The 55,589-nt window shown below is 64.2% G+C and carries 57 protein-coding genes and 1 pseudogene (1 of these 58 running past the window's edge); 31 read left to right on the top strand and 27 right to left on the bottom strand.

Annotated features, from left to right (window positions below; all coding sequences use genetic code 11):
• The 6 genes from pdxA to AAE027_RS15325 form a co-directional block, all read left to right on the top strand.
• Positions 1-114 carry the final stretch of a 4-hydroxythreonine-4-phosphate dehydrogenase PdxA gene (pdxA, locus tag AAE027_RS15350; protein ID WP_370985417.1) on the top strand. 912 nt of this gene lie to the left of the window's left edge, so 114 of the gene's 1,026 nt are visible here — the last part of the coding sequence; its start codon lies beyond the left edge, outside the window; its stop codon occupies positions 112-114.
• The gene (rsmA, locus tag AAE027_RS15345; RefSeq protein ID WP_370985418.1) at positions 114-971 is read left to right on the top strand and encodes a 16S rRNA (adenine(1518)-N(6)/adenine(1519)-N(6))-dimethyltransferase RsmA; all 858 of its coding nucleotides are present in this window, start codon (positions 114-116) and stop codon (positions 969-971) included. Before pdxA ends, rsmA begins: the two co-directional genes overlap by 1 nt.
• A 93-nt stretch (positions 972-1,064) precedes the next feature.
• On the top strand, positions 1,065-2,123 hold the full coding sequence (locus tag AAE027_RS15340) for an alcohol dehydrogenase (protein ID WP_370985419.1): 1,059 nt from the start codon (positions 1,065-1,067) through the stop codon (positions 2,121-2,123).
• A 169-nt stretch (positions 2,124-2,292) separates the two neighbouring features.
• Complete coding sequence (locus tag AAE027_RS15335) at positions 2,293-2,529, top strand: hypothetical protein (protein ID WP_370985420.1); 237 nt, start codon at positions 2,293-2,295, stop codon at positions 2,527-2,529.
• A gap of 235 nt (positions 2,530-2,764) precedes the next feature.
• Positions 2,765-2,956 (top strand): hypothetical protein, encoded by a 192-nt coding sequence (locus AAE027_RS15330; RefSeq protein ID WP_370985421.1) that lies wholly within the window; start codon positions 2,765-2,767, stop codon positions 2,954-2,956.
• 3 nt (positions 2,957-2,959) lie between these two features.
• Complete coding sequence (locus AAE027_RS15325; RefSeq protein ID WP_370985422.1) at positions 2,960-3,148, top strand: hypothetical protein; 189 nt, start codon at positions 2,960-2,962, stop codon at positions 3,146-3,148.
• Between the two features lie 67 nt (positions 3,149-3,215).
• Here the strand turns inward: AAE027_RS15325 and AAE027_RS15320 are convergent, their stop codons facing one another.
• The 4 genes from AAE027_RS15320 to AAE027_RS15305 all read right to left on the bottom strand — a co-directional run bounded on the left by AAE027_RS15320 (position 3,216) and on the right by AAE027_RS15305 (position 6,693).
• A complete protein-coding gene (locus AAE027_RS15320) occupies positions 3,216-3,443 on the bottom strand; it encodes a hypothetical protein (protein ID WP_370985423.1) in 228 nt (75 codons plus the stop codon).
• Positions 3,444-4,134: 691 nt separating this feature from the next.
• Positions 4,135-4,698 carry a hypothetical protein gene (locus AAE027_RS15315; protein ID WP_370985424.1) on the bottom strand — a complete coding sequence of 188 codons (564 nt, stop codon included), beginning with the start codon at positions 4,696-4,698 and terminating at the stop codon, positions 4,135-4,137.
• A 321-nt stretch (positions 4,699-5,019) separates the two neighbouring features.
• Positions 5,020-5,511, bottom strand: coding sequence for a cupin domain-containing protein (locus AAE027_RS15310; protein ID WP_370985425.1), 492 nt, complete (start codon positions 5,509-5,511; stop codon positions 5,020-5,022).
• Between the two features lie 210 nt (positions 5,512-5,721).
• Positions 5,722-6,693 carry an ABC transporter substrate-binding protein gene (locus AAE027_RS15305; protein ID WP_370985427.1) on the bottom strand — a complete coding sequence of 324 codons (972 nt, stop codon included), beginning with the start codon at positions 6,691-6,693 and terminating at the stop codon, positions 5,722-5,724.
• 399 nt (positions 6,694-7,092) lie between these two features.
• Here AAE027_RS15305 and AAE027_RS15300 point away from each other — a divergent pair, with 399 nt between their 5' ends.
• The gene (locus AAE027_RS15300) at positions 7,093-7,698 is read left to right on the top strand and encodes a YdeI/OmpD-associated family protein (protein ID WP_091892827.1); all 606 of its coding nucleotides are present in this window, start codon (positions 7,093-7,095) and stop codon (positions 7,696-7,698) included.
• Between the two features lie 2,265 nt (positions 7,699-9,963).
• Here the strand turns inward: AAE027_RS15300 and AAE027_RS15295 are convergent.
• The 3 genes from AAE027_RS15295 to AAE027_RS15285 all read right to left on the bottom strand — a co-directional run bounded on the left by AAE027_RS15295 (position 9,964) and on the right by AAE027_RS15285 (position 12,416).
• Positions 9,964-10,185 carry a hypothetical protein gene (locus AAE027_RS15295; protein ID WP_370985428.1) on the bottom strand — a complete coding sequence of 74 codons (222 nt, stop codon included), beginning with the start codon at positions 10,183-10,185 and terminating at the stop codon, positions 9,964-9,966.
• 670 nt (positions 10,186-10,855) lie between these two features.
• Positions 10,856-11,809, bottom strand: coding sequence for an ABC transporter substrate-binding protein (locus AAE027_RS15290; RefSeq protein WP_370985429.1), 954 nt, complete (start codon positions 11,807-11,809; stop codon positions 10,856-10,858).
• A gap of 202 nt (positions 11,810-12,011) precedes the next feature.
• Positions 12,012-12,416: an MAPEG family protein gene (locus tag AAE027_RS15285; protein WP_370985431.1), complete on the bottom strand. Its 405-nt coding sequence runs from the start codon at positions 12,414-12,416 to the stop codon at positions 12,012-12,014.
• A gap of 852 nt (positions 12,417-13,268) precedes the next feature.
• Between AAE027_RS15285 and AAE027_RS15280 the strand changes: the two are divergent.
• Positions 13,269-13,481, top strand: a pseudogene (locus AAE027_RS15280) (hypothetical protein); the annotation flags it as partial.
• Positions 13,482-13,628: 147 nt separating this feature from the next.
• The gene (locus AAE027_RS15275; protein WP_370985432.1) at positions 13,629-14,867 is read left to right on the top strand and encodes a hypothetical protein; all 1,239 of its coding nucleotides are present in this window, start codon (positions 13,629-13,631) and stop codon (positions 14,865-14,867) included.
• Here the strand turns inward: AAE027_RS15275 and gmk are convergent.
• From gmk to AAE027_RS15230, 9 genes are all read right to left on the bottom strand, one after another.
• Entirely contained in the window at positions 14,800-15,459 is a 660-nt protein-coding gene (gene gmk, locus AAE027_RS15270; RefSeq protein ID WP_091895057.1) for a guanylate kinase, read from the bottom strand. The two genes, AAE027_RS15275 and gmk, sit on opposite strands and share 68 nt — an antisense overlap.
• Positions 15,460-15,462: 3 nt before the next feature.
• Positions 15,463-16,350: a YicC/YloC family endoribonuclease gene (locus AAE027_RS15265; protein ID WP_370985433.1), complete on the bottom strand. Its 888-nt coding sequence runs from the start codon at positions 16,348-16,350 to the stop codon at positions 15,463-15,465.
• Between the two features lie 114 nt (positions 16,351-16,464).
• On the bottom strand, positions 16,465-17,736 hold the full coding sequence (mltG, locus tag AAE027_RS15260) for an endolytic transglycosylase MltG (protein ID WP_370985434.1): 1,272 nt from the start codon (positions 17,734-17,736) through the stop codon (positions 16,465-16,467).
• A gap of 126 nt (positions 17,737-17,862) precedes the next feature.
• Positions 17,863-19,128: a beta-ketoacyl-ACP synthase II gene (fabF, locus tag AAE027_RS15255; protein WP_130217643.1), complete on the bottom strand. Its 1,266-nt coding sequence runs from the start codon at positions 19,126-19,128 to the stop codon at positions 17,863-17,865.
• Positions 19,129-19,236: 108 nt separating this feature from the next.
• A complete protein-coding gene (locus tag AAE027_RS15250) occupies positions 19,237-19,476 on the bottom strand; it encodes an acyl carrier protein (protein WP_008551805.1) in 240 nt (79 codons plus the stop codon).
• Positions 19,477-19,789: 313 nt separating this feature from the next.
• Complete coding sequence (gene fabG, locus AAE027_RS15245) at positions 19,790-20,527, bottom strand: 3-oxoacyl-[acyl-carrier-protein] reductase (RefSeq protein WP_091895051.1); 738 nt, start codon at positions 20,525-20,527, stop codon at positions 19,790-19,792.
• 11 nt (positions 20,528-20,538) lie between these two features.
• Positions 20,539-21,498 carry an ACP S-malonyltransferase gene (gene fabD / locus AAE027_RS15240; protein ID WP_370985436.1) on the bottom strand — a complete coding sequence of 320 codons (960 nt, stop codon included), beginning with the start codon at positions 21,496-21,498 and terminating at the stop codon, positions 20,539-20,541.
• Positions 21,499-21,671: 173 nt separating this feature from the next.
• Positions 21,672-22,697, bottom strand: coding sequence for a fatty acid desaturase family protein (locus AAE027_RS15235; RefSeq protein ID WP_370985437.1), 1,026 nt, complete (start codon positions 22,695-22,697; stop codon positions 21,672-21,674).
• Between the two features lie 3 nt (positions 22,698-22,700).
• On the bottom strand, positions 22,701-23,408 hold the full coding sequence (locus AAE027_RS15230) for a TetR/AcrR family transcriptional regulator C-terminal domain-containing protein (protein ID WP_370985438.1): 708 nt from the start codon (positions 23,406-23,408) through the stop codon (positions 22,701-22,703).
• A gap of 355 nt (positions 23,409-23,763) precedes the next feature.
• On the opposite strand from AAE027_RS15230, the gene rpsF reads away from it, so the two are divergent.
• From rpsF to rplI, 4 genes are all read left to right on the top strand, one after another.
• A complete protein-coding gene (gene rpsF / locus AAE027_RS15225; RefSeq protein ID WP_091895044.1) occupies positions 23,764-24,234 on the top strand; it encodes a 30S ribosomal protein S6 in 471 nt (156 codons plus the stop codon).
• Positions 24,235-24,239: 5 nt separating this feature from the next.
• On the top strand, positions 24,240-24,479 hold the full coding sequence (gene rpsR, locus AAE027_RS15220; protein ID WP_007592020.1) for a 30S ribosomal protein S18: 240 nt from the start codon (positions 24,240-24,242) through the stop codon (positions 24,477-24,479).
• A gap of 135 nt (positions 24,480-24,614) precedes the next feature.
• A complete protein-coding gene (locus AAE027_RS15215) occupies positions 24,615-25,595 on the top strand; it encodes a YybS family protein (RefSeq protein WP_370985439.1) in 981 nt (326 codons plus the stop codon).
• A 48-nt stretch (positions 25,596-25,643) separates the two neighbouring features.
• Entirely contained in the window at positions 25,644-26,243 is a 600-nt protein-coding gene (gene rplI, locus AAE027_RS15210) for a 50S ribosomal protein L9 (RefSeq protein ID WP_128934279.1), read from the top strand.
• A gap of 124 nt (positions 26,244-26,367) precedes the next feature.
• Here the strand turns inward: rplI and AAE027_RS15205 are convergent, their stop codons facing one another.
• From AAE027_RS15205 to AAE027_RS15195, 3 genes are all read right to left on the bottom strand, one after another.
• Entirely contained in the window at positions 26,368-26,835 is a 468-nt protein-coding gene (locus tag AAE027_RS15205; RefSeq protein WP_130217697.1) for a PaaI family thioesterase, read from the bottom strand.
• 11 nt (positions 26,836-26,846) lie between these two features.
• Positions 26,847-27,443, bottom strand: coding sequence for a TetR/AcrR family transcriptional regulator (locus tag AAE027_RS15200; RefSeq protein WP_370985440.1), 597 nt, complete (start codon positions 27,441-27,443; stop codon positions 26,847-26,849).
• Between the two features lie 110 nt (positions 27,444-27,553).
• Positions 27,554-28,552 carry a hypothetical protein gene (locus AAE027_RS15195; RefSeq protein ID WP_370985441.1) on the bottom strand — a complete coding sequence of 333 codons (999 nt, stop codon included), beginning with the start codon at positions 28,550-28,552 and terminating at the stop codon, positions 27,554-27,556.
• A 279-nt stretch (positions 28,553-28,831) separates the two neighbouring features.
• Between AAE027_RS15195 and AAE027_RS15190 the strand changes: the two genes are divergently transcribed.
• From AAE027_RS15190 to alr, 3 genes are all read left to right on the top strand, one after another.
• On the top strand, positions 28,832-30,082 hold the full coding sequence (locus AAE027_RS15190; RefSeq protein ID WP_370985443.1) for a class I SAM-dependent methyltransferase: 1,251 nt from the start codon (positions 28,832-28,834) through the stop codon (positions 30,080-30,082).
• An 850-nt stretch (positions 30,083-30,932) separates the two neighbouring features.
• Positions 30,933-32,438, top strand: coding sequence for a replicative DNA helicase (locus tag AAE027_RS15185; RefSeq protein ID WP_091895028.1), 1,506 nt, complete (start codon positions 30,933-30,935; stop codon positions 32,436-32,438).
• Positions 32,439-32,486: 48 nt separating this feature from the next.
• Positions 32,487-33,767: an alanine racemase gene (gene alr / locus AAE027_RS15180; protein ID WP_479714223.1), complete on the top strand. Its 1,281-nt coding sequence runs from the start codon at positions 32,487-32,489 to the stop codon at positions 33,765-33,767.
• An 82-nt stretch (positions 33,768-33,849) separates the two neighbouring features.
• Here alr and AAE027_RS15175 read toward each other — a convergent pair whose 3' ends face one another.
• Positions 33,850-34,068: a cysteine rich repeat-containing protein gene (locus AAE027_RS15175; RefSeq protein ID WP_128934286.1), complete on the bottom strand. Its 219-nt coding sequence runs from the start codon at positions 34,066-34,068 to the stop codon at positions 33,850-33,852.
• Positions 34,069-34,107: 39 nt separating this feature from the next.
• Here AAE027_RS15175 and AAE027_RS15170 point away from each other — a divergent pair, with 39 nt between their 5' ends.
• Complete coding sequence (locus tag AAE027_RS15170; protein ID WP_370985444.1) at positions 34,108-34,878, top strand: exodeoxyribonuclease III; 771 nt, start codon at positions 34,108-34,110, stop codon at positions 34,876-34,878.
• Between the two features lie 50 nt (positions 34,879-34,928).
• Here AAE027_RS15170 and AAE027_RS15165 read toward each other — a convergent pair whose 3' ends face one another.
• Complete coding sequence (locus AAE027_RS15165; RefSeq protein WP_370985445.1) at positions 34,929-35,297, bottom strand: GFA family protein; 369 nt, start codon at positions 35,295-35,297, stop codon at positions 34,929-34,931.
• A 524-nt stretch (positions 35,298-35,821) separates the two neighbouring features.
• On the opposite strand from AAE027_RS15165, the gene AAE027_RS15160 reads away from it, so the two are divergent.
• The 14 genes from AAE027_RS15160 to AAE027_RS15095 all read left to right on the top strand — a co-directional run bounded on the left by AAE027_RS15160 (position 35,822) and on the right by AAE027_RS15095 (position 48,934).
• The gene (locus tag AAE027_RS15160) at positions 35,822-36,562 is read left to right on the top strand and encodes a FadR/GntR family transcriptional regulator (protein WP_370985446.1); all 741 of its coding nucleotides are present in this window, start codon (positions 35,822-35,824) and stop codon (positions 36,560-36,562) included.
• A gap of 32 nt (positions 36,563-36,594) precedes the next feature.
• The gene (locus AAE027_RS15155; RefSeq protein ID WP_370985486.1) at positions 36,595-37,515 is read left to right on the top strand and encodes an NAD(P)-dependent oxidoreductase; all 921 of its coding nucleotides are present in this window, start codon (positions 36,595-36,597) and stop codon (positions 37,513-37,515) included.
• Between the two features lie 10 nt (positions 37,516-37,525).
• Entirely contained in the window at positions 37,526-38,209 is a 684-nt protein-coding gene (locus tag AAE027_RS15150) for an amino acid ABC transporter permease (RefSeq protein ID WP_370985448.1), read from the top strand.
• A 7-nt stretch (positions 38,210-38,216) separates the two neighbouring features.
• On the top strand, positions 38,217-38,885 hold the full coding sequence (locus AAE027_RS15145; protein WP_370985449.1) for an amino acid ABC transporter permease: 669 nt from the start codon (positions 38,217-38,219) through the stop codon (positions 38,883-38,885).
• A 1-nt stretch (position 38,886) separates the two neighbouring features.
• On the top strand, positions 38,887-39,645 hold the full coding sequence (locus AAE027_RS15140; protein ID WP_370985450.1) for an amino acid ABC transporter ATP-binding protein: 759 nt from the start codon (positions 38,887-38,889) through the stop codon (positions 39,643-39,645).
• 19 nt (positions 39,646-39,664) lie between these two features.
• Positions 39,665-40,459: a transporter substrate-binding domain-containing protein gene (locus AAE027_RS15135; protein ID WP_370985451.1), complete on the top strand. Its 795-nt coding sequence runs from the start codon at positions 39,665-39,667 to the stop codon at positions 40,457-40,459.
• 66 nt (positions 40,460-40,525) lie between these two features.
• Entirely contained in the window at positions 40,526-40,972 is a 447-nt protein-coding gene (gene rpiB, locus AAE027_RS15130) for a ribose 5-phosphate isomerase B (RefSeq protein WP_212027644.1), read from the top strand.
• A 10-nt stretch (positions 40,973-40,982) separates the two neighbouring features.
• A complete protein-coding gene (locus AAE027_RS15125; RefSeq protein WP_370985452.1) occupies positions 40,983-41,900 on the top strand; it encodes a ribokinase in 918 nt (305 codons plus the stop codon).
• A gap of 57 nt (positions 41,901-41,957) precedes the next feature.
• The gene (locus AAE027_RS15120) at positions 41,958-42,686 is read left to right on the top strand and encodes a sulfite exporter TauE/SafE family protein (protein ID WP_370985453.1); all 729 of its coding nucleotides are present in this window, start codon (positions 41,958-41,960) and stop codon (positions 42,684-42,686) included.
• 19 nt (positions 42,687-42,705) lie between these two features.
• Positions 42,706-44,151: a DNA repair protein RadA gene (gene radA, locus AAE027_RS15115; protein WP_370985454.1), complete on the top strand. Its 1,446-nt coding sequence runs from the start codon at positions 42,706-42,708 to the stop codon at positions 44,149-44,151.
• A gap of 167 nt (positions 44,152-44,318) precedes the next feature.
• Positions 44,319-44,948: a CvpA family protein gene (locus AAE027_RS15110; RefSeq protein WP_091895012.1), complete on the top strand. Its 630-nt coding sequence runs from the start codon at positions 44,319-44,321 to the stop codon at positions 44,946-44,948.
• A gap of 27 nt (positions 44,949-44,975) precedes the next feature.
• Positions 44,976-46,499 carry an amidophosphoribosyltransferase gene (purF, locus tag AAE027_RS15105; protein ID WP_370985455.1) on the top strand — a complete coding sequence of 508 codons (1,524 nt, stop codon included), beginning with the start codon at positions 44,976-44,978 and terminating at the stop codon, positions 46,497-46,499.
• Between the two features lie 181 nt (positions 46,500-46,680).
• Entirely contained in the window at positions 46,681-47,421 is a 741-nt protein-coding gene (locus AAE027_RS15100) for an SDR family NAD(P)-dependent oxidoreductase (RefSeq protein WP_370985456.1), read from the top strand.
• 286 nt (positions 47,422-47,707) lie between these two features.
• Positions 47,708-48,934 (top strand): ABC transporter substrate-binding protein, encoded by a 1,227-nt coding sequence (locus tag AAE027_RS15095; protein WP_130217353.1) that lies wholly within the window; start codon positions 47,708-47,710, stop codon positions 48,932-48,934.
• Positions 48,935-49,027: 93 nt separating this feature from the next.
• On the opposite strand, the gene AAE027_RS15090 is transcribed toward AAE027_RS15095, so the two are convergent.
• From AAE027_RS15090 to AAE027_RS15065, 6 genes are all read right to left on the bottom strand, one after another.
• Entirely contained in the window at positions 49,028-50,284 is a 1,257-nt protein-coding gene (locus tag AAE027_RS15090; protein WP_370985457.1) for a TCR/Tet family MFS transporter, read from the bottom strand.
• Positions 50,281-51,663, bottom strand: a complete 1,383-nt coding sequence (der, locus tag AAE027_RS15085; protein ID WP_091895004.1) for a ribosome biogenesis GTPase Der — start codon at positions 51,661-51,663, stop codon at positions 50,281-50,283. The genes AAE027_RS15090 and der overlap by 4 nt, the downstream gene beginning before the upstream one ends.
• A gap of 50 nt (positions 51,664-51,713) precedes the next feature.
• Positions 51,714-52,262 (bottom strand): hypothetical protein, encoded by a 549-nt coding sequence (locus AAE027_RS15080; RefSeq protein ID WP_370985458.1) that lies wholly within the window; start codon positions 52,260-52,262, stop codon positions 51,714-51,716.
• A gap of 31 nt (positions 52,263-52,293) precedes the next feature.
• On the bottom strand, positions 52,294-52,947 hold the full coding sequence (locus tag AAE027_RS15075; protein ID WP_370985459.1) for a tetratricopeptide repeat protein: 654 nt from the start codon (positions 52,945-52,947) through the stop codon (positions 52,294-52,296).
• A 165-nt stretch (positions 52,948-53,112) separates the two neighbouring features.
• On the bottom strand, positions 53,113-54,705 hold the full coding sequence (locus AAE027_RS15070) for a class I adenylate-forming enzyme family protein (RefSeq protein WP_370985460.1): 1,593 nt from the start codon (positions 54,703-54,705) through the stop codon (positions 53,113-53,115).
• A gap of 72 nt (positions 54,706-54,777) precedes the next feature.
• A complete protein-coding gene (locus tag AAE027_RS15065; protein ID WP_370985461.1) occupies positions 54,778-55,362 on the bottom strand; it encodes an NnrU family protein in 585 nt (194 codons plus the stop codon).
• Positions 55,363-55,589 lie beyond the last annotated feature (227 nt).

The raw sequence follows: 55,589 nt of genomic DNA, 5'->3' as shown, positions 1-55,589 counted from the left end.
ACCTCGCCCGATCACGGCACCGCCTTCGACATCGCCGGCACCGGCAAGGCCAATCCGGCGAGCCTGATCGCCGCGCTTCGGCTCGCCAGCCGCATGGCGGCTGAAAACCTCTGATGAGCGCGATCGACGACCTCCCGCCGCTGCGCGAGGTCATCCGCCAGCATGCGCTGTCGGCCCGCAAATCGCTGGGCCAGAACTTTCTGCTCGACCTCAATCTCACCGCGCGCATCGCGCGCGCCGCCGCGCCGCTCGAGGATGCCACCATCGTCGAGATCGGGCCCGGCCCGGGCGGGCTGACGCGCGCTTTGCTCGCGCTCGGCGCGAGGCGCATCATCGCCATCGAGCATGACGATCGCGCGATCCCGGCGCTACGGGATATCGCCGCGCGTTATCCCGGCCGGCTCGAGATCGTGCATGGCGATGCCATGACCTTCGACCCGCGTCCGCTGCTCGATGGCGAAAGAGCAAAGATCGTCGCCAACCTGCCCTACAACATCGCGACCCAGCTCCTGATCAATTGGCTCACGATCGAGCCCTGGCCGCCCTGGTACGAGATGATGGTGCTGATGTTCCAGCGCGAGGTCGGCGAGCGCATCGTCGCGCATGAGGACGAGGAGGCCTATGGCCGGCTCGGCGTGCTCGCCAACTGGCGCTGCGAGACCAAGATCCTGTTCGACATTTCGCCCTCCGCCTTCGTGCCGCCGCCGAAGGTCACCTCCTCCGTGGTGCGGCTGAAGCCGCGCGCAGAACCTCTGGCCTGCGATCGCAGGCTGCTCGAGCAGGTCGCAGCCGCAGCTTTCGGCCAGCGCCGCAAGATGCTGCGGCAAAGCCTGAAATCTCTGGGCGTCGATCCCGCGCGGCTCGCACAGGCTGCCGGCGTCGATGCGACCCGGCGCGCGGAGACCATTCCGATTGCGGGCTTTGTTGCCATGGCCTGTGAATTGGCCAATATACGAAGCGAAGAAGCATGATCCGGACCCGAAGGGCCGCGCTAGCGCAAAGTGTGAAGCGGTTTTCCGAAACAGATCATGCTCAATCAATGAGATAATTTCGGAGGAAAGAATATGGCGCTGATGCGCAGGCAGTCCCTGGTCAAATTCGACGCGCCGTTGTGCGAGACCATCGTCGACACGCCCAAGCCGCAAGGTCGCGAGGTGCTGGTGCGCATCGAGCGCTGCGGCCTCTGCCACTCCGACCTGCACATCCAGGACGGCTACGCCGATCTCGGAGGCGGCAAGAAGCTCGACACCACGCGCGGCATGACGCTGCCCTTCACGCTCGGCCATGAGATCGCCGGCGTCGTCGATGAAGTCGGCCCCGACGTTCCCGCCGGACTCGTCGGCGCGAAGAAGGCGGTGTTTCCGTGGATCGGCTGCGGCCAGTGCCGCGACTGCCAGAAGGGCGACGAGAATCTCTGCGTCAAGCAGCGCTTCCTCGGCGTCTCCATCGACGGCGGCTTTGCTACCCATGTGCTGGTGCCCGACGCCAAATATCTGCTCGATTACGATCCCCTGCCCGTCAACCAGGCCGCGACCTTGATGTGCTCCGGCGTGACCGCCTACGGCGCGCTCAAGCGTCTGGTCGACCGTCCGCGCCAGCGCAACCTCCTGCTGATCGGGCTCGGCGGCGTCGGCATGATGGGCCTGTCGTTCGCGCAGGCGATGTTCAAGCAGCCGATTACGGTCGCCGACCTCTCACCGGCCGCGCGCGAGACCGCGCTGAAGAACGGCGCCGCGAGCGCCTACGATCCGGCCGAGCCTGACGTGATCAAGCGCATCCTCAAGGAGACCGAGGGCGGCTTCGACGAGATCGTCGATTTCGCCGGCAACGAGAAGTCGATGGCGTTTGCCGTCGCGGTCGCCGCACGCGGCGGCAAGATCGTGGTCTCCGGCCTGATGGGCGGCCAGTTCACGCTGCCGATGGTGCAATGGGTCTACAAGCGCATGACCATCGAGGGCTTCATGGTCGGCACCCTCGCGGAAGCCCAGGAGCTGATGGCGCTGGCACGCGCCGGCAAGATCAAGCCGACGCCGATGCGCGAGGAGCCGATGGGCGACGTCCAGAAATGGATCGATGAGTTGCGCGCCGGCAAGGTGGTCGGTCGCATCGTGCTCAAGAACTGAGATGCGCTGAAATCCGCGAATCAAGCGCCGGCGTAACCACCGCCGTCGCCGTCGCGTCCATGGCGCGATCAACCGAAATCCAACGTAAGCCGGGGTTCCGCTGACACGTATTGGTCCGGGACACGACCCGGCGCGCGGAACGGGGGCGGCTGCACGGCGTTGGCAGCGCATGACCATTCGCTGCACCGTCGAGAACGCATTCTTCGTTGCTTGGAGCTTCCTGGAGAAGAGCGGCGAGCTCGGTCCGCCGGATGAGTCCGCAAACGTCATCCTCGATGCCATCGAGGCGCAGCTCAAGACCGGCGAGCGCCGGCCGTTGATGCTCGCCAACAGGGCGATCGCCCGCTACCGCGAGCACGCCGCGCGAAGCTGCGCCCCGGACGAACGCAAAGCACGGCTTGGATAGAAGCACGGCATGGACAATGGTCTTCGCTCGGCGACTGCGGCGCCGATCGCCGTCGCAGATGTGTTCACTCCTGAACGGACCGCCACGCGCAGCCGGCGCCAGATGCCCGTAGTTCTCCGGCCGAGAACAGAGTTCTATCGCGTTTAAAATGCTTTAGAACGTAACGGCACCATTTGGAACGTCGCGAACGTTCATTGCGTTGATCTCGCATCAGGCAATGATGGAGTCGATGCGCATGACAAAGCCGTTGACGAAAACGGTGCGCCCCGTTCCCGAGCAGAACCGGAGTCCCAAGGGCGCCGGCAGCGCACCGTCAGTTCCCGTCGACACCACCAAGGGTCGCCGCGACGACGAGAAGCAGAACATTCGTGAGCAGGCTGCGCATGGCAACCTCATCCAGAACACCAGCAACAAGCGCATGGGGTAGACGATGAAGGTGTTGGACGTGACGACTCCCGGCCGATGGTACGATCCCATCTCGGAGCGCTGGATTGAGCCGCGCGACACGCGGACCGCAACGCCGCCTCGTGTGGAGGACGATGCCGTCTTCGAACGTCAAAGGACATTGCAGATCGAACGCATCTGGCGCGCGCTGGTCGATTGCTGCGCGCGCGAGTGAGACTGCTGCAGGTGATACAATTGCAAGACCGGCGCCTTGGATGGCGCTGGCCACGCCGCCGGCACTCTTATTTTTTCTTGCCGTCGGTCCTGTTCGCTCCCTTGGACATATCCTTCGTGCCGGGCCGATTTGCCTGATTTGCATTCATGCCGGTGGTATCCATCGCCCCTTTCTCCGTGGCGCCGTTGGTGTTCTCCGGCCTTTCCATGCCGCTCTGCGGAGCGGGCCCGGTATTCTGGGCAATCGCGGACCCGGTCATGGCGGCAAACACGATCGCTGCGATGAGAGCTTTCATGGGCATCTCCCTCGTTTCATGAATGACGTGCCCGGGAGAGAGTTGTTCCCAGCTCGAGCTGGACCTCGCACTGGCGCACACGCCGTCACGGTGCGTCGTGGGCTTTATCCATGCGGCCGCCAAAATCGCACCGGTTCTATCAAATGATACATCTGGCTTGTATTCAGCGGACTAGAACGCAAGTCGGAAGCACAGGTTGCTAACGGGGTTTGCGACGCACCCGATCGCTTCCACCCCTCCATCACCCAGCGAACTGAGCCGCCTTTTCATGAGCCCTACCACGATCCTGGAGCGCATCTGCCGCCTGTTCGCGTCGGAGCAAAGCGAGCTGTGCAGACACTTGCAGATTTGCGCCCGACTGTCTCACCTGAGCGTCGTCAGCTAAATTTCCGGTCGGTTACCGGTGAGAGACATTGACAAGTTCCCGCCCGCAGTATGGTGGTTCCATTGCTGAGGGGGACGCAACCGGGCTGATGCTAATCGCCCGCAAACGACATCTCACCAGCCTTCCACGAACGCAAGCAACGAAGACCGCATCGTGTCGCGGGCGATGGTGCCGTCCTCGACGACCAGAATGCGGCGGTAGCCACCCGTCATGGCCGTTCGCCGACGATCGCCCCAGCCTATTCAGCTTCTCTGCGCCAGAAAGTACCCAGTGGCGATCATCACAATGATGTGGGTTCGCCAGCGTTTAGTAGCCGTAGTCGTAGCAGACGTTGATCCACTGCAGTCCATATCGCGTCCACACTCTGCGCCAGCAATCGTCATAGTTATAGGCGGCGTAGGCGAAAGGCGCGCCGATGAACGCAAAGCGGTGGAAGCGATGATGGAAGAAGCGGTGATGGAAGCGAGGCGTGAACGCAGCACGCGACGCAAAGAAGCGGGCGCCGCCGAAATGCGGACCGATCATGGGTCCGGTGCGCGGGCCTAGGCCCGTACCCGCGAAGCGGGCGCCGCCGAAATGCGGGCCTATCATGGGTCCGGTGCGCGGGCCTAGGCCCGCGCCGCCGAAGCGGGCGCCGCCGAAGCCACCACCGATAGCACGCCCACCACCGAAGCCGCCGCCGCCGATAGCACGCCCGCCACCGAAGCCGCCACCGCCGCCGATAGCATGCCCGCCACCGAAGCCGCCACCGCCGCCGATGCCATGCCCGCCACCGCCACCACCGCCGCGCTGGGCGAGGGCCGGCGAGGCAATGGCGAGCGCGGAGGCGAGCGCACCTGCGATGAGGTAACCAAACAACTTGTTGCTCATCGAAGAATCCTCCGTTGTTGACGCGACAGCGAGAACGCCTGTCGCAGGAAGAACAACAATGAGGGGCCGAAATTATTTCTGAAAAGTCCAATGACTAATGTGACAGATTCTGACACCCAAGTTAGTGTTACTAACGAGGATAAAATTGGCCCCGGTTAGTGGCAATCGCTGGTTTGATCCCATGTCCGCCAAGGGGTCAAAAGGCAACTTCGCCGACCCATCCGCGCTTAGTCAGCTCTCCACCTGGAAATGAGCAGCCAAACAAAATAGGCACGTCGGCTAGGGGCGTCTTAGCTCCTGTGAGTAAATGTTTGAGCCCGCCTACCTGAATTCTTGCCCATATTTGAGAGCAATCGCGTTGATCTGCTCCCGCGTCAATTCCTTTCGAGGTTCGCCGGGTCGGCTGCAGGTTTCGCGAAAGAAGCCGTCGAGACCTGGGGGCACCATGACCCACAGCAGAACCAGTTGCTGATCTGGACTACTGAAGCCATGCCACGTGTTCTTGGGTATGAAAATCGTTCCACCTCTTTCGCAAGACTGACTCACATCATTGAGTGTAACCGTGCCACTGCCTTCCAGAACGTAGAAGGCTTCGTCTCTGTCGAGGTGTCGGTGAACCGGAATGCCTGAACCCTTGGGTAACTGCTGCGTGCCAAGGCCGAAATTGTTGGATCCCGTTACGGGGTCGACCATGATGAAGATGTTGCCGCCATCACGAAAATGGATCAGGTGTTCACCCTCGCTGGCACCAAGCACATAGCCCTGCGGCACCGGGTTGTTCGTCTTCGCCTCGATCTCCTCGCTGTTCGGCATTCGCGTGCTCCATTGGCCGACATTCAACAATGAGGAAAAGCTACAATAGCAGAACGCTGCACCACGAGCGACGCCCATGGCCAAGACGGCTTTGGGTCACAAACAGCGGTCCGACCGCACAGCTCGTCAAGTCCGGTTCTCCTCCGAGACCGGCGTTGCGGCGGCTTATAAGCAGTTCGGCCAAGCGGCCAATCAGCGACGTCATGGTGCCTATTCGATCACTACATCGGCCCACGTCAGCACGGTCGGTGGCATGTTGATGCCGAGTGCTTTGGCGGTCTGGAGGTTTACGACAAGTTCGTACTTGGTCGGCCGTTCGACTGGCAGGTCGCCAGGTATCGCACCCCTAAAAATCTTGTCGACAAAGGTCGCAGACCGGCGAAACTGATCTGGCAAGTCAATCCCGTAGCTCAAGAGGAAGCCCGCTTCGGCGTATTCTCTCACGGCAGAGATTGCAGGCAGCCGATTTCTGACGGCCATGACGCCAATCAGGCCGCGATGGTTGAACAGCACCCCATCGCTCAGCACGAGAAGCACCTGCGCGCGTTCTCTCACCATTGTCGCAAACGCTTGTTCAAGTATGTCCGGCCCGCCCGCCTCGGCCGGGACAAGAGTCAACGCCAGCGCTTGGGCAGCTTCCCGCAGCGACGTCAGCCGGTCCTGATTGGGCGCAAAGTCCGGATTCCACAGAATGCCAACACGCGAGAGGTTCGGCAGAATGTCCTTCAGAAATTCGAGCCGCTTGCCGTTGATCTCATCGCCGGGCTCCGAGCTGAACCCGGTGACGTTGCCACCCGGGCGCGCCAGACTGGCGACAAGTCCGGCACTGACCGGCTCGGCACTGTTGGCCATCACGATCGGGATCGTCCTGGTCGCCTTCATGGCGGCAACCGTGGTCACATTGTTTCCGGAAACGATGACGTCCACGCCGAGCCCGGCCACCTCTGTGGCAAGCGCCGCCAGCCGCCCCATCTCTCCGTCGGCAAAACGGTACTCGATGACGACATTCTCGCCAACGCGGTAGCCAAGGCTCCGCAGGCCCTCTTCGAAGGCTCTAACGTTGCGAAATGTTTGCTCGCGTGACGCGATCGCGAGATACCCTACCCGGTAGACCGACCTTGCCGGTTGCTGCGCATGCGCGCCGAGCGGCCACGTCGCTGCCGCGCCGCCGATCAGCCCCATGAACTCGCGCCGTCTCATTGAGCACCACGGAGGAAACGCCCGTCCATGTCCAAAGCCTAGCACTTTGCGGCGAGACAGCGAGTGAGAATGAGCAAATAATCGGATCTCCGAAGCTGCGTCCCAATGTCCGAGATGGATCAAAGTCGGCGGTCTGCCTTCCTGAAAGCCGCATCCGGTCTACGTTCGTCAGCCGAGGTTTGCACGGGCTTCGAGCCAGGCAGCATCGGGCCAGAATCGGACATCAACCGTCAGCACTTGTTGCAAAATCAAAGGCCCCCCGGAGGCGGCGGCTTCGCAACTTCAATCTGGTGTTAGTGACTAGTCCGCATGCCGGCTATACAAGCGCGGAACGGCCCGTATCCATAGGGAATCGTTTAACCGCCCATGCGAGGAGGATGCATGACCAATGTAAAGGGTCCGATCATATCATTTGCGGACCTGCCATCCATCGAAGCCTATCTGTCGGCACACGAGGGAAGCGAGAGCGGCTTTTGGCTTAAGCTCGCTAAAGCCGGCGCACCAGAAGCAACCATCACCAAGGCGCAGGCCATCGAAGCCGCTTTATGTCACGGATGGATCGATGGTCAGCTTGGGAAGTTTGATGAGCATTACTATTTAGTGAGAATGACGCCGCGGCGAAGTGCGAGCCGATGGTCCGCAATCAACAGGGATACAGCGGAGCGTCTTATTCGCGAAGGGCGCATGCAACCTGCCGGGTTGAGCGAGGTCCAGAAAGCCAAAGCCGATGGTCGCTGGAGCGCGGCGTATCAATCCCAGGGCAAAGCCGAACCTCCGTCCGATTTCCTGGCTGCGCTGGCTGCAAATTCGGAAGCAGAACGGGCGTTTGCGACGCTCGACCGTGCCAACAGGTTCGCCTTCGTCTATCGCGTAAACGATGCCAAGCGCCCCGAAACGCGGAATAAGCGAATTCGCGAGTTTGTAGAAATGCTCGCCCGGGGCGAAACCATTCATCCAACCAAAAGCAAGGGGGCTCCAAGGGCCTGACCGAGCAGCGGAGCGGAGAATGAACGCATTGGAGGTTGGCGGAGGTCCGCTCGGGGTCAAAGGCCGCCCTCGGGAGCTTACCGGAGACGGTCGGCTCATCTCCCAGAGGCAGACATCGCGGCGTCTGATTGAGCGGCCACGGGGCCATTATCCGACATCAACCGTTTGTGGATCATGTTGGCTAGGACAGGGTAACGCCACTGCAGAACGCGACGGGAACTGCAGCCGGGCTCAAAGCAATTGCTGGGAGGCCAAGTCAAAGGATTCGTCGGGACCGACCATGCGATGCACGCGTGGATGGGGTAAGCCACTCGTCCGATCAGACTGGCAAGCAGTCGGTCCCCAATCGTTGGACTCGCCGATTGGATATCCCGCCAGTCTTGCTGACAGAAATTCCATCGCCCTGCCCGACACCCCCGTCGTTCGCAGGTATTTAGGAAGTCGGTCGGTCTTGGTTGGGGACCCATTCCTCCGCGGTTGAGTCCCAATGATGGGTGTCGTCGAACTGCTTCCAGAGTGGCTGCTTTTGCTTCCTTTCGCCGTTCTGCCGGTTTGCCTGTGTGCGGACGACAAGCGCCACAGCCATCATTACCCATTCGCGAGCACTATGTCGGGAGTTCCATTTGATTGCTGCAAGCATTGGAGGCCTCCGTCAAGGTAAGAACCTTTCCTCACATTAGCGCGCGCCACGAGCGAAGGGATGTAAAGCTACTTCACAGGCAGTCAAGATCTTCGACATAGCCGAGGACGACGGCGCGGCGAACGCGAGCAAATCGTCGGCTTGCCCTTTCCGTTAAGCCTCAAGGGCAGCGGTCGGCGGCCCTGGGCGGGGATTCATCGTAAGGGAGCCGCAGGCGGCCCCAAAAGCCAGTCCACCTTCCATTGCAGAGGAGCAGATCGAAGCCGACAACCCGTTGGCGCGCGGGCGAGCGTCGGTTTGCTCGGCCCGGCACCTGCAAGTGTCCTTTCCGTCTCCGTCGCAAGATGGAATGGGCCCGGAACAGAAGCAGCAATCCCTGCAACAATGGGCTCGCCCAACGATGTCGCTGCAATCGTGATTGTCATCAAAGATATGGCGACTACAAGCACATCGATCATAATGCGCTTCGAAAAGTGTTTCGTCATGAGTTGAGCCCTCACAACCGAGATGAAATAACTGCGCAGTTACAATCTTAGTTCGTACGCAAATGGGTATCCCGAGCCATCGCCGCTTGGTTCGTTATTGCGCCTCGTCGACGAGAGCCCCATGTCTTGCGGCCGCTTCAATTCGGCGCGCCGTAGCTGAATTCGTGCTGCGTGTCCGTCCTACCAACGCTACTGTGATCAACGGGATCATCATCGGATTGTAGGACTTGAGGAGTTTCACGCGAGATCAGAAGCTGATTCCGCATTTCAGCGAGGCGGGCGCGGCAGTATTCGCGGTAAAGCAGGTCGAATATGGCGGGCATGGATACCCCCATCGTTAGAGCACCACTAGATTTCCAACACGGATTTCGGATAATCGTAGCCCCGGCGATGGCTGTCCGATGTGAGCCCATTTACAGGCTGAGCCAATTCAAAAAACTCAAAGAACGATTGGCTGGCTTGTCGGTGCAAAAAGGAACAGGGCTGATTACCTAAAATAGACTATAGCAGCCTTCTGTTTCAACAGAACTTCGTCAAACAACTTAAGAGCGCTGCGCTGCGAATAAATTTCCAACTACAGCGCGAAACAACTTACCAGTGGATGCAAGCACCGTTGGCTGCAACGTCGTCTGTTAGCCACCAGACCGAAGCAAGAATGGATCGACCGAGGCAGCTAGTCGGTCTGCCACTTGCATATTCGCCGTGGACTGCTTTTCGGTAGGCAGCGAGCCGAGAGAGTTGACGGCCAGCCCGGTACCAGCGGCAAGAATAGCTATCACAATCGCAGAGAGATATTCGATCCTCATGGCGATGATCCTCCATCGCTGACCACGAGACAATTGTGTTTGCTGAAAATTAGTTCCGTTGGCAGGTCGATGGTTGCGGAGAACGGCGAAAAACTCGGCCGGAATTGGTGCTCCGGCCGAAGCGCCATACGCGAGTCTCTCAGAACATTCCGATCGAGGCGAAAAGCGCAATCTCGATTAGGACAGTGAGGCCCATGATGGCGACTGTGAGAATTGCTTCGCCCGGCGGTAAGGAGGTCATGGCGTGCCTCGCATATTGCGAAGCCCCGAAGCCCAATAGCCAACCTCCCGATGTCGGAAATGTTTCGGGTTCTAGGGGTTAGGTACAAGATGCCTAACGCGTTTCGAGTTCCTTGATCGCCAAAGCCGCAATTTCTGCCGGCGCGAGAACCTCCGTTTGGGCGATCCTGATGATCTTGCTTGCGACCATTTCCGTGAGCGGATCGTCGCGATCCTTGACGCAAAGCGTATGGAGCGCCTGCTCGTAGGCTGCTGTGATACGGCTGACCATTTCCGGCTTTAAATTGGCGGTTTGTAATCGCAGGTAAGTAGACATTTCTTGCCTCCAAGCCCACGCGGGAAGGCAGGATAACATGGGAAACCCGGTTGTTGGCGAACGGAGAACTTCGGACGCTCAGAGCACCAGTATCGGTGCAAAGCCGGGATCAAGGTGGCATGTCGCACGTTACTACGGTGGCGGCAGGATCATCCGTGCACGGCAAGGAGGCGGTGCACGTCAAGGCCAACGGTGGCAGCCATGGCAGATACCCCTTCGACCGCGCCCGTGGTCCATCCGCCAGGTTTAGATCATCCGGAGCATCGCCGGGCGATCTGCAACGAGATTGGCGAGCGACTTCGCGGCACCCTCACGGACGATCTCACTCCGCTACCATTGCGACTGCAAGGCATGGTGGAGCGGCTGACCGAGTTGGATGGCGGCCCTCCGTCGGCCGCGTCGGATCGCCAGGACGATGCGCCATCCCGGCTACTCTCGAAATTTGTGTCGGCGCTTTGGCGGGTCCTTCGAAACGGGCCTTGAGGCGCGGGGACGCGCGACCGCGCCCCTTTCGTATATTTGCGATTTTCGGTTTGCCATTTCGCTTGGCGGGCTTATCTAGCTGAATCCGCAAGATAGACCCAGGCAATGACCAATCTTCATCAGGTGTGGCAGGCATGGCGGGCGCTTTCGCGAGCTGATCGGGCTCGGTTTCTGATCATGAGGTCCTCTATTCGATCACCTTGTCGGCCCCGGCGAGCAGCGTCGGCGGGACTTCGAGGCCGAGCGCGCTTGCGGTCCTAAGATTGATCGCCAACTCGAACTTGGTAGGCTGTTGCACCGGCAAATCGCCTGGCTTTGCGCCGTTGAAGATCTTGCCGATGAAGGCTGCGAGCTGGAAATAGAGGTCAGGATAGTTTACGGCGTAGGCGATCAGTCCCCCGGCTTCGACGAACTCGCGGGCTGGGAAGACGGTGGGCACACGGTTGCGGGCTACCCATTCAACGATCATTTGTTGATGCATTTGGGTGAGACCGTCTGCCCCAACGACGAGGCCGTCGATATGCCGTCGCACCACCAGTTCGAATGCGTGGCTCAGGTCACCCTCGCTCCGCACGTCAAGAAGCTCAGCCTCGAGACCCAGCAAGCGTGCCGCTATCTTTGTCTCTTCCCATTCGGCTGGGACAGCTGGATTGCCCATGTTGTGAAGCAACGCAACTCGCGTGAGGCCAGGAACCAGTTCTTTGAGAACCTGAACCCGTTTCGCTGTCAGTTCGGTGCTGAAAGTAATCACCCCCGTGATGTTGCCGGTCGGCCGCGCGAAGCTCGCTACGATCGCACCGGGGCCGCCCATTGTCATCATGACTACTGGAATCGTTCCGGTCGCGTTCTGAACCGCCGTGGTGGCAGGAGTGCCTCTCGCCAGGATCAGGTCGACTTTGAGGCCAACCAATTCGGATGCGAGATCCGGAAACCGCTCGGCCTGACCGTCGGCCGACCGATACTCGATGATCAAGTTGCTTCCTTCGAAGTAACCGAAATCGCGCAGACCTTTGCGCAGAGCCTCGAGGTTGGCGGCGTTCCGTGCCGCCGGTATTGGCTCCAGAATCCCGACGCGATAGACCTTCCCGCCTCGCTGCGCACGCGCTGCGAGCGGCCAAGCCGCCGCGCCGCCGAGCAGCATGATGCATGAGCGCCGGTTCACTCCCGGTCCCTCCGTGCTTCCGACTGGAAGCATAACACACCTCGGCTACAGCAGGAGACTGCTGCGCTGCGGGATTTCGATGCTGCCTATGTCGCAGATGGGTCAATCGCGTCAATTGGGGCGCGTTCTCGGCACGTCCGGTCTGGCCTCAACGGCTGACATGCCGAGCGCGATCCAGTCCTTAGACCATCAGCTTCCATGACCAATAGATACCTATCGCCATCTGGACGGCGAACGCGGTGAAGCGGAGACTTACTGCTATCGGACTGTTCGACGCGAGATGGATCATCGACTGCACAATCCTTGCGCCGAGAAACCAAAACGCTAGAGGGTCTGTAACATCCGTTCTTGACACCATGATCGCAATCGCCAACAAGCCGCCGAAAATCGGTAGACCTTCGATGCAATTCGCGTGAGCCCGTGCGAGGCGCTGCATGAAGGGCGATAGTCCGGAGTTATCCGGCGTGAAGGCGTTGGCCGCAACCTTTCCAGTCACGACGAGATACGTTCGGATGGTTTCCATCACGACCAGCAGAAGCAGCGCCCACGAGACGAAGCCTGCCAGTGCATAGCCCGTGTTGGACATGTCCCCTCCCAAGTCATTCCTGCCCTTTGTTCATTTGTAGCCGATCCTGTCCGAACAAGACAAACAGGACTCCTCTCCTCCTGTCCGCTTCGGATCCACCTGCTGACGAAGTCGCGGAATCCCGAACGACGAACGGAGTTGATGGTGGCCGCGGGAGGCGTCGGGCAACACACCCGGGTCAAGCCCTCACCGCGAAAATATTTTACTTTTCCGAATTTCGGATTTATGGCATGCACCACGCATCCCGGCCCTGCCAAAGGGGCGTTCGCGACCGTCACGAGACGCGGGCTGGGTGGCGGTGGACGCGGCAGCGCCGGCGCGCAACGTGTGAGACAGGGCAGGCAGCTGTGAGTCTCACGCGACGCGGTACGACACGGCGCCGTAACAGCGGTCTCGTTGATGCCGGGGGCGAGCACACGCAAGCCTCCAGGCATTCAGGCGGGACCGTCCGCGGACGGAGAAGTCGTGTGGTCCTGACGCCCGGGGTCTGTGCGTCAAGTCCTGCGGTGATGTGGCGGCCCGACCGGGCGCGCGCATCAGCCATCTGCAAGACGACGGGGGCAATAGTGCATCGCTCCCCGGGGAGAGCACGAAGGACACCGTTAAAACCATCCGCGCAGGGAAGGCCGGGCGTTCGGCCAACCCGTGGTCCACCCCGTGTGCACTCTTCGTGGCGCACGGACATGCGGGTGCCGCCGGCGCCCGGCCTTCCCTGCGCCCTTCGGCTTCCAAAGGGCGATGAGATCAAAGCAAGACTCGGGCGAAACGCGCCGCGGGAGCGCAGAGCTATGCCCCTTCGGTCTCGGTGCGCAGGCCCGTGATCTTACCGACTGTCGCACTGCTTTTCGCGCGGGCACCACGTCCGGCGCGGTCGTCGTCTCCTCGGGCAAGGTCATCGGCCAAGGCGTCACCGGTACCGTCAGCCCGAACGGCGCAGTCAGAACGGTCGGTCAAGGCGAGGGCGTGACCTTCACAGGCTCCGGCCGTCTCGGGGGCCGCAGCGGTTCCGGAACCTGGCGCCGCTCCGATGGCTGCGGCGGAACCTGGAGTTCGGCGAAACAGTAACGAAAAGGCCCGATTTCGCCGCGGAACCAACGCGCCGCAGGCCCGATTCAAGCCACATCCTCTCCGGATTTGCGGCTCATTGCCACCCAAGTCTTTGATTACAAAGGGATGGTTAAGAGTTGCGTCATGCGTAACCGGGAGACCAGGATGGGCAACCGCACCGCAAAGTTCATATCCGCGCTAGTCGGCAGCATCATTGCCGGCGCGCCATTGGCCGCCGTGTCGCAGAACGCGCAGACCGCACCGAGCGCGGCCGACGCGGCCGCCGCGGACTGCCTCGCCTCGCCGAAGGGCGCCGCGCCGCAGGGGCAGCACTGGTACTATCGCCTCGAGCGCTCGACCAAGCGGAAATGCTGGTATCTGCGCGCTGCCGGCGACAAGGACGGCGCGAAATCCGTGCAGAGTGCGCAGGCCACGAGCGATACGCCGACGGCGCAGGCGCCGGCGCAGCAGCCGCAGCAACAGCACCCGGTGCAGGATGCGCGTGCCGAATATCTGACAGCGCGGAGCGGTGTCGCCCCTCAAACACCAAACGCAGTTGCACAGGCCGCAGCCGCGACCCCGGCGCAACCATCTGCGGACCAGACCGCTGACAGCAACGCGCAACAATCCGCGGGCGACACGCCCTGGCCCGATGTCTCCACGGCGTCCGCGCCGCCCGCGCCACAGCCGGCGCCCGCCGCGGTCGCGGCAGCCGCGCAGCCGAGCGCAAAGCCGTCAAAATCCCCTGCCCCGGCGGCGCTCGCCGTGGCAGACAGCAGCGCCGACAAACCGGCCGGCTCGGTCCAGATGTTGATGCTCGTGATCGGCGGTGCGCTGGCGCTCGCCGGTATCCTCGCCAGCCTCATCTACCGCTTCGCCGGCGCGCGCACGCGCGTCCGCGTCCAGTCCGCCGAGCGTCACGGCTATTGGAACGATTGGGAGACGCAGAACCAGCACGCAAGCCGCGCGCCCTGGCGCGATGCAACGCCGGCCGTTGCGCCGCGCGCGCAGCCGGCGCACCCAATCGACTTCGATGCCGCACGTCCGCAAGCGGCAAAACAAGTGACAAAACTTGCCGCGATTGGCCGCGAGATCGATCTGATCGACGCGCGCAAGCGGCGCGCTGCGGTCCCTGCCGCAGAACCCGACGAGATCAAGCCGGCCGAGGTCGAGATCAAGTTGTTCGATCGGGCTGCTGCGCCCAAGCTAGTCACCAACGAGATTGGCGAGGATCGCGATGAGGCGCCGGCAGGCCGCGACCAGGATGCGGTCGACGTCGATGTCATCACGACCATGCTGGAACAGCTGGCGAAGGAAGGGCCGCGCCTGTCGCGGCCTAACCTTGAAGCTGACCTTGCAAAGTTCGCACGAAGCCTACGAGGCCAATCCGCCGCTCGCGCTTGAGGCGTTCGGCCTTCAGGATCGACTGCACCTCGGCGAAGGCCTGGTCGACGTCGTGGTTGATGACGATGTAGTCGTACTCGGCCCAGTGGCTCATCTCGTGACTGGCGCGGCTCATCCGCTTGCGGATCACCGCGTCGGAATCCTGCGCGCGCGAGTGCAGGCGCTTTTCGAGATCGGCCGCCGAGGGCGGCAGGATGAACACGCTGACGACGTCGGCGCGCGCCTTTTCGCGTAGCTGCTGCGTGCCCTGCCAGTCGATGTCGAACAGCACGTCCTGCCCCGCCGAGAGCGCCGCCTCGACCGGTCCGCGTGGCGTGCCGTAGCTGTTGTCGAACACCGTCGCCCATTCCAGGAGCTCGCCGGCCTTCACCATCGCTTCGAACGTCGGCTTATCGACGAACGAATAATCCTTGCCGTTGACCTCGCCCGGCCGCATCTCGCGCGTGGTCGCCGAGACCGACATTTTCAAGCCGGGCATCCGCTCGATCAGGAGACGCGACAGCGTCGTCTTGCCCGCGCCCGAGGGCGAGGACAGCACGAACATCAATCCGCGGCGCTCGACACCGTCAGTTCCGTGACCGCCCGTCGTCATCGATCACTCCAGATTCTGGACCTGCTCGCGGAATTGCTCGACCACGTTCTTCATGGCAAGTCCCGTATTGGTGAGCTCGATGTCGTTCGACTTCGAGCAGCAGGTGTTGACCTCGCGGTGAAACTCCTGCGCCAGGAAATCGAGCTTGCGGCCGATCGGACCGCCCTTACCGATCAGCTCGCGCGCCTGCGCAATGTGCGAGGCGATGCGGTCGAGCTCCTCGCGGATGTCGGCCTTGGTTGCGATCAGGATCGCCTCCTGCATCAGGCGATCGGCATCGAAACGATCGGAGGTGTCGAGCAGGCTAGCGATCTGCTCAGTGAGCTTCGCCTTGATCGCCTCCGGTTTGCGGCCGGGCGCAGCCTCGGCTTTCTTCGCCAATTGCTCGATCTCGTCGACCCGCTGGGTCAGGATCTGCCCCAGCGAGGTACCCTCGCGCTTGCGCATCTCGACGAGATCGGCGAGCGCTTTGTCGAACGCCTCCACTGCGGCGGCGCGCGCGGCCTTGTCCTCCTCTTCGTCGCCCTCGGGTTCGGCGACCTCGACGACGCCCTTGATGGCGAGCAGGCCATCGATGCTCGGCGCGACCGCGTCGACCTTGCCGGAGATCAGTGCGGCCGCCTTCAGCACGGCGTTGAGCACGTCCTCATTGACGCGGACCGTGGCGGCGGCGTTGGTGCGCTTGACGTTGAGATTGGCGTAGACGGTGCCGCGCGCGAGCAGCTCACCGGCGCGCTTCTTGGCGTGGGCCTCGAGCTCATCGAACCCCTGCGGCAGCCGCACCCTGAGGTCAAAGCCCTTGGCGTTGACCGACTTCAATTCCCATTCGAACGTGTACGGCCCGCTCGCGCCGTGGCTTCGGGCAAAGCCGGTCATGGACGACAGCGCCATCGGTTGAAATTCTCCAGAAACACGGGATTCGCGAGGCCATCAAGCCACGCGAATCTTAAGACTATTTTGCCGGAAAGTGGAATCCGCAATGTCCGCGGGCAGGTCTGCGCCAACCTAGCGCTGGACCACCGGCGGCGAGGACTGCACCGCGCCCTGCCGGGCCGGTGCGGGACCAGCGGGCCGTGATGGTTGCTTTTTCTGCTGGTTGGGCCGCGCCGGCGTCGTCGCGGTCGGCGGATCGGTGGCGGCCGGCGCAGCAGCAGCCGGCGGCTGCACGTCCTCGGCCGGCTCGACCGTGTCGTTCTGGATCTGCTTCTCCATCGCGCGGAGTTTCGTAACGTTCTTCTGGTGCGCGTCGTAGGTCTCGGTGAAGGCGTGCCCGCCAGTGCCGTCCGCGACGAAATAGAGATCGCGGGTGCGGGCCGGGTTGGCGGCGGCCTCGAGCGAGGCGCGGCCCGGATTGGAGATCGGCCCCGGCGGCAGGCCTTCGATCACATAGGTGTTGTAGGGCGATGGCTGCGTGATCTCGCTGCGCTTGATCGGACGGCCCAGCGTGCCCTTGCCGCCGACGAGGCCATAGATGATCGTGGGATCGGACTGCAGCTTGATCCGTTGCTTCAGGCGGTTGACGAACACGGCAGCGACGCGGCTGCGCTCGTCCGGCTTGCCGGTCTCCTTTTCGACGATGGACGCCAGCGTCACCAGCTGCTCCGGCGTCTTCACCGGAATGTCCTGGCTGCGGCGCTCCCAGATCTCGGCCAGCACGCGCTTGTGCGCCTGCTGCATGCGCTGGATCACCTGCTCGCGCGTGGTGCCGCGCGGGAACTTGTAGGTCTCCGGCAACAACGTGCCCTCGCGCGGCAGCTCGCGCACGCTGCCGGTGAAGATGTCGTTGTCGGACAGCCGCGCCACGATCTGCTCGGAGGTCAGGCCTTCCGGGATCGTCACGGCATGCTGCACCACCTTGCCCTCGACGATGGTGGCGATGACGTCGCGCAAGGAGGCGTTCTTCTGGAACGAATACTCACCGGGCTTGAGGTCCGAACTCGCCTTCAGCGCGGCGACGCTGGCGATGAACACCCACGGATTGATGTCGGTGACGCCTTCCCGGTTCAATGTCTCGGCGATGTCGCGCTTGCCCGCGCGCTGCGGGATGTTGACGATCTTATCTTCCCTAAGCGGCCCGGGTGCTTCCAACACCTGCCGCCCGTAATAATAGACCCCGCCGGCGCCGAGCATGGCAATCAACACCAGGGTGATGATGGCGTTGCCGACCACCACGAAGGGATTGCGCGCGCGTTCCGATCGCTTCGGCGGCGGCGGGACCTGCTCGGGCTCGAGCGCTGCCCGCGGACTCCGGGGCGAAATGGGCGGCCTTTCACTCATCGAAGCAACCTGAATCCTGCCGGTTCAATCGCGGCCTGACAATCACCTTGCCGAGCCAAATGCACGCGCCCACTTCTATGACTATCGCCGAATACGGCAAAACGGTGGATTCGTCTCAAACGCAAACTAACTGGCCAAACGCCGGACGATCACCGACGCATTGGTGCCACCAAAACCAAAAGAGTTCGACAATGCGACGTTGACCTCACGCTTCTTCGCCTTGTGCGGCACGAGATCGATCGCGGTCTCGACCGACGGATTGTCGAGGTTAATGGTGGGCGGCACGACATTATCGCGAATCGCGAGAATGGCGAAGATCGCTTCGATCGCACCGGCCGCGCCGAGGAGATGACCGGTCGACGACTTGGTCGAGGACATCGCGACCTTGGAGGCGGCATTGCCTAGCAGGCGCTCCACCGCACCAAGCTCGATCTCGTCGCCGAGCGGTGTCGAGGTGCCGTGCGCATTGATGTAGTCGAGATCGGATGCCGTGAGACCGGCGCGCTTGAGCGCTGCCGACATGCTACGGAAGCCGCCATCGCCATCGGGCGACGGTGAGGTGATGTGATAAGCATCGCCGGAGAGGCCGTAGCCGATCACCTCGGCGTAGATCTTCGCGCCACGGCGCCTGGCGTGCTCGAGCTCCTCGAGCACCAGGACGCCGGCGCCCTCGCCCATCACGAAGCCGTCGCGGTCCTTGTCATAGGGACGCGAAGCCTTCTCGGGCGTCTCGTTGAAACCAGTCGATAGCGCGCGCGCGGCATTGAAGCCGGCAATGCCGATGCGGCAGATCGGCGATTCCGCGCCGCCGGCCACCATGACGTCGGCATCGCCGAGCGCGATCAGGCGGGCGGCATCGCCGACCGCATGCGCGCCGGTCGAACAGGCCGTGACCACCGAATGGTTCGGTCCCTTCAGCCCGTGCGCGATCGAGACATAGCCGGAGGCGAGATTGATCAGGCGTCCCGGAATGAAGAACGGCGACACCCGGCGCGGTCCGCGCTCCTTGAGCAGGATCGCCGTATCGGCAATGCCGTTGAGGCCGCCGATGCCGGACCCGATCATGGTGCCGGTCGCGCACTTGTCCTCTTCAGTCTCGGGATGCCAGTTGGCGTCGTCGAGCGCCTGGCCGGCTGCGGCCATGCCGAAGATGATGAAGTCGTCGACCTTGCGCTGGTCTTTCGGCTCCATCCACTTGTCGGGATTGAAGGTGTCGTTGGTCCCGTCGCCGCGCACGACCGTGCAGGCGATCTTGGTCTGGAGATCGGAGACGTCGAAGCTCGCGATCCTGCGCGCACCGCTCTCGCCGTTGAGGATGCGTTTCCAGGTCGGTTCGACGCCACAGCCGAGTGGCGAGACCATGCCGAGACCCGTGACGACAACCCGCCTCATATCCGAAAACTCCGCATCGAAAGATTCACGGCCAATAACAAGAAACCGGCTGGCCGCTGCGAAGCGGCCCGTCCGGTTTCAATGTTGTCCCCGCGAAAATGAAGAGCCTTAGCTCTTCGCGTTCTTCTCGAGAAACTTCGTGGCATCGCCGACGGTGAGAATCGTTTCCGCAGCGTCGTCCGGAATCTCGCAACCGAATTCCTCTTCGAACGCCATCACCAGCTCGACGGTGTCCAGACTGTCGGCGCCGAGGTCATCGATGAAGCTCGCGTTGTCGACAACCTTCTCGGGTTCAACACCAAGGTGTTCGACCACGATCTTCTTAACCCGCTCGCCAATGTCACTCATTGCTTAACCTCGTGTTGTTCCCTGTAGACCCGACCCCCCGGGACGATACGAGCCGTCGTGGTCGTGTTACTTGCCTTCGCTTACGAACTTTGATTTGGCCCCATCCTAACCGATACAGGGCCCGGCGAACGACGGCCAAGGCTCCCCATCGCCAATATACAGGGTTTCAAAAACCTGCAATGGCGTTCTTTGCCCATCCGTTGAAGGTCCGGTTATCATACTTCAATTGCCTTGACTACAAGCCTCATTTCGCTCCGGAAACGGCCGTTTGCCGCATCCCGCGCCGCCCATGTGGGCAGTGCGGAATGAGGGCTTAGATCATAGCCATGCCGCCGTTGACGTGGATGGTCTGGCCGGTGACGTAGGCTGCTTCGTTCGAACTCAGGTACACGGCGGCCGCCGCGATGTCCTCGGGCGTGCCCAGACGGGCAGCCGGAACCTTGGTCAGAATCGTTTCGCGCTGCTTGTCGTTGAGCGCATCCGTCATCGGCGTCTTGATAAAGCCTGGCGCGATGCAATTGGCGGTCACGCCGCGCTTGGCGTATTCGGCACCGAGCGTCTTGATCATGCCGATCAGGCCCGCCTTCGAGGCGGTGTAATTGCCCTGTCCGGGATTGCCGGTGACGCCGACCACCGAGGTGATGGCGATGATGCGGCCGAAGCGCTTGCGCATCATCAGCTTGGTGGCGGCGCGTGCCAAGCGGAAGGTCGCGGTCAGATTGACGTTGATGACCTCCTCCCAATCCTCGTCACGGAGTTGCACGAAGAGATTGTCGCGGGTGATGCCGGCATTGGCGATGAGGATGTCGACCTGTCCCATCGCGGCTTCCGCAGCGGGCACCAGCGCTTCGACCTCATCGGCCTTGGAGAGATTGCAGGGCAACACAAAGGCGCGCTCGCCGAGCTTGCCGGCGAGCTCATCCAGCACTTCCTTGCGCGTTCCGGAAATCGCAACGGTAGCGCCCTGCGCGTGCAGCGCCAGCGCGATCGCGCCGCCGATACCGCCGGTCGCGCCGGTGACGAGCGCCTTCCTGCCAGTCAGATCGAACATCGATAACTCCCTCAACCCTGCTTCGCGGCGGCCAAGGCATCCTTGGCGGCGGCAATATCGTTGGGACCGCCGACAGCAACGCCGACGGCACCGTCCGCAATGCGCTTGACGAGACCGGTCAGTACCTTGCCGGCGCCGATCTCGAAGAAGCGGGTGACGCCCTGCCCTGCCATATAGGCAACCGACTCGCGCCAGCGCACCGTGCCGGTGACCTGCTCGACCAGGCGGCGACGGATCTCGTCGGGGTCGCTAATGGCGCTCGCGAGCACGTTCGACACCAGCGGCGCGGCCGGCGCCTTGATCGTGACCTTCGCGAGCGCCTCCGCCATGGCGTCGGCGGCCGGCTGCATCAGCTTGCAATGGAACGGCGCGGACACCGGCAACAGCATCGCGCGCTTGGCGCCCTTGGTTTTGGCGATCTCGACGGCGCGATCGACCGCTGTCTTGTCGCCGGAGACCACCACCTGCCCACCGCCATTGTCGTTGGCGGCCTGGCAGACCTGCCCCTGCGCCGCCTCATGGGCGATCTCCATGACGGCCTCGTAGTCGAGGCCCAGCAGCGCGGCCATCGCACCGGCGCCGACCGGGACGGCTTTTTGCATTGCGAGACCGCGGGTGCGAAGCAGCCGCGCAGTATCGGAGATGGTCAGGCTGCCGGCAGCAGCCAGCGCCGAATATTCACCAAGCGAGTGGCCAGCGACGAAGGCCGCGTCCCGCCCGACGGAAAAACCGGCTTCGCTCTCCAGCACGCGCAGAGTAGCGACCGAGACCGCCATCAGCGCCGGCTGGGCGTTTTCGGTGAGCTGGAGGATCTCGGCCGGACCATCCCATATGGTCGCCGTCAATTTCTCCCCGAGCGCGGCATCGACCTCGTCGAACACGGCGCGCGCCACTGGAAAGGCGTTGGCCAGGGCCTTGCCCATGCCAACCGCCTGGGACCCCTGCCCCGGAAATGTGAATGCTGCCGTCATCGGCGCTCCCTGCTTGTCGGGCGTGATCCTCACGAGAACCGGCAGCCGATTACGCGCGGCCTTGGGCCAAGGTTCCGGATCACGCTCCAAAGGGGGCCGTAGACACTGTCCGGGGTCGGACTGTCAAGCCAAGATGGGAACCCTGGCCGGCATTCAACCGGGGATGTGGCTTCCTAGAATCCGCCGGCCGTCTGGTTGGCGTCGACCTCTGCCCCCGCCCGCGCGCGGCGCGCGCTGTTGACCAGTTGCCCCGGCCGATCATCCCGGTTCGGCTTCGCGGTGGCGAGCCGCAGCACCGCGGCGTAGCCCGGCTGCACCTCCATGCGGCCGGCATGCCGGCTGGCGCTCAGCAGGCGATGCACCTTCGGCAAATTGTAGCAGGGCACGTAGAACAAGAGGTGATGCTCGAGATGATAGTTCACGTAGTACGGCGCAATGAACAGGCGCTCGAGAAAATTGGCATGCGTGGTGCGGGTGTTGCGCAAGGGGTCATTGCTGTCAGGGACGACGGCGTGCTCGGCGATGTTGCGGATACGGGTAATGACCATCATCCAGGTCAGCAGTGGCACCAGCCATAGCAACGGATAGGCCCACCACACGCCGGCCGCCGCGAGCGCCGCAAACATGATCGCGTTCACCACACATTGCGGGCCGAGCTTCTCCCAGAAATGCGCCGCACGCTGCCGCCATGGCCAGTCGTTCGGGGCGAGCGCGTTGAGCAATTGCGCCTTGCGCTGCTGGTAGCCGGTCTGTCCGGTGATGTCGCGAATGAACTTGCGGCGATAGCTCAGCTTGGTGATCGGAAACGGCGCCGATAGCACGAGATCGGGATCGTCCTCCTGCTGGGTGCGCGCGTGATGCTGCAAGTGATAGCGCCGGTAGCTCCGCGTCTCCGCAAACAGCGGATAGGCACAGAACCACTGGCTCAGCGCCAGATTGGTTTTCTCGTCGGCGGACAGGCAGCCATGCGCGCCGTCATGCATGAGGATGGCAAGTCCAAGCTGGCGCGAGCCGATGATGGCGACGGCGAGAATGTATGTCAGCGGATTGGGCCACCATGCGACCAGAGCGATCGCGCCTACGATCAGCGCCCAGGCATGCACGATCAGTGCGACGCCCTTCCAGGTTACGCGCTGGCGCACGTCGGCCAATTGTTCGTCGGTCAGGAAATCGCGGGCACGCATGCGAAGCGCGGTCATGGCCTAACTCTCCCCATCCGAAGTGGTCGATGCGTCGTGCTGCTCGACGAGACGCAGGCGCGCCGCCTCGCCCGTGGATTTCGCCTGCTCACCGAGCACGCGCAGCATCTCGGCGCAGAGTTCCTCGGACGAACGGCCCATGGCGTAGCCTTCGAGGATGACGCCGATGGCGACGGCCCAGAACCGCCGCGAGCTTTCGTCGGGCGCGCGCAGGGAGCGCCAGCCATGCCGAGCGACCTGGCTCGCATAGGCCCGTGCGCCCTCGCTGTGCAGGCGCTCGATGGTGCGCTCGACCAGTGGCGCGAGATCTTGGCGCCGCCGCGTCAGTGTCAGGGCTTCGGCAAAGAAGGCGACCGAATCACTCGCCGTGACCGTCTCGGCCAGCGCGTGCGTGTATTCCTGCGGCGTGCGCGTCTTCAGCGCCGCCTGCTCCGTCGCGCGCGCCAAATACAGCAGCTCGCGGCAGGCGCATTCGACGAACAGCGCCTCCTTGGTGCGGAAGTAATAGGTGATCTGGCTCGGGAACGCGTCCGCCGCGGCCGCGATGTCGGTGATCGCCGTGCCCGAAAGTCCCCGCTCCCGGAACAGCGGGCTCGCAGCATCCAAGAGCAGCGACCGCATCTTGCGGCCGGCCGCGCGCGTGGCGCGCGCGGCATGCTTGGGGTCGCCGGCACCCGGTTCGAACGGAGCATGGGCAGAATTGTCTGCCATTGGATCCTCCCGCTGTATTCTTTGTATGCTATACAAACAAATAAATCAAGCCGGTAAGATTTAAATCAAGCCGGTAAGATTTGAGGGTGATGACCACCGCCTACGGGCGGTCCAGGCCGAGACTTGGCCCCCAACCTTGCAAAGCCGGCCAAAATCCGTATAAGGCGCGCATCCGCAGACCCCGGCCGGGAGCTGAACGGACGGTCTCAGCAAATCATTCGTGATTTTGGTGTGGCAGGGCCAGTCGGCCCGTCGTCCCGTGTTTCCGCCTTCTGAGCTTGATCCCAGAGTCCTTTCCGAAGGTCTCTTAAGGGTTTGACGCCGGGCGATGCGCCAACATGAGGAAAGGACTTCCATGCCTCTTTACGAGCATGTTTTTCTCGCGCGTCAGGACGCGAGCCCGCAGCAAGTCGAAGAGCTGACTGCGCAGATGACCGGTATCGTCGAGGGTCTCGGCGGCAAGGTCACCAAGACCGAAAATTGGGGCGTTCGCTCCCTCACCTACCGCATGAACAAGAACCGCAAGGCGCACTTCGTGCTGCTCAACATCGACGCGCCGTCCGCGGCGATCGCCGAGATCGAGCGCCAGGAGCGCATCAGCGAAGACGTGATCCGCTATCTCAGCGTCCGCGTCGAAGAACTCGAGGAAGGCCCGTCCGCGATGATGCGCAAGGCCGATCGTGATCGCGAGCGTGACGACCGCGGCGGTGGCTTCCGCGGCGAGCGTGAAGGCGGCTTCCGTGGCGAGCGCGAGGGCGGCTTCCGCGGTGACCGCGGCCCGCGCCGCCCGCGCGAAGAAGCTGAAACCACGACGGATGGGGAGTAAGATCAATGGCTGAAGCTGGTGCACGCCGTCCGTTTTTCCGTCGTCGCAAGAGCTGCCCGTTCACGGGCGCCAATGCTCCCAAGATCGACTACAAGGACTCCAAGCTCCTGATGCGTTACGTCTCCGAGCGCGGCAAGATCGTGCCGAGCCGCATCACCGCGGTGTCCGCGAAGAAGCAGCGTGAGCTCGCCCGCGCCATCAAGCGCGCGCGGTTCCTGGGCCTATTGCCCTACGTCATTCGCTGATACGACCAATTCGACCGGCGGCCATTGAGCCGCCGGTCGTAAACTGATCTGAACGCATAAGGCTTCCGGGTCGTCCGGTCGCCGATGGTTGGGGCAAACGATGCCTCTAACCGCTCGAAGGGAGCGGGACAGCTGATGATGGCCTTTGGACTGATAGCCCTGATCGCCGGCGCCGCGTCGGCCCTGATGTTCGCCTCGATCATCTCTGGCGCGCTGATCTCGCTCGTCCTGTTCTATCTCGCACCGCTGCCGCTGATGGTCGCCGCGATCGGCTGGGGGCCGCTGTGCGCGAGCCTCGGCGGCATTGCCGCCGCAATCGGCCTCGGCGCCCTGTTCGGCCTGCCCTATTGCATCGCCTTCGCCGTCACCGTCGCATTGCCGGCCTGGTGGCTCGGCCACCTCGTCCTGCTCGGTCGGCAGGTCGGAAGCGTCGGGCCAGACGCCTCCGCCGCCGAGCCGCCGGCCGAGCCCGAGATCGAGTGGTATCCGGTCGGCCGCATCCTGCTCTGGATCGCAGGTTTTGCCGCGCTGACCACGATCGCCGCCCTGCTCACGCTCGGCACCGACGCCGAGACCATCACCGGCACGCTGCGGCGCGGCCTGATGCGCCTTCTGCGCACCGCCGACCCGCAAACCTCGGGCGAAGCCAGCCAGTTCGTCGACGCGCTGGTGCGCATCGCACCGGCCGCCGCCACCATCGTCGCGATGATGACGCTGACTCTCAACCTCTGGCTCAGCGCCAAGGTGACGGCGACGTCGGGCCGGCTGCGTCGTCCCTGGCCGGACATGAAGACGGCCGAGCTGCCGCCGATGACGCTCGTGGCGCTCTGCATCGCACTCGCCTTCTGCTTCACCGGCGGGCTGCTCGCGATCGTCGCGCAGATCACTACGGCCGCACTGATGATGGGCTATGCGCTGACCGGTTTCGCGGTGCTGCATACGCTGACGCTGACACTGAAGAGCCGCACCTTCTGGCTCGGCTCGACCTACGCCGTCGTCGTCGTGTTCGGATGGCCCGTAATCGCGATGGTGATCCTCGGTCTTGCGGATGCCGTGTTCGGCTTCCGCGAGCGCTTCCTGCGCAGCCGGCAGCCCCCGCCACTGCCAACACCTTAAGTCCAACCCCGAAAACTGAAACTCAGACCACTTCAAAGGAGAACGAATATGGAAGTCATTTTGCTGGAACGCGTCAACAAGCTCGGCCAGATGGGTGAAGTCGTGAAGGTTCGCGACGGCTATGCCCGCAATTTCCTGCTCAAGCGCGGCAAGGCGCTGCGCGCCACCACCGACAACCGTGCCAAGTATGACGGCATGAAGGCCGAGCTCGAGGCCCGCAACCTCCAGGCCAAGGGCGAGGCGTCCAAGGTCGCCGAGAAGATCGAGGGCAAGAACATCATCGTGATCCGTCAGGCCTCCGAAGCCGGCCAGCTGTTCGGCTCGGTCACGGTGCGCGACCTCGTCGCCGCGTTCGAGACCGACGGCGTCCACCTCGACCGTCCGCAGGTGCAGCTCGACGCGCCGATCAAGACCATCGGCAAGCACACGGTCACCGTCGCCGTTCACCCCGAGGTCGAGGTCGAGATCACCGTGACGGTCGCGCGCAGCCAGGACGAAGCCGAGCGCATCAACCGCGGCGAGGACATCTCGACCCGCAACGAGGACCGCGACGCCGCCGCCGAGGCGATCGCCGCGGCCGGCGAGTTCTTCGATCCGGAAGCCCAGCACGAGGAGGTCGAGCCGGCGCCGGCTGCGGAAGAGAAGTAAGCAGCACGTACAGCTCGTCATGCGCGGGCGTGATCCGCGCATCCATCAAGAGAGTTTGCTCAGGAAGATGGATTGCCGGGCCAGGCCCGGCAATGACAACAGAGAATGGATCACCCCTGTCGCTTCAGGCGGCTGGGCTTTTCGTTTTGGCGGCGACGTCCTCGCTGAGCATCGCGATCGAAGCGAGCGCGGTTGCCGTATGCTTCTCGACGCCATCGCTGACGCAGAACACGTCGGCCGCGACCACGGCAACCTGACGGCCCGGCTTGATCACTCTTGCCCGGCAGATCAGCTTCTCGCCGACCGCGGGCGACAACAAATTGAGCTTGTATTCCGCCGTCAGCGCCGGCTGGCCGCGCGAGGTGGCGGCAGCGATCGTCGTGGCGTTGTCGACCAGGAAGGCGGTCACGCCGCCATGGAAGAAGCCGTGCTGCTGAAGCAGCTCCGGCCGGCGCTCCACGGCGATCGTGCAGGTGCCGCGCGACAATTCGGACAGCTCGGCGCCGACCAGATTCATAAAGCCCTGCTGGCCGACATTGGCGTGGATGCGCTCGGCAACGGCGGCGAATTCGGGGTCCGCTTCGGCTCGCATGCTGTCTCTCCCTATTGTTTGTCGATGCGATCGAGTGGCCGTAGCGCACGGATGGCGCAGGCGATCAGCGTGTCGGCCTCGATGCGCGGATCAGCGCGTTCGCGTCCCGACAGAAAGGCGCGGCAGAAGATCTGGGCCGGGCCGATCAGCTGGCTGACGAACATCACCGGCGTCATCGGCAGCAGCTCGCCGCGCGCGACCAGCGGCGCGCGCCAGCGCTCGATGCCTTCGCCGAGGCGCGCGTTCTGCGCGCGCTGGCCGTCGCGCACGTCCTCGCCCCATTCGCTGCGCGAGATCTCGAAGAGATAGCGCGCCTCGCGCCGGCTGGTGACGACCCAGTCGAGATGCGCCCGGATCAGGCGATCGATACCCTGCTCCGCATCGGGCACGGGATCGAGCGCAGCCAGCACCGCGGCGTGATAGTGCCGCAGCACCTCCAGGAACAGCGCACCGGCGAGCTCCTTCTTCGATCCGAAGGCATGAAAGAAGCTGCCATTGGAGGCGCGCGCCCGGGTGCGGATCGCGGCCACCGTCGCAGCCTCGAAGCCGACGCGGTCGAATACGATTAGTCCCGCCTCCAACAGATCATCACGCATGCTCGCCGTCATCGAGATCTCCTAGAGTATTACTCTAGAGCCGCACTCTACCATCGGTCAAGACGGTGCGGAGGCCGCGATGCGCGGCCTCCGCCTGTCGATCGGAAAATGTGTGGATTGGCTTAGCGCGAGATCGGCGGCGCCGGCAGGCCGGAGGATTCGGCTGGCGCTGCAGGCGGGGCTGCAGCGGTCGCGGGCGGCGCCGATTCCTGCGGTTTGACCGCGGGTGCCGGTTCGGAACTGGCGGCAGGCGCGGCTGGCTTGGGAGCGGCCTCTTCTGCCGGCTTCGGCGCGGCCGGCTCGGCCGGCTTCACGACGGCTGGTGCGGACGGCGTCACCTGCGGGACCGGATCGGGGCGCAGCGCTGGAGCTTCGCTGCCGCGCGGCTCGACCTTCGCGCTATCAGGCTTGGCCTCGGCGGGCTTCTCGGATGCCTTGCTGCTGTCGGGCTTGGCCTCGTCACGACCCGGCTCGACCTTGGCGCTGTCGGGCTTGGCCGTCTCAGGCTTTGACTCGACCTTCGGCTCGCTCTTCTTGTCTTCAGTGGCCGGCGCGGCGGCGTCGATCTTCGGTGCTTCCTCAGTCCCGGGCTTGCCTCGGCGCTTGGCCTTGCGTCCCTCCGGTGCTGCCTGGCCCTCGGACTTCGCGCCGTCCTCGGCCGGCCGCGCAGCACGCTTCTGGCGCGCGCCCTCGGCCGCCGGAGCGGCCCCCTCGCCCTCCGGCTTGGCGGCCTCCTGCGAGCGCTGACGGCGGCCCTGATGTTCGGACTGGCCCGGAGCCGTATTGGCTTCCCTATCCTTGGCGCCGTCCTTCTTGTCCCTGCCGTCCTTGGCCTGGTAGCGGGTATCGGTGGCACCGTTGGAGACGAGGTAGGAGGCGAGGATGCCCGCCATGTCCGGGCTCGTGGTGTAGTGCTGGCGCAGGAAGCCCGGCAGCGACCCCGGCGCCACGGACTTCAGAAGCCCGCGGGGGCTCTTGTGGCAGGCATTGCAGGTCTGCGCGAAGAGCTGGGACGGAGACTTGCCGGCCTCGAGGTTCGTTGCCTGCGCAAGAACGGTATCGGTCGCGCCGAAGCCGATCAGAAGCAGTACCGTCGCGAGGCTGAGCGCTCGGCTCGACATTTCCCATCATCTCCATTGAATTCCGAGAGGTGCAGCCGGCATCCAGCGCGGCGGCGGTCACCTTTTAGCCGATTGAGCCGCGAATGGAAGCAGGTCCGCGCGCAAGGATGTGATTAAGCGCTTTTCGAATATCGGCTTTGAACACAGCGCAATAGCGGAGCCGGACCTGCTCCCCTAGATTTAGATGCAAACGCATAGGAACCCGAGCGGGACCCTGAGCGTCAAATGTAAGGCCGGGTTAGTCGCATCTCTTCGGGTCCGCTCGAGAGGAAGGTGTCGATGGACCGTTTGTTGCGTAGATTCCTGTCTCAATTCATCCGCCGCGGGTCGATGATGCTGACCAGCGCAAGCGGGGCGACGTTCACTGTCGGCGACGGCTCTGGCGAACCGGTCGCGGTGCGCTTCATGACCGCGGACGCGGAGCGCAAGATCCTCATCAATCCCGAGCTCGGACTTGGCGAGGCCTATATGGACGGCGAGTTCGTGGTCGAACGCGGCACCATAGCCGATGCCCTCGCGATCCTGCTCGATCAACCCGACCTATTGCCGCAGTGGGCAAAACCGTGGTGGCACCTGCGCTATCTGACGCGCCACCTGAAGCAGTTCAATCCGCGCTCGCGCGCCCGCAGCAATGTGGCGCACCACTACGATCTCGACGCCCGGCTCTATTCGCTCTTCCTCGATGCCGACAAGCAATATAGCTGCGCCTATTTCGAGACGCCGGAGACGACGCTCGACGATGCGCAGCTCGCCAAAAAGCGGCACATCGCCGCAAAGCTGCTCGTCAGAGGCGGCCAGCGCGTGCTCGACATCGGCTCGGGCTGGGGCGGGCTCGGGCTCTATCTCGCCGAGATCGCGGGCGCCGACGTCACCGGCATCACGCTGTCGACCGAGCAATTGCAGATCGCCAATGCGCGCGCCGCCGAAAAGGGCCTGGCGGGCTCGGCCAAATTCCTGCTCCAGGACTACCGCGACATCGACGGCCCATTCGACCGCATCGTCTCGGTCGGCATGTTCGAGCATGTCGGCGCCCGCTTCTACGACACCTACTTCCAGCGCTGCGCCGAACTCCTGAGCGAGGACGGTGTCATGCTGCTGCACTCGATCGGCCGCTCGCAGGGGCCGGACTCGACCAATCCCTGGATCGCCAAATACATCTTCCCCGGCGGCTACATCCCCGCTCTGTCCGAGGTGCTGCCGGCGATCGAGCGGGCGGGCCTGCTGGTCTGCGACATCGAGATCCTGCGCCTGCACTACGCCGAGACGCTGAAAGCCTGGAGGGAACGCTTCATGGCGCGGCGCGAGGAGGCCGTGCAGCTCTACGACGAGCGCTTCGCGTTGATGTGGGAGTTCTACCTGGCGGCCTGCGAAATGACCTTCCGCAAGCAGGCGATGATGAACTTCCAGATCCAGCTCACCCGTCGCCAGGGCGTGGTGCCGATCACGCGCGACTACGTCACGCGCGAAGAAACCCGGCTACGGTCCCTCGAGGGCGGCGCCAAGCCCAGGCTGAAGCTGGCGGGTGAATAAGCTCTAAAAGCGCGATGAGATTAGGATGAATCGTCATCGCGCTTTAGGTTATTGTTTGAGCATGATCTTTTCGGAAAACCGCTGCACACTTTTCCGGATCATGCTCTAGTGACGCAGGGTCGAAATCTGGGAGAGCCGAAAAGAGGCGTTTAACGCCAGTTGTGCCCGCAATTCGACGAGGAGCTCGGGTGCGACCGGCTGACGCCGCACTTCAGGCCGCGCGGCGTGCTCCATGGCCGCGATCAGTCCCGCGAGCCAGAGTCGGCTGCCTGCTTCGCTCCGCCATATCTGCTGCTGCCGTTCTGGCCGCATTGCTTGCCTCGTCTTCCCGCTGGCGCGTCGGGGATAACCCCCTGCCCGCCGGCCCGTTCCGGCTCTACCCCGAAAGAATCCGGGAAGATGTGATCTGTTTCACATAAGTCCGGTCGGACCTGACTTAGATCGTCGCCATGAGCAAAGAGACCCAAACCTCATTCGACGTGCAGGACGACCTCCGCACCGATTACGCCCTGATCGTCACCGGCGTCGGGGCGGCCCTGGTTGCGCTGGTCTACCTCCTGCTGGTCTGAAGCAGAGCCGAAGGCTCCCAGCGTGCGTCAATTCGCGCGTTCTTCGATGGGTCTATGCGCCAATCCATAAGGTTCACGACTTGAGCATTTTTCCGTGGCGCGGTTGCGGCTGCTCCCGGTTCCGCGAAAATCCGTCAAGCGCGGGGCGTGCTGCGGCTACCAATCATCCACCATTTTCACTGAGCGGTTGATAGCGGTCAGCTTTTGCTTCCGCTTTGGGCCGAGGCGGCGCTTTATCGCGCCCCGCATCCGCCCAAGAAAATTGCTAAGCACGTCCGACCATGGCCCTGACTGATTCGAACGTTCTCAAACTCGCGCCCGACGCCGGGACTCCCGCCTATCGGAGCGCACCGCATAATATCGAGGCCGAACAGAGCCTCCTGGGCGCGATCCTGGTCAACAACGACGCCTTCTACCGCGTCTCCGACTTTCTGGAGGCGAAGCATTTCTTCGAGCCGCTGCACCAGACCATCTTCGAGACCGCCGGCAGCCTGATCCGGATGGGCAAGATCGCGACGCCCGTCACGCTGAAGACCTTCCTCCCCGCCGATACCGACGTCGGCGGCATGACCATCGGGCAATATCTGGCGCGGCTCGCGGCCGAAGCGACCACCATCATCAATGCCCAGGACTACGGCCGCACCATCTATGACCTGTCGTTGCGGCGCGACCTGATCGGCATCGGCGAGGACATGGTCAATGTCGCCTATGATGCGCCGGTCGATTTCCAGCCGCGGGCGCAGATCGAGGACGCCGAGCGCCGCCTCTACGAACTCGCCGAGTCCGGCCGCTATGACGGCGGCTTCCAGAAATTCTCGCAGGCGCTGACGGTCGCCGTCGATCTTGCGGCGAAAGCATTCCAGCGCGACGGAAAGCTGTCGGGCATCTCGACGGGCCTGCGCGACCTCGACACCAAGATGGGCGGCTTGCAGCACTCCGACCTCATCATCGTGGCGGGACGTCCCGGCATGGGCAAGACCTCGCTTGCGACCAACATCGCCTACAACGTCGCCCAGGCCTACGTTCCGGAACTGCAGGCGGACGGCACCATGAAAGCCGCCAATGGCGGCGTGATCGGGTTCTTCTCCTGCGAAATGTCGGCCGACCAGCTCGCCACGCGTATCGTGGCCGAGCGCACCGGCATTCCCTCCTCCCACATCCGCCGCGGCGGCATCTCGGAAGCCGATTTCGAAAAGATCCGGCAGGTCTCGATCGAGCTGCAATCGCTGCCGTTCTATGTCGACGCCACCGGCGGCCTGTCGATCGCGCAGCTGATGGCGCGCGCCCGGCGGCTCAAGCGCCAGAAGGGCCTCGACCTCCTGGTGATCGACTACATTCAGCTGTTGTCCGGCTCGGGTAAGCGCGCCAGCGACAGCCGCGTGCAGGAAATCACGGAGATCACGACCAGCCTGAAGGCGCTGGCGAAGGAGCTCAACGTCCCCGTGATCGCGCTGTCGCAGCTCTCGCGTCAGGTGGAATCGCGTGACGACAAACGGCCGCAGCTCTCGGACCTGCGCGAATCCGGCTCGATCGAGCAGGACGCCGACGTCGTGCTGTTCGTGTTCCGCGAGGAATATTACCTCGCCATGAAAGAGCCTCGCCCTGGCACCGAGGAGCACGCCAAATGGCAGGCCGACATGGAACGCACGGTCGGCCGGGCCGAAGTCATCATCGGCAAGCAGCGCCACGGTCCGACCGGCACGGTCGAGCTGCACTTCGATGCCTCGGTCACCCGCTTCGGCGACCTCGCCCATGACGGCCAGTTGCCGGATCGCAGCGACTACTAGAGTGTTCCCCGGGTTGAACCACTCGGGCCTCTTGCGTAAAACGGCGTCATGACAATGGCGTCCGACCCGAAAATGATCCCGCAATCCGGCCTTCTCTCCGCGGAGGCCAATCAGGCTGCCGCGCTCGCAGCCTATGGCGGCGTGCTCACCGTCGATCTCGATGCTATCATCGCCAATTGGCGCAAGCTCGAGAAGACGGCGGTGCCGGCCGAATGCGCCGCGGTGATCAAGGCCGACGCCTATGGCTGCGGCGCCCCCGAGGTCGCGCGCGCGCTGAGCAGGGCCGGCTGCAAGACCTTCTTCGTCGCCACCATCGAGGAAGCGCGCAAGGTGCGCGCGGCTGTGCCGGAGCCCACGATCTACGTGCTTGGCGGCTATTTCCAGAACACCGGCGAGCACTATGCGAAGATCAACTGCCGGCCGGTGATCGGCGATCTCAACGAGCTCGCCGAATGGGACGTGTTCTGCCGCCGCAGCGGCTGGACCGGAGGCGCCGCCGTTCACATCGACACCGGCATGAACCGGCTGGGCCTGACGCTTGCAGAAGCGCAGGCCATCATCCCCCGCATCAATGCCGGCGATCACGGCATCACGCTGGTGATGAGCCATCTGGTCTCGGGCGAGCAGCTCCACAGTCCGGTCAATGCAAGACAACTCGCCGCCTTTCGCGGCATCGCCAGCGAGTTCTCAGGCGTGCCGGCCGCGCTCGCCAACTCCTCCGGCATCTTCCTCGGTGCCCCCTTCCAGTTCGACATGGTGCGGCCGGGGGCTGCGCTCTACGGTGTCAACCCGACGCCGGAGGCCGACAATCCGATGCAGCAGGTGGTCGACCTCAAGGCGCGCATCGTGCAGATCCGCACCATCGATCGTGGCGAGAGCGTCGGCTATGGCGGCACCTGGACCGCACGGCGGCCGACCAAGCTCGCGATCATCGCGGTCGGCTATGCCGACGGCTATTTCCGCGCCGCCAGCTCCAATGACGGCACCCGCGGCGCCGAGGTCATCGTGGCCGGAAAACGCTGCCCGGTCGCGGGCCGCATCTCGATGGACCTGATCGCAATCGACATCACCGACCTGCCACCGAACACGGCGCGGCGCGGCCACATGGTGACGCTGCTCGGAGAGGGCATCACCGTCGACGAGCTCGCGCATCATTTCGGCACGATCGGCTATGAGGTGCTGACCAGCCTCGGCCACCGCTACGCCCGCATCTACAAGGGCGGCAACGTCGTGGAGCCGCTGGCAAAGCCGGTTGCCGCGGCGGCCGAGCAACCGCCGTCACCGCCACCCATCGAGCAGCCGACAGCCCCGCCGCCGCTGCCGTCCTAGCGGATACACGCGTGCCCCGGATGCAGCGCAGCGCTCCTTCAGCTGTGCGCTTGCGCGCTACGGCTTGTCCGGGACACGAGACTTATTTCTTCTTCCTGCTATCCAGCGCCGCCTTGCAGGTCGCAGTGAGCTGGTCGCGCTTGCCGTTGAGGCATGCGACGATGCCGCCGCCCGGCGCGATGCCGGCGCAGAATTTGTCATAGTCCGCCTTGCACGCGCCGCGCGGATCGGACGATTGTGCCGATGCGGCTCCGGAGAACGCGATGACGAGTGCGACGGCAACAAAGCTCAACTTGGACATTGTGTCTCCGGTATCGGAAGGCAGTAGCGTTAGCCCTACATGAAGATTGCGACATTCAACATCAACAACATCAATCGCCGCCTGCCCAATCTGTTGGCATGGCTGCGCGTGGCGAAGCCAGATGTCGTCGCGCTTCAGGAGTTGAAGGCAAGTGATGGCGAATTTCCGGCGGCGGCCATCGAAAAAGCCGGTTATGGCGCAGTCTGGCGTGGACAAAAGACCTGGAGCGGCGTCGCCCTCCTCGCTCGCAACGCCGAGCCGGTGCTCACCCGCGATCGCTTGCCGGGGAAGGCCGATGATCACGAGGCGCGCTACATCGAGGCCGCCGTGCGCGGCATCATCGTCACCAGCATCTATCTGCCGAACGGCAATCCGCAGCCCGGGCCGAAATTCGACTACAAGCTCGACTGGTTCGCGCGGCTCAAGCGCCACGCCAAGAGCTTCATCAAGCAGGATCTGCCGGTGGTGCTCGCCGGCGACTACAACGTCGCCCCCACGGAGATCGACATCTATCCGACCCGATCATGGGACAAGGATGCACTGATCCAGCCAAAGAGCCGCGCGGCATTTGCCTCGCTGGTCGACCAAGGCTGGTGCGATGCGATCCGCGAACTGCATCCGGAGCAGCGCGTCTACACGTTCTGGGACTACAAGCGAAACCGCTGGCCGCGCGATGCGGGCCTGCGGCTCGATCATCTCTTGCTCAGCCCTGCCCTCGCCCCGCGGCTGGTCAAAGCTGGCGTCGACAAGACGATCCGCGGCGAGGATGGCGCCAGCGATCACGCGCCGGCGTGGGTGGAGCTGCGTTGATTGCACGACGTCGCAGCAACCATTAAAATGGTGGCTACAAGAGCGTGCGCTCACCACAAATTCCTGCCGTCGATCACGTTCACCGGAACGGCCTCCAGATCGAAATCGTCGAACAGGCGCGCATTCACAGCGACCTTGGGATTGTCGAAATCGGGCTTGCCGGTCGACCAGTCCGGCGACTCCGAATAGGTGCCGCAGCCGCAGCTCGCGCAGAAATGATGTTTGACGGTGCGGCTGCCCCAGAGATAGGTCGTGACGTTCTCCGCCGGCGACAGCAGGCGGAACTGTGCCGGCGTGTAATAGGCCCACAGCGCGCCGCGCTTGGCGCATAGCGTGCAGGTGCAGCGCGTTACGCCCGAAGGCGCCTCCGTCACCTCGAACACCGTCTCACCGCAATGACAGCTTGCCTCGACCGGCATGACCCACTCTCCGTTTTGTCAGGAGATGGTCGTAGCCGGCCCCTGCTGCCAACATGCTGTCAGCAGCGGGACGCCTAAAACAAAAACCTGAAAAACAACCCCATGCACAGTAGCCGACCCCTGTGCGCTCAATGACTTACGCGAAATCCGAAATTCGAATTGACTCGTCGGGCAAAACACCGGCAGAATGTCATCATCGAAGAATTCTCCCGACGCTGCCAACATGCGCTCGCGCGGTCGCTATCGCGCTTCAGCCGCCGTATTTCGCCAGCGAACCTCCTCGTCACCGCCAGATCAACGGATCGGTTCAACACGGCATCGGCGCGGTACGCCAAATCGGATGTGTAATTGTCGGGCCCGCGGAACAGAGCCCTGATCGCGGCCAGCGGGGCATGAATGTTGGCTCCGAAGCCCGCCGCCTGAAAGCCGGTCGCCCATTTCCACCCTCGTTTAGCTAAGGCCTCTTGACCTCCGCGCCTTGGTTATCATACTGGTCTGACCAAGATCAGACCAAAGGGACTGGGATGGAACTCAAGCGGGCCACCGAGGGCGAAAAGGGGTTCGAGAAGGTGTTCGCCTTCTTGCGCGAACGCCTGCTTGCGGGCTCGCTCAAGCCCGGCGACCGCCTGATCTCCGAGCGCGAGCTGGCGACCTTGCTCGGTGTCAGCCGGCCGATCGTCCGCGAGGCGCTGCGCGCCCTCACCGTGCTCGGCATCGTCGAGATCCGCGACCGCATCGGCACCGTGGTAACGCGGCCGGACGTCTCCGTGCTGAACGACTTCTTCACCTTCGCGCTCGCCCAACAGGCGGACATGCTCGACGATGTCATGCAGGCCCGCGTCGCGATCGAATGCCAGGCGATCAGGCTCGCCTGCGAACGTGCCAACATCGCCGATTTCGAACGCCTGCAGCGCGCGCTGGCAAAGATCGGAGAAACGATCGACGAAGCCGATGCCGGCGGCATGGCCGACTTCGAATTCCACCGCGCCATCGTCGTGGCCTCGCATTCGGAGACGCTGACGGTTTTGCACAGTTCGATGGCGGGCCTGTTGACGCATTCGCATCGCAGCCGCCGCGAGCTGGTGCAGGCCTTCCCGTCGATGAAGACCTATCTGATCGACGATCACAGGCGCATCTTCGAAGCGGTCATTGCACGTGATCCGGAGCGCGCGGACGCGACGCTGCGCAAGCATTTTGCCATCGGCGACGAATACCGGCGACGCGCCGTCGTCGGCGACATCGACAAGACCAGCGCCTCGGGCTGATCGCGGACGGCCAGCCAACCAAGAAGCAATCAATCAAGAAACGGACTGACAACATGGGACGGAACGACAAGGGCAATGTCGGCTTCATCGGCATCGGCACGATGGGACGAGAGATGGTGCGCAACCTCCTGGTGGCCGGCCACGCGGTCCGCGTCTTCGATCTGAACGAAGCCGCGCTGGCGGACAGCGTCAAGGAAGGCGCGACCCGCGCCAAGAGCCCTGCCGATGCCGCGCAAAGCGCCGATATCGTCATCACCATGCTGCCCGACACCCCCCATGTCGAGGCGACCATTTACGGGGAGCACGGCCTCCTGAAATCCCCTCCTCCCGGCAAGCTGATCGTCGACATGAGCACGATCTCGCCGGTTGCCGTCCGTCGCATCCATGCCGACCTGCAAAAGGCCGGCGTCAGCTTCATCGACGCGCCGGTCTCGGGTGGGCCCGTGGGTGCCAAGAACGCTGCGCTCTCGATTATGGCCGGCGGCGATGCGGCCGCCTTCGCTCAGGCCGAGCCGTTCTTCCGCGCGATGGGCACGACCATCACGCATGTCGGCGCGTCCGGCGCGGGCCAGACCGTCAAGCTCTGCAATCAGCTGATCTGCGGCATCAACATCCAGGCGATCTGCGAGGCGCTCGCGCTCGGGCGGGCCTCAGGGGTCGACCTCAACCTGCTACGCCGGGTGCTGCTCGGAGGCTCTGCGGCGTCCTGGATGCTGGACAAGCTCGGCCCCTCCATGATTGCAGGCGACGACTGCGCCGGCTTTCGCATCGATCTGATGCTGAAGGACCTCCGCCTGGTGCAGGAGCACGCGCAAGCACTGAACGTGCCGCTGCCCGGCACCGCGCTCGTCACCAGCCAATACGTCGATGCGCGCGCGCATGCCGAAGGCAGCAACGGCAATCAGGCGCTGTTCCGCGTCTATGACCGCATGACCAACCAGGTCACCGGCTGAACCTGATACGATGAGCCTCCAACTCGACTTTCCCGCAGTGCTGGAGCGTTGGCGAAGTTTCCTGGCCGGCGCCGCGCTCACGTTGGAGTTGGCATTCTTCGCGACCGTGCTCGGCGCCCTGCTCGGCACCCTCGCGGCGGTCGGACGCGGCACGCACAACACGCTGATCGCGGGCGCCTGCAAGGTCTATGTCGAAACCATCCGGAATACGCCGCTGCTGGTGCAGATATTCCTGGTCTATTTCGGCCTCGCCAGCCTTGGCCTGAAGTACTCCGCCTTCACCGTGGCCGTGGCCGCGCTGACGATCAATGTCGGCGCCTATACCGCCGAGATCATGCGCGCCGGCTTCGAGGCGATCCCGCGCGGACAGATCGAGGCCGCCGAGGGGCTGGCGCTGTCGCGCCTGCAGATCTACTGGCACATCATCCTGCTGCCGGCGATCGAAAAGGTCTATCCGGCGCTGACCAGCCAGTTCGTGTTGCTGATGCTGGCCTCCTCGGTCTGTTCGCAGATCTCGGCCGAGGAGCTCACCGCGGTCGCGAATTACATCCAGTCGGACACGTATCGCGCTTTCGAGACCTACATCATCGTCGCCGTGCTCTACGTCATCCTCTCGCTGGTGATGCGCGCGGGCTTCTGGGGCCTCGGCCTCGTGCTGTTTCCGCGCCGGCGCCGGCTCGGCACACCGTTGTGAGATGACCATGGGCGGACATCTCAACATCAATCATCTGATGTTCCTCGGCCAGGGCGCGCTGTGGACAATCGGGCTGTCCATGATCGCGCTGATCGGCGGCGGCATCGTCGGCTTCGTCATTGCGCTGGCGCGCATATCGCCGCTCAAATCGGTGCGGATCGCCAGCACCATCTACGTTCAGCTCGTCCAGGGCACGCCGCTGCTCGTCATCCTGTTCCTCGGCTATTTCGGCCTCGCCGCCATCGGCCTCAAGGTCTCGCCGCTCGCCGCCGCCGGCGCTTCTCTCACGCTCTACGTCGCCGCCTATCTCGGCGAGATCTGGCGCGGCTGCATCCAGTCCGTGCCGAAGCCGCAATGGGAAGCCGCCGAAGGCCTGGCGCTGAGCCGGACCCAGCGCATGATGAAAGTGATCCTGCCGCAGGCGATCCGTATCGCGACGCCGCCGACCGTCGGCTTCATGGTGCAGATCATCAAGAACACCTCGCTCGCCTCCGTCGTCGGTTTCGTCGAGCTGATGCGCTCGGGCCAGATCGTCAACAACTCGCTGTTCGAGCCGTTCGCCATCTACGCCATCATCGCCGTCACCTACTTCGCCATGTGCTATCCCCTGTCGCTGTTCAGCCAGAGGCTGGAACGGCGGATGGGGCGTGGCAGGTCCAACCTCGCGACAGCCTGACATGCAGCAGAACGCCCTCTCCTCCGAACCGATCGTGTCGCTCCGCAACGTGCAGAAGAGCTTTGGTCCGCTCCGGGTGCTCGACGGCGTCTCCTTTGCCGTCGCGCGCGGCGAGGTGCTGGCGCTGATCGGCCGCTCCGGCTCCGGCAAGAGCACGGCACTGCGCTGCATCGACCGCTTCGAGAAGGTCGACGGTGGCGAGATCGTCGTCTGCGGGCACCGCGTCGACCGCCCCGATGTCGACCTGCGCGCGCTGCGCCAGGACGTCGGCATCGTGTTCCAGAGCTACAATCTGTTTCCGCACCTCACGATCGAGCAGAACATCACGCTCGCGCCGTGCGCGGTGAAGGGCATGGCAAGTTCGCACGCGAAGGACCTCGCGCGAAAAGTGCTCGCGCAGGTCGGGCTCGAGGAGAAGCTGCACGCCTATCCCGAGCAGCTCTCGGGCGGACAGCAGCAGCGTGCCGCGATCGCTCGCTCCCTCGCCATGCAGCCCAAGGTCATGCTGTTCGACGAGGTCACCTCCGCGCTCGATCCCGAACTCACCGCCGAGGTGTTGAAGGTGATCGAGCAGCTCGCAGCTGACGGCATGACCATGGTGATGGTCACCCACGAGATGGGCTTTGCCAAGGGCATCGCCGACCGGATCGTTTTCATGCACCGCGGCAAGGTTCACGAGACCGGCCCCGCCTCGATCCTGACGACGCCGACGACGCCCGAACTCACGCAATTCGTGGGCACTGGAAACCTGAAATCATAACAGGAGAGGAGAACTAGGGATGACCAACAAGACCTTGCTGGGCAGGGCCGCCGCGCTGTGCTGCCTCGTCATGATATCCGCGACGCCGGCATCGGCCGATTTGCTGGACGACATCACGAAGGCGAAGAAGATCCGCATCTCGACGGACCTCGCCATCCCGCCCTCGGGGATGATGGATTCCAGCATGAAGCCGACCGGCTCCGACGTCGAAGTGGCGCAGCTGCTCGCCAAGGATTGGGGGCTCGAGCTGGAGTTCATCCAGACCACCGGCGCGACCCGCATCCCCAACGTCCTGACCGGCAAGGCCGACATCATCATCTCGACCCTGTCGGTGACGCCGGACCGCGCCAAGGTGATCGACTTCACCAAGCGCTACGCGACGCTGCAATCCGATGTCGGCTGCCTGAAGTCGTCGACCGTCAAGGACTGGCCCGACCTGAAGGACAAGTCGATCGGCGTCTCGCGCGGCACCACCCAGGACACCACCCTGTCCAACATGAAGGACAAGGACCTCAAGATCGCCCGTTACGACGACGATGCCACCATGGTGACGGCGGCCGTTTCCGGTCAGGTCGACTGCGTCGCCTCGTCGGCGACGATCATCAACCAGATCGGGGTGAAGAACCCCTCGCGCGTGTTCGAATCCAGGATTCCGCTGGCGACCTTCGATCTGGCCATCGGCCTGAAGAAGGGCGAGCAGCGTCTGATGGACAAGCTCAACGCCTGGATCACCGAGAACGTCAAGAACGGCAAGCTCAACGCGATCTACAAGAAGTTCCACGGGGTCGAGCTGCCGCCCGAGATGCGCAGCTGAACCAGAGGAAAGCCGTGACGGCCGCACGCGGCTGTCACGGTCAATGCAAGATCAAGAGGACATTACATGCGTCTCGTCATCGGATCCGACCACGCCGGCTGGCCGCTCAAGCAGACCGTTATCGATCACATCCGCAAGCTCGGCCACGACATCATCGACGTCGGCTCCCATGACGACAAGCCGGTGGACTTCCCCGACATCGCGCGCGCGGTGGCGCAGAAAGTGACGTCGGGCGAAGCCGCGCGCGGCATCATGGTGTGCGGCACCGGCGTCGGCGCCTCGATCGCGGCCAACAAGATGAAGGGCATCCGCGCCGCGGTCTGCCACGACGTCCATTCCGCCCATCAGAGCGTCGAGCATGACGACGTCAACGTCATGTGCATCGGCGCGCAGATCGTCGGCGCCTGGCTCGCCGTGGATCTGGTCTCGTCCTATCTCTCCGCCGAATTCTCCACCGACGAGGATTTCCGCCGCCGCGTCGAGAAGCTGCGCGTCATGGACGAGCAAGGCTGACGGCCTTTCCATGATCCTGGTGTTCGGATCGCTCAACATCGATCTCGTCGCGGAGGTCCCGGTCATTCCGGGTCCCGGCCGGACTGTGCTCGCGCCATCCTACCGGACCCATTTCGGCGGCAAGGGCGCCTACCAGGCCGTCGCCGCCGCGCGGATCGCGGCGCCCGGACGCGTGCGCATGGCGGGCCGCGTCGGCCGGGATGGGTTTGGCGACAGCGCGATCGAGAATCTCAGGGCCAATGGCGTCGACGCCGATCTCGTCGTCAGGGCCCATGAACCGACCGGCTGTGCGTTCATCACGGTCGATCAGGCCGGCGAGAACGCGATCACGGTGGCAAGCGGCGCCAATATGACTGCGAGCGACAATGACCTCCCGACCGACCTCTTCAGTTCCGACACTGTGCTCCTGCTTCAAATGGAGGTGCCCTTTGCACAAGCGCTGGAGGCTGCGCGCAAAACCAAATCGGCTTCCGGCACCGTGATCTGGAATCTCGCACCGGTCCCGGAGAAAATGACCGGTGAGATGGTGATAGAGCTTCTCGCTGTGACCGACTATCTGCTCGTCAACGAACACGAGGCAATGGATGCCGCAGCGGCCATCGGCCTTGCGGCGGCCAGCTACGAAACGGCTGCTATGCACCTCGCCAAGGCCGGCAACCTCACCTGCATCGTGACCGCAGGTGCGCAGGGCGCGCTGGCAATGACCACCGACGGCGCCCCGCTGCACGCCTCCACGCCGCGCATCACCCCGGTCGACACGACCGGCGCCGGCGACACCTTCGTCGGCACGTTCGCAGCGATGGTCAGCGAGGGCGTGCCGCCGCAACGCGCGCTCGAGGTGAGCTGCGAAGCGGCCGCATTGAAGTGCCTCAAGGCCGGCGCACAGACCGGCATTCCGATGCGCAGCGCATTGGGTTCCCTCACCTAGAACAGATCGCCCGCATCGCTGACCACGGCTAAACTCTCCCGATTCGTGGAGACCGCCTTGGCCTTTCTCTTCGTCCTCAGCGTCGGCCTCATCGCCGGCACCATTTCCGGCATCGTCGGCACCGGCTCGTCGATCATGCTGATGCCGGTGCTGGTCTATGCCTATGGGCCGAAGGAAGCCGTGCCGATCATGGCGGTGGCTTCCGTGATGGCGAACTTTTCGCGCATCCTGGCGTGGTGGCGCGAGGTCGACTGGCGGGCTTGCGCAGCCTATTCGGTGACGGGCATTCCGGCCGCAGCGCTCGGCGCGCGGACGCTGCTGGCGCTGCCCTCGCATGCCGTCGATCTCACCATCGGCTTCTTCCTGATCGCGATGGTGCCGGTGCGGCATTGGCTGGCGCGGCACGACCTCAAGGCCAATCTCTGGCACCTCGCCATCGGCGGCGCAATCATCGGCTATCTCACCGGCATCGTGGTTTCGACCGGCCCGCTCAGCGTGCCGCTGTTCCTGTTCTATGGCCTGAGCAAGGGCGCCTTCCTCGCCACTGAAGCTGCCTCCTCGCTCGGGCTCTATTTCGCGAAATCCGTGACGTTCGAGCGCTTCGGCGCGCTGACCGGCGAGGTCTTCGTCAAGGGCCTGATCGCAGGCGGCTCGCTGATGTCGGGCGCCTTCATCGCAAAGCGCTTCGTGCTGCACCTGAAGCCGGAGATGTTTCGCCTGCTGATGGACGCGATCATGGTCGCGGCCGGGCTCTCCATGCTATGGAACGCGACGCAATCTCCTTGAGCACGACTCGCTATTCCCCATGGCCAAATCCAGTCTTTCCTTCGTCTGCCAGAACTGCGGCGCGGCCTATAACCGCTGGCAGGGCAAGTGCGAATCGTGCGGCGAGTGGAACACGCTCGCCGAGGAGGACACCAGCGGCAGCGTGCCGGTGTCGATCCGCTCCAAGCGCAAGGGCCGGACCTTTGCGCTGGAGAGCCTCGCCGGGAAAAGCCCGGATGCGCCGCGCCTATCATCAGGGATGACCGAGCTCGACCGCGTCACCGGCGGCGGTTTCGTCCGCGGCTCGGTGCTCCTGGTCGGCGGCGATCCCGGCATCGGCAAATCGACGCTGCTCACACAAGCCACCAGCCTGCTGGCGCGCGGCGGTCACCGCGTCGTCTACATCTCCGGCGAAGAGGCGGTCGCGCAGGTGCGCCTGCGCGCCGAGCGGCTCGGCCTGTCGGATGCGCCGGTGCAGCTCGCCGCCGAGACCTCGGTCGAAGACATCGTCTCGACGCTGTCGGAGGGCGCGGTGCCCCGGCTGATCGTGATCGACTCGATCCAGACCATGTGGACCGATACGGTGGAATCCGCGCCCGGCACCGTGACCCAGGTCCGCGCCTCGGCACAGGCGCTGATCCGTTTCGCCAAGAAGACCGGCGCCGCCATCATCCTGGTCGGCCACGTCACCAAGGACGGCCAGATCGCCGGCCCCCGCGTGGTCGAGCACATGGTCGATGCCGTGATGTCGTTCGAGGGCGAAGGCTCGCAGCAATTCCGCATCCTGCGCGCCGTGAAGAACCGGTTCGGGCCGACCGACGAGATCGGCGTGTTCGAGATGACGGGCCTCGGCCTGCGCGAGGTCACCAACCCCTCCGAGCTGTTCCTGTCCGAGCGCGATCTCGGCACGCCCGGCACCGCCGTCTTCGCAGGGATCGAGGGCACAAGGCCCGTCCTGGTCGAATTGCAGGCGCTGGTGGCCCCGACCTCGCTCGGCACCCCGCGCCGGGCCGTGGTCGGCTGGGACCCGAGCCGGCTCTCGATGGTGCTGGCGGTGCTGGAAGCCCATTGCGGGGTCAAGCTGTCCGGGCACGACGTCTATCTGAACGTCGCGGGCGGCCTGCGCATCAACGAGCCGGCGGCGGATCTCGCCGCTGCGGCGGCGCTGGTGTCATCCCTGGTTAATGCGCAGTTACCGACCGATGCCGTCTATTTCGGCGAGATCTCGCTGTCTGGCGTGGTCCGCCCGGTGGCGCAGACCCCGGCTCGGCTGAAGGAAGCGGCAAAACTCGGCTTCCAGCGCGCCGTGCTGCCCGAATCGGCCCGCGGCGAGACCGGTGGAGACGCCGGACTGTCGCTGAACGCGGTCAACAGCCTGACGACACTGGTCGCCGAAATCGCCGCCCGCGGCTCGCGCCGGGGCGAATCGAGCGGGCCGGCAGAGAAAAATGCCACACCAGCAAGATTCCGCCGCGGAGATGGTTAGCCGGAGGTGACGTCGGAGGCCCCCGCCGCTATACAGCCGTCACAAAAGCAGCACGGGATTGCGTGGTTGCGGCCTTGCCGGGAACGCCGTCTGCCCCTCTTTTAGGGCAGCGGCCAAACACCGATTCGCTGAGCACCTTTGAGAGTACGAGCGGACCAGACCAGCCGATGCCAGTTACACTCCTCGACCTGATCCTGCTCGGTGTGATGCTGATCTCGGGCCTGCTCGCGATGGTCCGCGGCTTCATGCGCGAAATCCTGTCGATCGCCGCCTGGGGCGCAGCCGCGATCGTGACGCTGTATTCCTTCTCGAAGCTGCTGCCGACCGCCAAGGCCTATTTCAACAACGATACGGTCGCGAGCGTGGTCGTGGTCGCCGGCGTATTCGTGGGCACCCTGATCGTGGTCTCCGTGATCACGGTGCGGATCTCCGACATGATCCTGGATTCGCGCATCGGCGCGCTGGACCGCACCCTCGGCTTCCTGTTTGGCCTTGCTCGCGGGCTTTTGATCGTCGTGGTCGCCTTCCTGTTCTTCACCTGGCTGGTTCCGGACAAGCAGCGTCCGGACTGGGTCACCGGGGCCAAATCCCGCGTGGTGCTCCAGGGAACCGGGGATTGGCTGATGGCCCTCTTGCCCGACGACCCCGAGAACACCATCTTGAAGAGATTCAAGAAAAACAAACCAGATGATGATCAAGCTGAATCCGAGCAGCAGCCTTCGGGCAGTGGCGACGGATACAGTAAACCCGCTCGTGACAGCCTGAAAAAGCTGATCGAGAAACCTGCAGCGCGTTGATTGGCGCTAGAGAAAGGCGCGGACGAGATGCGACACCCTGACCAGGACGCCCAGCTTGATCTCGATCCAAGGGCCGGTTTGGGCCCGGCCGCTCTGGAGGTCCAGGACGACCTGGAGGGGGATACGCTCCGCGAGGAATGCGGCGTCTTTGGCATCTACGGCCACCCGGACGCCTCCGCCATCACCGCGCTCGGTCTCCACGCCCTTCAGCACCGCGGCCAGGAAGCCGCCGGCATCGTCTCCTACGACGGCAACCGCTTTCACTCAGAACGCCGCCTCGGCCTCGTCGGCGACACCTTCTCCCGCCACGAGGTGATCGACCGCCTGCCCGGCAACATGGCAGTCGGCCATGTCCGTTACTCCACCACCGGCGCCACCATCCTGCGCAACGTGCAGCCGCTGTTCGCCGAGCTCAATGCCGGCGGCCTCGCGGTCGCGCATAACGGCAACCTCACCAACGGCCTGACGCTGCGCCGCGAGCTGGTGAAGAGCGGTGCGATGATGCAGTCGACCACCGACACCGAGGTGATCCTGCATCTGGTCGCGCGCTCCAAGCGCAGCCGCTTCATCGAGCGCTATGTCGACGCGCTGCGCGAGATCGAAGGCGCCTATGCGCTGGTCTCGCTGACCAACAAGAAGCTGGTCGGCGCGCGCGATCCGCGCGGCATCCGGCCCCTGGTACTCGGCGAGCTCGACGGCTGCCCGATACTGACCTCGGAGACCTGCGCCCTCGACATCATCGGCGCGCGCTTCGTGCGCGACATCGAGCCCGGCGAAGTCATCGTGTTCGACGAGAACGGCCAGGACATCCACAAGCCGTTCCCGCCGATGGCGCCCCGCCCCTGCATCTTCGAATACATCTACTTCTCCCGTCCGGATTCCATCGTCCACGGCCGCTCGGTCTACGAGGTGCGCAAGAATTTCGGCGCACAGCTCGCGCGAGAGAGTCACGTGCCGGTCGACGTCGTGGTGCCGGTGCCGGATTCCGGCGTGCCCGCCGCGGTCGGCTACAGCCAGTTCTCCGGCGTGCCGTTCGAGCTCGGCATCATCCGCAACCACTATGTCGGCCGCACCTTCATCCAGCCGACGCAGGCGATCCGCGAATCCGGCGTGCGCATGAAGCACTCGGCCAATCGCGCCGCGATCGAAGGCAAGCGCATCATCCTGATCGACGACTCGCTGGTGCGCGGCACCACCTCGAAGAAGATCGTGCGCATGATGCGCGATGCGGGCGCGACCGAAGTGCACTTCCGCCTCGCCTCGCCCCCGATCCTCTATCCCGACTATTACGGCATCGACCTGCCCGACCGCGGCGGCCTGCTCGCCGCCACGCATTCGCTGGAGGAGATGCGCGAGATCATCGGCGCCGACTCGCTCGCCTTCCTGTCGATCGACGGCATGTACCGCGCCATGGGCGAGCCCGGCCGCGATCCCGCCAATCCGAAATTCTCGGATCACTGCTTCACCGGGGCCTATCCGACCCACCTCACCGACCAGACCCAGACCGAGCCGCAGCCGCGGCAATTGTCGCTGCTGGCGGAGGCGAGCTAGGTTTCGTCACCTTGAGTTGGTCGTCCCGGCGAAGGCCAGGACCCAGAACCACCGATCTGCGTTGTTCGAAGAGGATGGCCGTGACCATCTTCATCCAATCATCGCCGTCACGGCGTATGGGTCCCGGCTCCCGTGCGCAATTGCGCACTAGGCCGGGACGACGCTGGATAGAGCTGCTTTAATGACAAAACCCCTGGCCAACCGCATCGCTCTCGTCACCGGCGCCTCGCGCGGCATCGGCTTCGCCACGGCACGCGCGCTGGCCAAGGCCGGCGCGCATATCGTTGCGGTGGCGCGCACGCAGGGCGGGCTGGAAGAGCTCGATGACGAGATCCGGAAGGACGGCGGCAGCGCCACCTTGGTGCCGCTCAACCTCACCGATTCCGACGGCATCGCGCGGCTGGGCGCCGGCCTGCACGAGCGCTACGGCAAGCTCGACATCCTGGTCGGCAATGCCGGCGTGCTCGGGCCCTCCTCGCCGATCGGCCATATCGAGCTGAAGGCCTTCAACGACGTGATGGCCGTGAATGTCTCCGCGAATTTCCAGCTGATCCGCTGCATGGAGCCACTGCTGAAGCAGTCCGATGCCGGCCGCGCCGTGTTCATCACCTCGGGTGCCGCCAACAAGGCCACCGCCTATGTCAGCCCCTACGCGGCGTCCAAGGCCGCGCTGGAAACGCTGGCCCGCGCCTGGGCGCAGGAAAACGCGAACACGAAGCTGCGCGTCAACCTGTTCAACCCCGGCCCGATCCGCACCCGGATGCGCGCCACCCTGATGCCGGGCGAGGATCCAGCGACGCTCGACACGCCCGAGCAGGTCGCCGAATTCATCGTGCCGATGTGCGCGCCCGACTGGACCGAGACCGGCAAGTTCTACGATTACAAGACGCGCAGCCTGATGAGCTTCCGCGCGCCGGCTTGATTGACTCGGACCGACAACGCAATCTTGACGTTCACGCAAAACGGCGGTTCGTGGCCCGGATCGACAAGATCGAAAGCGCATCCAGAAATTCAAGCTGACATCGCACGCGCTCAAATAGCGTCTCAACGCATTTTTCCCAAAAGTTAACCGATAGATGACGCTACGACACAGCGTCATCCGGCTTTAGGCGCATTGCCGCCGGCCGTGGGACAGGCTAGAGCCATCAGCCGGAAACAAGGCTTCGCAAGAGGGCCGTCCGCATATTTGACAATGGAGGAAACCTTTCATGACCACGACATTCGCACGCCGCTCCGCGGCCCTTCTGGCCTGTGCCGCTTTCGGTTTTGCCACATCCGCCTACGCGCAGGACAAGACCGTCAAGATCGGCGTGCTCAACGACATGTCGAGCCTCTATGCCGACATCGGCGGCCCGAACTCGGTCGCCGCGGTGAAGATGGCGGTCGAGGATTCCGGATTGAAGGCCAAGGGCTGGACCATCGAAGTCCTCTCCGGTGACCACCAGAACAAGCCCGACATCGGCGTCAACATCGCCCGGCAATGGATCGACGCCGACAAGGTCGATGCCATCGCAGATACGCCGAGCTCGGGCGTGGCGCTCGCGGTGAGCAACCTCGTCAAGGAAAAGAACTCGGTGCTGCTCAATTCGGGCGCGGCCACCGCAGATCTCACCGGCAAGGCCTGCACGCCCAACACCGTCTCCTTCACTTACGACACCTACATGCTCGCCAACGGCACCGGCAAGGCGCTGACCAAGGCGGGCGGAGACAGCTGGTTCTTCCTGACCGCGGACTATGCCTTCGGCCACGCGCTGGAGCGCGATACCAGCGCCGTGGTCACGGCCACCGGCGGCAAGGTGCTCGGCGGCGTCAAGCACCCGCTGAATACGGCCGACTTCTCCTCGTTCCTGCTGCAGGCGCAGTCCTCCAAGGCCAAGATCATTGGCCTCGCCAATGCGGGCGGCGACACCACGAACGCGATCAAGCAGGCCGCCGAATTCGGCATCGTCTCCGGCGGTCAGAAGCTCGCGGCGCTGCTGCTGTTCATCAACGACGTGCACTCGCTCGGCCTGAAGACCGCGCAGGGTCTGACCTTCACCGAGTCCTTCTATTGGGATCTCAACGACCAGACGCGCGAATGGTCGAAGCGCTTCCAGAAGGTCTCGCCGAAGGGATCGATGCCCTCGATGACGGTCGCGGGCCTCTATGCCGAGATCCTGCATTACCTGAAGGCGATGGACGCGCTTGGCGGCAATCCGCATGACGGCGCCAAGGTCGTCGCCAAGATGAAGGAGCTTCCGACCGACGACCCGCTGTTCGGCAAGGGCCCGCTGCGCGCCGATGGCCGCCGTCTCATCCCGGCCTATCTGTTCGAGGTGAAGAAGCCGGAAGAGTCGAAGGGACCGTGGGACTATTACAAGCTGGTCGCCACCATCGCACCGGAAGACGCGGCCAAGCCGCTCAAGGACAGCGATTGCCCGCTGGTGAAGAAGTAAGCGAGAGCAAGGGTGGGCAAAGGCGCCTAAGCGCCGTGCCCACCATCTCTCCGCGACATCGAGATGCGGTGGGCACGCGCCGCTTTGCCCACCCTACGAGACCGTCTTCGTCGCCGCCAGCGACCGCATCGCGATCGCCACGCACACCACCATCAGCACCGCTGCAAGCAGGAACGGCGCGCCGGGCAGATGCAGCGGCGCGCTGGCGCCGATGAAATAGGAAAACGTCAACGTGAACAGGAACGGGCCGACGAGCTGCGACACGCTCTGCACGCTTGCGGTCGCGCCCTGCAACTGGCCCTGCTGATCGGGTGCGACCAGCCGCGTCATCAGCGATTGCGAGGCAGCACCAGAAATGCCCCATAGCGACAAAATGGGAATGCCGAGCCAAGATAGCGGACCGGTCGGCGCAGCGCCCAAGACCACGAAGCCGATCGCGCCACAGCACAAGCCCAGCAGCAGCGCCTTCCACTCGCCGAGCGCGCGCACGATCGGGCCGATGCCGAGCCCCTGCACCACCATGGCGCAGATGCCGACCATGGCGAGGGTCAGTCCCACGGTCTTGGAATCCCAGCCGTAGCGATAGGTCGCATAGAGCACGAAGGTCGAGGGCAGCACGACATGCGCGACCTGCGCGATGAGATTGACGACCGACAAGGCGGCCAGCGCCGCATTGGACCGCAGCAGGTGCAGTGCGCCGATCGGATTGGCACTTCGCCAGCGGAACGGCGCGCGCTTATCGGGCGAAAGCGATTCCGGCAGGACGAAGAGCCCATAGAGCGCATTGGCCAAGCTTAGGGCGGCCGAGGCCCAGAACGGCAGGCGCGGATCGATGTCGCCGAGCAGGCCGCCGAGCGCCGGGCCCAGGATGAAGCCGGCGCCGAAGGCCGCGCCAATCCTGCCGAAGATCGCCGCACGCCGTTCCGGCGGCGTGACATCCGAGATATAGGCGAACGCGGTCGAGATGCTCGCCGAGGTGATGCCGGAGATCACGCGGCCGATGAACAGCCACACCAGCGACGGCGCCAGCGCCATCAGCACGTAGTCGCCCGCGAGCCCAAAATTCGACAGCAGCACCACCGGCCGGCGCCCGAACCGATCCGACAACGCGCCGAGCAGCGGCGAGAACACGAACTGCATCAGCGCCCAGGCGGTGCCGAACAGGCCGAAGATGCGGGCCGCGTGCCCGGTGTCGTTGTCGACGAAGCTCTCGATCAGCTTCGGCAGGATCGGCATGATCACGCCGAGCGCGAGCATGTCGAGCAGGATGGTGACGAAGATGAAGGCGACCGCGCCGCGCCGGACCGGCGCCGCGCCTTGCGCCATCGCCTCGCCGGCCCCGTCGCTCACGACGGCCGCTTGCGCTTATGCGCGAAGGGATTGGACTTCTCGCGCAAGGTGATGCGCACCGGCGTGCCCGGCAGCTCGAAGGTCTCGCGCATGGAATTGGTGAGGTAGCGCAGATAGGACTGCGGCACCGCATCGGCACGCGAGCAGAACAGCACGAAGCTCGGCGGGCGCGCCTTGTTCTGGGTGATGTAGTTCAGCTTCAGCCTGCGGCCGGACACCGCGGGCGGGGGATTGGCCTGAATCGCCTGCTCGAACCAGCGATTGAGCGCCGACGTCGGCACGCGCCGGTTCCAGATCGCGTAGGCATCCTGGATCGCCTGCATCAGGCGGTCGATGCCCTCGCCCATCAGGCCGGAGACGGCGACGATTGGCACGCCCTTGAGCTGTGGCAGCCAATGGTCGGCATCGCGGCGCAGGCTCGAGATCGCGCCACCGCCCTTGGTCTCCATCAGGTCCCATTTATTGACGGCGAGCACGACAGCCCGGCCCTCACGCTCGATCAGATCGGCGATGCGCAGATCCTGCTCCTCGAAGCGGTTCTGCGTGTCCATCATCAGCACGACGACTTCGGCAAAGCGCACCGCACGCAGCGCGTCGGCGACCGAGAGCTTTTCCAGCTTCTCCTCGATGCGGGAGCGCCGGCGCAGACCTGCGGTGTCGAACACCCGGAAATCGCGGCCCTTCCAATTGATCTCGACCGCGATGGAATCTCGCGTGGTGCCGGCTTCCGGGCTCGTCAGCAGGCGCTCCTCGCCGAGCAGGTGGTTGATCAGCGTCGACTTGCCGGCATTGGGCCGGCCGACGATGGCGACCCGGATCGGGCGCGTCGCCGCCTCTTCCTCCGAGAGCGGCGCGTCGTCCTCAGCCTCGTCTTCGTCGACGGGCTCCGGCATCAGCTGGCTGAGCGCATCGTAAAGCTCGCCCATGCCCTCGCCATGCTCGGCCGAGATCTGGATGGGATCGCCGAGGCCGAGGGCGAAGGCCTCCATTGCACCGGCATCGCCATGCTTGCCCTCGCTCTTGTTGGCGACCAGCAGCACCGGCTTGTTGGCCTTGCGGGCGAAATCGGCGAAGGCGCGATCGGTGGGCGTGAGGCCGATGCGGGCATCGATGACGAAGAACAGCGCGTCGGCCTGCGCGATCGCGGTCTCGGTCTGCTCCTGCATACGCGCGGTCAGCGAGCCCTTGGCACCCTCGTCGAGGCCGGCGGTGTCGATGATGATGAACTGGAGGTCGCCGAGCTTGGCTTCACCCTCGCGGCGGTCGCGGGTGACGCCCGGCAGGTCATCGACGAGCGCGAGCTTCTGTCCGACCAGGCGGTTGAACAGCGTCGATTTGCCGACATTGGGCCGGCCGATGATGGCGATCGTGAAGGACATCGGTCATTCGTGCGCTGCCGGGGCTGCGCCTGTCAATGCAATGGAGAATATCAGCGCGAGAAGCTGCCGCTCGGCAGTGGCGCCGGGAAAGCGCCCTGTGATTGCTGCTGCGTGGTCTGGGTCGGTTGCGCCTGCTGGACAGGCTGATCCGGCGGTGGCGCGGTGGTGCGCTTGCGGACAATCTTGTGCTTGGGCGGCGGAGCGGCCGTGGGCGGTGCAGCCTCGGGCTGGGCCTCGCCATCGACCTCGCCGGCTGCGGGCGCGGCCGCCGTGGTGGCTGGCTGTCGGGACTTCGTCGCCTTGGCCCCCTTCGCAGGCTTGGCCGGCTCGGGCGGTGGCTCTGCAGGCAGAGCCGCGACGGCAGGTGCGTTCGGGTCCGGCTGCTGCTGCGCGCCCTTGTACATCTCCTTCGGCACGCCCTGCTCGAGGCCCGGCACGCCCTCGGGGAACACCGGCTTGCGATCACCCGGCAGCTTCTTCTTGGTGTCGAGGAAGTCGAGCATGTCGCTCGGATCGAATCCGCCGCTGGAGCAGCCGCCCAACAGGCCCGTGAAGGCGATCAGGACGGTGGCTGCGATCAAACGTGGCGTGCGGCGCATCTTGTGTCTCGTTTGCGTCAGAGGGCCATCGTCAGCTTTTGGCGACGGGCGGCAGCAGAGCCTGGAGCGCCTCGGCGCGCGAGCGCAGGCTGGGCGGCGTTTCACCGTCCTCGGCAATCGCGTCGAGCCATTTGCGAGCCGCGGTCATGTCGTTGTTGCGCCATGCCGACAACGCCAGCATCTCGCGGGCGCTGTGGCGGAAGGTCGATTTCGGCGCGGCGGAGGCCTCCAGCCGCTGCTGCATGTCGGCGTAGCTGGCGCTGTCGAGCAGCAAGCCGGCGGCCCGGATCTTGGCCAGATCTTGCCACTCGCCACCCACGCTGCGATCGGCGGCAATGTCGTCATACATCTTCGCGGCGGCCTTGGGATCGCGGCTGGCGGCCTCGCCCGCAGCGCGCAGCCGCGCCAGGGTGCGATAGCCCGACGGAGCCTTGGCGGCGAGCTCGGTGAAGGCCTTCTCGGCGTCCGCGTGCTTGTCCTGCTCGGACAGCTCGACGGCCTTCTCGAACGCCGCGCCGGCCTCGGCGGCCTTCTTGGACTCGAGATATTGGTAGCCGCGCCAGCCGCCGACGGCGGCCACAATCAGCACCATCAGGGCGATGAAGTAGATCGAATACTTATCCCACAGCTTCTTGAGCTGTTCGCGACGTACTTCCTCGTCGACTTCGTCAAATAATTCAGACACTTAAGCTAATCCCATGCCCGTCCGGGTGCGCGCGCCAAAGCGTTCGCGTCAGGAATCCCGTCCCCACGTGGCGGCGAGGTACCCTAACGATATGGCGGTGGCAAGGCAAAGCGAGCCCGATCAAGGCGTTAACCACCCGGGACAGCCCGGAGCCGCCTGCCCGGCTCAGCTTCCGAGCAGCTCCCGCAACTGCCGTTTCAGCACCTTGCCATTGGCGTTCCGTGGCAATGGCTCGGCGGTGATCGCCATGGTTTCGGGGACCTTGTAGTCGGACAGCCGCTCCGCGCACCAGTCCCGCAGAGCCTCGCTGGCGACCGGGCTACGCGTCACCACCACGGCGTGGACGCGCTCGCCCAGCACCGGGCAGGCCTTGGCAATGATCGCGCTCTCGATCACGGCGGGATGGCCGGCCAGCACGGATTCGACCTCGGCCGAATAGATCTTCAGCCCGCCGCGATTGATCATGTCCTTCTGCCGGTCGAACACCCGGACAAATCCCTCGGCGTCGACCGAGCCGAGGTCGCCGGAGTGCCAGAAGCCTCCGGTGAAGCTCTCGGCCGTGGCCTTCGGGTTGTTCCAATAGCCCTTGATGACGGAGGCGCCCTGGATCCAGAGCTCGCCGATTTCGCCATGCGGCAGCTCGCGCCCATCCGTTCCCATCGCGACGATGCGCGCGCCGGGGCACGGCAGGCCGACGCTGTCGATATGGCTCTCCGTCAGCTCGCCCGGCATGATGGTCGAGGGCGACGTCGTCTCGGTCGCGCCATAGCAGTTCATCAGCTTCAGGCCGGGGATCTTCGCCTTGAGCTTCTCGATGGTGGCGACCGGCATCGGCGCGCCGCCAAAGCCGCCGATGCGCCAGCTCGACAGGTCATAGCCGTCGAAATCCGGCTGCAGCAGGCAGAGATTGTACATCGCCGGTACCATCACGGTGTAGGTGACGCGCTCGCATGCGGCGAGCTTGAGATAATCGGCCGCCTTGAACTCCGGCATGATGATCAGCGCGCCAGCGCAGCGGATCATGGTCGTGATGTTGGCGACGATGCCGGTGACGTGGCCGAGCGGCACCGCGGCGATCGACCGATCTCTCTCCGTCAACTGCAGGCAGGACACGAACACCATCGAAGAATGGATGATGTTGCAATGGGCCAGCATTGCGCCCTTCGGCTTGCCCGTCGTGCCCGAGGTGTAGAGGATCATCGCGGTGTCCTCCTCATTGACTTCGACCGGCGCAGGCGCCGGCGCGTTGTCGGCGAGCGCGGAGAAGCGCGACCGGGCCGGATCGTCGTCGATGGCGATGCGATGGATCACAGCGGGCACATCGCCCGGATCGGGCAGTCGTTCGGCGAGCACTGCCTCATGGATCAGGATCTTCGCGCCGCAATCCGTGAGCACATAGGCGATCTCCGGCTTCTGCTGGCGCGTGCTGAGCAGCACCGTGACCAGCCCCTCATGCGCGGCGGCAAACACCAGCAGCGGAAACTCGATGCGATTGCCAAGCAGGATGGCGATGCGGTCGCCGCGTTGCAGGCCGAGCTTGCGAAGACCGGACGCAATCCGCGCGGTCTGCTCGACGGCTTGCCGCCAGCTCAGGCGGACGTCGCCGCAAATCAGTGCTTCGCCGTCCGCGTTGCGGCCGCATGCCTCCGCAATCATCGCCCACAGGCTCGACGGCCGATCGCAAAATGCCGGCACCACCCGATCGCCAAAGCGCGCCTCGAACCGCATCGGCGGGATCTGAGATTGCGACCAGTCCATCGAAGGGTCCTCGGCTTGTTGCTCTTGTTATCTTCCGCGCATGGACACCGGGTGTCGTCTTGTGCTGACCGGCTAGACGCCGATCACGGGAACACCGATCACGACAGGGTGGAACGCAAACGCCAGCGCAAGATAAGCGACAACACCGACAGCGACCGCAATCAGATCATTGGTGACGCCGCCGACCGGGATCGGCGGGCCGCCGGCATCGGTGCGATGCTTCAGCGTAATGCGATCATACACCGCCCAACCCAGGAACGAGCCGAACAGGATGATGGAGCCGAGGTCGCCATTGGCGAGCAAATGCGAGGCTGCCCACAGTTTGATACCGGCCAGCATCGGATGCTTCAGCGTCGCATAGATGCGGCCGCGCAGGTACGAAGCCACCACCAGGATGACCGCGGGCAGCATCAAAGCGAGCGTGATGTGCTTCAGCGCCTTCGGCGGATACCAGACGTCGATCCAGCCGGAGCTGCGGTAATGGGCAAAGCCCCAGATGATCAGCACGAGCCCCGCGAGCGAAACCAGCGAATAGAGGATCTTGTAGGTCCCCTCACCTAGTCGTGCGATCGCCTCTGCGCGCGCCTTTCGTTTCGTCGTGAAAATATGGGCGGCAAAAAACAGCACCAGCCCCAGGATCATGACCACCAGACCCATGACATCCTCCCCTAAAGCAGCCCCCGCCTCTGAGGTATCATCGATTGGCCGCCGCTCGCAACTCGTGCCCCTCATGGTGAGGAGGCGCGAAAGCGCCGTCTCGAACCATAGAGGCCCCGCTGCCACAGCCGGGCCTTCATCCTTCGAGACGCGCGTGAAGAACGCGCTCCTCAGAGCCCGACCGAAAAAGGGTGAGCGGTTTTGGCGGGCTTGTGATTCCTTCGGAT

The sequence above is a fragment of the Bradyrhizobium sp. DN3 genome (assembly GCF_041357655.1).
Taxonomy (GTDB): domain Bacteria; phylum Pseudomonadota; class Alphaproteobacteria; order Rhizobiales; family Xanthobacteraceae; genus Bradyrhizobium.
The sequence above is the reverse complement of the archived record's forward strand: the minus strand, read 5'-3'. Positions and strand labels throughout refer to the sequence as shown.

Excerpts from the sequence above, each read along its gene's own strand:
- rsmA (WP_370985418.1), top strand. The coding sequence starts at position 114 with ATGAGCGCGATCGACGACCTCCCGCCGCTGCGCGAGGTCATCCGCCAG.
- AAE027_RS15340 (WP_370985419.1), top strand. The coding sequence starts at position 1,065 with ATGGCGCTGATGCGCAGGCAGTCCCTGGTCAAATTCGACGCGCCGTTG.
- AAE027_RS15335 (WP_370985420.1), top strand. The coding sequence starts at position 2,293 with ATGACCATTCGCTGCACCGTCGAGAACGCATTCTTCGTTGCTTGGAGC.
- AAE027_RS15330 (WP_370985421.1), top strand. The coding sequence starts at position 2,765 with ATGACAAAGCCGTTGACGAAAACGGTGCGCCCCGTTCCCGAGCAGAAC.
- AAE027_RS15325 (WP_370985422.1), top strand. The coding sequence starts at position 2,960 with ATGAAGGTGTTGGACGTGACGACTCCCGGCCGATGGTACGATCCCATC.
- AAE027_RS15320 (WP_370985423.1), bottom strand. The coding sequence starts at position 3,443 with ATGAAAGCTCTCATCGCAGCGATCGTGTTTGCCGCCATGACCGGGTCC.
- AAE027_RS15315 (WP_370985424.1), bottom strand. The coding sequence starts at position 4,698 with ATGAGCAACAAGTTGTTTGGTTACCTCATCGCAGGTGCGCTCGCCTCC.
- AAE027_RS15310 (WP_370985425.1), bottom strand. The coding sequence starts at position 5,511 with ATGCCGAACAGCGAGGAGATCGAGGCGAAGACGAACAACCCGGTGCCG.
- AAE027_RS15305 (WP_370985427.1), bottom strand. The coding sequence starts at position 6,693 with ATGGGGCTGATCGGCGGCGCGGCAGCGACGTGGCCGCTCGGCGCGCAT.
- AAE027_RS15300 (WP_091892827.1), top strand. The coding sequence starts at position 7,093 with ATGACCAATGTAAAGGGTCCGATCATATCATTTGCGGACCTGCCATCC.
- AAE027_RS15295 (WP_370985428.1), bottom strand. The coding sequence starts at position 10,185 with ATGTCTACTTACCTGCGATTACAAACCGCCAATTTAAAGCCGGAAATG.
- AAE027_RS15290 (WP_370985429.1), bottom strand. The coding sequence starts at position 11,809 with ATGCTGCTCGGCGGCGCGGCGGCTTGGCCGCTCGCAGCGCGTGCGCAG.
- AAE027_RS15285 (WP_370985431.1), bottom strand. The coding sequence starts at position 12,416 with ATGTCCAACACGGGCTATGCACTGGCAGGCTTCGTCTCGTGGGCGCTG.
- AAE027_RS15275 (WP_370985432.1), top strand. The coding sequence starts at position 13,629 with ATGGGCAACCGCACCGCAAAGTTCATATCCGCGCTAGTCGGCAGCATC.
- gmk (WP_091895057.1), bottom strand. The coding sequence starts at position 15,459 with ATGACGACGGGCGGTCACGGAACTGACGGTGTCGAGCGCCGCGGATTG.
- AAE027_RS15265 (WP_370985433.1), bottom strand. The coding sequence starts at position 16,350 with ATGGCGCTGTCGTCCATGACCGGCTTTGCCCGAAGCCACGGCGCGAGC.
- mltG (WP_370985434.1), bottom strand. The coding sequence starts at position 17,736 with ATGAGTGAAAGGCCGCCCATTTCGCCCCGGAGTCCGCGGGCAGCGCTC.
- fabF (WP_130217643.1), bottom strand. The coding sequence starts at position 19,128 with ATGAGGCGGGTTGTCGTCACGGGTCTCGGCATGGTCTCGCCACTCGGC.
- AAE027_RS15250 (WP_008551805.1), bottom strand. The coding sequence starts at position 19,476 with ATGAGTGACATTGGCGAGCGGGTTAAGAAGATCGTGGTCGAACACCTT.
- fabG (WP_091895051.1), bottom strand. The coding sequence starts at position 20,527 with ATGTTCGATCTGACTGGCAGGAAGGCGCTCGTCACCGGCGCGACCGGC.
- fabD (WP_370985436.1), bottom strand. The coding sequence starts at position 21,498 with ATGACGGCAGCATTCACATTTCCGGGGCAGGGGTCCCAGGCGGTTGGC.
- AAE027_RS15235 (WP_370985437.1), bottom strand. The coding sequence starts at position 22,697 with ATGACCGCGCTTCGCATGCGTGCCCGCGATTTCCTGACCGACGAACAA.
- AAE027_RS15230 (WP_370985438.1), bottom strand. The coding sequence starts at position 23,408 with ATGGCAGACAATTCTGCCCATGCTCCGTTCGAACCGGGTGCCGGCGAC.
- rpsF (WP_091895044.1), top strand. The coding sequence starts at position 23,764 with ATGCCTCTTTACGAGCATGTTTTTCTCGCGCGTCAGGACGCGAGCCCG.
- rpsR (WP_007592020.1), top strand. The coding sequence starts at position 24,240 with ATGGCTGAAGCTGGTGCACGCCGTCCGTTTTTCCGTCGTCGCAAGAGC.
- AAE027_RS15215 (WP_370985439.1), top strand. The coding sequence starts at position 24,615 with ATGATGGCCTTTGGACTGATAGCCCTGATCGCCGGCGCCGCGTCGGCC.
- rplI (WP_128934279.1), top strand. The coding sequence starts at position 25,644 with ATGGAAGTCATTTTGCTGGAACGCGTCAACAAGCTCGGCCAGATGGGT.
- AAE027_RS15205 (WP_130217697.1), bottom strand. The coding sequence starts at position 26,835 with ATGCGAGCCGAAGCGGACCCCGAATTCGCCGCCGTTGCCGAGCGCATC.
- AAE027_RS15200 (WP_370985440.1), bottom strand. The coding sequence starts at position 27,443 with ATGACGGCGAGCATGCGTGATGATCTGTTGGAGGCGGGACTAATCGTA.
- AAE027_RS15195 (WP_370985441.1), bottom strand. The coding sequence starts at position 28,552 with ATGTCGAGCCGAGCGCTCAGCCTCGCGACGGTACTGCTTCTGATCGGC.
- AAE027_RS15190 (WP_370985443.1), top strand. The coding sequence starts at position 28,832 with ATGGACCGTTTGTTGCGTAGATTCCTGTCTCAATTCATCCGCCGCGGG.
- AAE027_RS15185 (WP_091895028.1), top strand. The coding sequence starts at position 30,933 with ATGGCCCTGACTGATTCGAACGTTCTCAAACTCGCGCCCGACGCCGGG.
- alr (WP_479714223.1), top strand. The coding sequence starts at position 32,487 with ATGACAATGGCGTCCGACCCGAAAATGATCCCGCAATCCGGCCTTCTC.
- AAE027_RS15175 (WP_128934286.1), bottom strand. The coding sequence starts at position 34,068 with ATGTCCAAGTTGAGCTTTGTTGCCGTCGCACTCGTCATCGCGTTCTCC.
- AAE027_RS15170 (WP_370985444.1), top strand. The coding sequence starts at position 34,108 with ATGAAGATTGCGACATTCAACATCAACAACATCAATCGCCGCCTGCCC.
- AAE027_RS15165 (WP_370985445.1), bottom strand. The coding sequence starts at position 35,297 with ATGCCGGTCGAGGCAAGCTGTCATTGCGGTGAGACGGTGTTCGAGGTG.
- AAE027_RS15160 (WP_370985446.1), top strand. The coding sequence starts at position 35,822 with ATGGAACTCAAGCGGGCCACCGAGGGCGAAAAGGGGTTCGAGAAGGTG.
- AAE027_RS15150 (WP_370985448.1), top strand. The coding sequence starts at position 37,526 with ATGAGCCTCCAACTCGACTTTCCCGCAGTGCTGGAGCGTTGGCGAAGT.
- AAE027_RS15145 (WP_370985449.1), top strand. The coding sequence starts at position 38,217 with ATGGGCGGACATCTCAACATCAATCATCTGATGTTCCTCGGCCAGGGC.
- AAE027_RS15140 (WP_370985450.1), top strand. The coding sequence starts at position 38,887 with ATGCAGCAGAACGCCCTCTCCTCCGAACCGATCGTGTCGCTCCGCAAC.
- AAE027_RS15135 (WP_370985451.1), top strand. The coding sequence starts at position 39,665 with ATGACCAACAAGACCTTGCTGGGCAGGGCCGCCGCGCTGTGCTGCCTC.
- rpiB (WP_212027644.1), top strand. The coding sequence starts at position 40,526 with ATGCGTCTCGTCATCGGATCCGACCACGCCGGCTGGCCGCTCAAGCAG.
- AAE027_RS15125 (WP_370985452.1), top strand. The coding sequence starts at position 40,983 with ATGATCCTGGTGTTCGGATCGCTCAACATCGATCTCGTCGCGGAGGTC.
- radA (WP_370985454.1), top strand. The coding sequence starts at position 42,706 with ATGGCCAAATCCAGTCTTTCCTTCGTCTGCCAGAACTGCGGCGCGGCC.
- AAE027_RS15110 (WP_091895012.1), top strand. The coding sequence starts at position 44,319 with ATGCCAGTTACACTCCTCGACCTGATCCTGCTCGGTGTGATGCTGATC.
- purF (WP_370985455.1), top strand. The coding sequence starts at position 44,976 with ATGCGACACCCTGACCAGGACGCCCAGCTTGATCTCGATCCAAGGGCC.
- AAE027_RS15100 (WP_370985456.1), top strand. The coding sequence starts at position 46,681 with ATGACAAAACCCCTGGCCAACCGCATCGCTCTCGTCACCGGCGCCTCG.
- AAE027_RS15095 (WP_130217353.1), top strand. The coding sequence starts at position 47,708 with ATGACCACGACATTCGCACGCCGCTCCGCGGCCCTTCTGGCCTGTGCC.
- der (WP_091895004.1), bottom strand. The coding sequence starts at position 51,663 with ATGTCCTTCACGATCGCCATCATCGGCCGGCCCAATGTCGGCAAATCG.
- AAE027_RS15080 (WP_370985458.1), bottom strand. The coding sequence starts at position 52,262 with ATGCGCCGCACGCCACGTTTGATCGCAGCCACCGTCCTGATCGCCTTC.
- AAE027_RS15070 (WP_370985460.1), bottom strand. The coding sequence starts at position 54,705 with ATGGACTGGTCGCAATCTCAGATCCCGCCGATGCGGTTCGAGGCGCGC.
- AAE027_RS15065 (WP_370985461.1), bottom strand. The coding sequence starts at position 55,362 with ATGGGTCTGGTGGTCATGATCCTGGGGCTGGTGCTGTTTTTTGCCGCC.